This is a genomic window from Thauera chlorobenzoica (assembly GCF_001922305.1).
GTDB classification, from domain to species: Bacteria; Pseudomonadota; Gammaproteobacteria; order Burkholderiales; family Rhodocyclaceae; genus Thauera; species Thauera chlorobenzoica.
In genome coordinates, this window is sequence record NZ_CP018839.1 from 616150 (window position 1) to 671615 (window position 55466).

59 protein-coding genes (2 of these 59 only partly in view) are annotated in these 55466 nt (G+C 69.3%); 42 read left to right on the plus strand and 17 right to left on the minus strand.

Annotated elements, in window-relative coordinates; genetic code table 11:
- The 4 genes from glyQ to Tchl_RS03025 form a co-directional block, all read left to right on the plus strand.
- Positions 1-267 carry the 3' end of a glycine--tRNA ligase subunit alpha gene (glyQ, locus tag Tchl_RS03010; RefSeq protein WP_075149546.1) on the plus strand. It extends 660 nt beyond the left edge of the window, so only the last 267 of its 927 coding nucleotides appear in the window; its start codon lies beyond the left edge, outside the window; its stop codon occupies positions 265-267.
- The gene (gene glyS / locus Tchl_RS03015) at positions 267-2378 is read left to right on the plus strand and encodes a glycine--tRNA ligase subunit beta (RefSeq protein ID WP_075147084.1); all 2112 of its coding nucleotides are present in this window, start codon (positions 267-269) and stop codon (positions 2376-2378) included. The genes glyQ and glyS overlap by 1 nt, the downstream gene beginning before the upstream one ends.
- A gap of 32 nt (positions 2379-2410) precedes the next feature.
- A complete protein-coding gene (gene gmhB, locus Tchl_RS03020) occupies positions 2411-2944 on the plus strand; it encodes a D-glycero-beta-D-manno-heptose 1,7-bisphosphate 7-phosphatase (protein WP_075147085.1) in 534 nt (177 codons plus the stop codon).
- 85 nt (positions 2945-3029) lie between these two features.
- The gene (locus tag Tchl_RS03025; protein WP_075147086.1) at positions 3030-3791 is read left to right on the plus strand and encodes a lysophospholipid acyltransferase family protein; all 762 of its coding nucleotides are present in this window, start codon (positions 3030-3032) and stop codon (positions 3789-3791) included.
- A 64-nt stretch (positions 3792-3855) separates the two neighbouring features.
- On the opposite strand, the gene Tchl_RS03030 is transcribed toward Tchl_RS03025, so the two are convergent.
- From Tchl_RS03030 to Tchl_RS03085, 12 genes are all read right to left on the minus strand, one after another.
- Positions 3856-4422: a phasin family protein gene (locus Tchl_RS03030; protein ID WP_075147087.1), complete on the minus strand. Its 567-nt coding sequence runs from the start codon at positions 4420-4422 to the stop codon at positions 3856-3858.
- A gap of 279 nt (positions 4423-4701) precedes the next feature.
- Positions 4702-5478 (minus strand): enoyl-CoA hydratase, encoded by a 777-nt coding sequence (locus tag Tchl_RS03035; RefSeq protein ID WP_075147088.1) that lies wholly within the window; start codon positions 5476-5478, stop codon positions 4702-4704.
- A gap of 32 nt (positions 5479-5510) precedes the next feature.
- Entirely contained in the window at positions 5511-6056 is a 546-nt protein-coding gene (lptA, locus tag Tchl_RS03040; protein ID WP_075147089.1) for a lipopolysaccharide transport periplasmic protein LptA, read from the minus strand.
- Complete coding sequence (gene lptC / locus Tchl_RS03045) at positions 6053-6628, minus strand: LPS export ABC transporter periplasmic protein LptC (RefSeq protein WP_075147090.1); 576 nt, start codon at positions 6626-6628, stop codon at positions 6053-6055. The genes lptA and lptC overlap by 4 nt, the downstream gene beginning before the upstream one ends.
- On the minus strand, positions 6629-7618 hold the full coding sequence (locus Tchl_RS03050; protein ID WP_075147091.1) for a KpsF/GutQ family sugar-phosphate isomerase: 990 nt from the start codon (positions 7616-7618) through the stop codon (positions 6629-6631).
- A 200-nt stretch (positions 7619-7818) separates the two neighbouring features.
- Complete coding sequence (locus Tchl_RS03055) at positions 7819-8463, minus strand: prepilin-type N-terminal cleavage/methylation domain-containing protein (protein ID WP_075147092.1); 645 nt, start codon at positions 8461-8463, stop codon at positions 7819-7821.
- Between the two features lie 48 nt (positions 8464-8511).
- Positions 8512-9240 carry a type II secretion system protein gene (locus Tchl_RS03060; RefSeq protein ID WP_075147093.1) on the minus strand — a complete coding sequence of 243 codons (729 nt, stop codon included), beginning with the start codon at positions 9238-9240 and terminating at the stop codon, positions 8512-8514.
- Positions 9228-10430, minus strand: a complete 1203-nt coding sequence (locus Tchl_RS03065) for a hypothetical protein (protein WP_232311644.1) — start codon at positions 10428-10430, stop codon at positions 9228-9230. Before Tchl_RS03065 ends, Tchl_RS03060 begins: the two co-directional genes overlap by 13 nt.
- Positions 10431-10543: 113 nt before the next feature.
- Positions 10544-11932, minus strand: coding sequence for a hypothetical protein (locus Tchl_RS03070; RefSeq protein WP_075147094.1), 1389 nt, complete (start codon positions 11930-11932; stop codon positions 10544-10546).
- 3 nt (positions 11933-11935) lie between these two features.
- On the minus strand, positions 11936-13135 hold the full coding sequence (locus Tchl_RS03075) for a type II secretion system F family protein (RefSeq protein ID WP_075147095.1): 1200 nt from the start codon (positions 13133-13135) through the stop codon (positions 11936-11938).
- On the minus strand, positions 13132-14814 hold the full coding sequence (locus Tchl_RS03080) for a GspE/PulE family protein (protein WP_075147096.1): 1683 nt from the start codon (positions 14812-14814) through the stop codon (positions 13132-13134). The genes Tchl_RS03075 and Tchl_RS03080 overlap by 4 nt, the downstream gene beginning before the upstream one ends.
- Complete coding sequence (locus tag Tchl_RS03085; protein WP_083945138.1) at positions 14811-16490, minus strand: type II secretion system protein GspD; 1680 nt, start codon at positions 16488-16490, stop codon at positions 14811-14813. Before Tchl_RS03085 ends, Tchl_RS03080 begins: the two co-directional genes overlap by 4 nt.
- A 221-nt stretch (positions 16491-16711) precedes the next feature.
- Here Tchl_RS03085 and Tchl_RS03090 point away from each other — a divergent pair, with 221 nt between their 5' ends.
- From Tchl_RS03090 to murA, 10 genes are read left to right on the plus strand one after another with little or no spacing between them, the layout of a single operon-like run.
- Entirely contained in the window at positions 16712-17533 is an 822-nt protein-coding gene (locus Tchl_RS03090; RefSeq protein WP_075147097.1) for an ABC transporter ATP-binding protein, read from the plus strand.
- Complete coding sequence (gene mlaE / locus Tchl_RS03095) at positions 17530-18321, plus strand: lipid asymmetry maintenance ABC transporter permease subunit MlaE (protein ID WP_075147098.1); 792 nt, start codon at positions 17530-17532, stop codon at positions 18319-18321. The genes Tchl_RS03090 and mlaE overlap by 4 nt, the downstream gene beginning before the upstream one ends.
- Entirely contained in the window at positions 18321-18791 is a 471-nt protein-coding gene (gene mlaD / locus Tchl_RS03100) for an outer membrane lipid asymmetry maintenance protein MlaD (RefSeq protein ID WP_075149549.1), read from the plus strand. The genes mlaE and mlaD overlap by 1 nt, the downstream gene beginning before the upstream one ends.
- Positions 18792-18822: 31 nt before the next feature.
- On the plus strand, positions 18823-19674 hold the full coding sequence (locus tag Tchl_RS03105) for an MlaA family lipoprotein (RefSeq protein ID WP_075147099.1): 852 nt from the start codon (positions 18823-18825) through the stop codon (positions 19672-19674).
- Between the two features lie 10 nt (positions 19675-19684).
- Positions 19685-20308, plus strand: coding sequence for an MlaC/ttg2D family ABC transporter substrate-binding protein (locus Tchl_RS03110; RefSeq protein WP_075147100.1), 624 nt, complete (start codon positions 19685-19687; stop codon positions 20306-20308).
- Entirely contained in the window at positions 20305-20598 is a 294-nt protein-coding gene (locus Tchl_RS03115; protein ID WP_075147101.1) for an STAS domain-containing protein, read from the plus strand. Before Tchl_RS03110 ends, Tchl_RS03115 begins: the two co-directional genes overlap by 4 nt.
- Positions 20595-21491 (plus strand): ABC transporter ATP-binding protein, encoded by an 897-nt coding sequence (locus Tchl_RS03120; protein WP_075147102.1) that lies wholly within the window; start codon positions 20595-20597, stop codon positions 21489-21491. The genes Tchl_RS03115 and Tchl_RS03120 overlap by 4 nt, the downstream gene beginning before the upstream one ends.
- A gap of 40 nt (positions 21492-21531) precedes the next feature.
- A complete protein-coding gene (locus tag Tchl_RS03125; RefSeq protein WP_198159009.1) occupies positions 21532-22305 on the plus strand; it encodes an ABC transporter permease in 774 nt (257 codons plus the stop codon).
- Between the two features lie 11 nt (positions 22306-22316).
- Positions 22317-22574: a BolA family protein gene (locus Tchl_RS03130; RefSeq protein WP_075147104.1), complete on the plus strand. Its 258-nt coding sequence runs from the start codon at positions 22317-22319 to the stop codon at positions 22572-22574.
- 7 nt (positions 22575-22581) lie between these two features.
- Positions 22582-23832, plus strand: a complete 1251-nt coding sequence (gene murA, locus Tchl_RS03135) for a UDP-N-acetylglucosamine 1-carboxyvinyltransferase (RefSeq protein WP_075147105.1) — start codon at positions 22582-22584, stop codon at positions 23830-23832.
- A 37-nt stretch (positions 23833-23869) separates the two neighbouring features.
- Here the strand turns inward: murA and rnk are convergent, their stop codons facing one another.
- Positions 23870-24277 carry a nucleoside diphosphate kinase regulator gene (rnk, locus tag Tchl_RS03140; RefSeq protein WP_075147106.1) on the minus strand — a complete coding sequence of 136 codons (408 nt, stop codon included), beginning with the start codon at positions 24275-24277 and terminating at the stop codon, positions 23870-23872.
- 150 nt (positions 24278-24427) lie between these two features.
- Here rnk and hisG point away from each other — a divergent pair, with 150 nt between their 5' ends.
- Entirely contained in the window at positions 24428-25072 is a 645-nt protein-coding gene (hisG, locus tag Tchl_RS03145; RefSeq protein WP_075149550.1) for an ATP phosphoribosyltransferase, read from the plus strand.
- Between the two features lie 10 nt (positions 25073-25082).
- On the plus strand, positions 25083-26417 hold the full coding sequence (hisD, locus tag Tchl_RS03150) for a histidinol dehydrogenase (RefSeq protein WP_075147107.1): 1335 nt from the start codon (positions 25083-25085) through the stop codon (positions 26415-26417).
- Between the two features lie 15 nt (positions 26418-26432).
- On the opposite strand, the gene hisC is transcribed toward hisD, so the two are convergent.
- Positions 26433-27506: a histidinol-phosphate transaminase gene (gene hisC / locus Tchl_RS03155; RefSeq protein ID WP_075147108.1), complete on the minus strand. Its 1074-nt coding sequence runs from the start codon at positions 27504-27506 to the stop codon at positions 26433-26435.
- A gap of 148 nt (positions 27507-27654) precedes the next feature.
- On the opposite strand from hisC, the gene hisB reads away from it, so the two are divergent.
- The 10 genes from hisB (at position 27655) to tatC (ending at position 33350) form a co-directional block, all read left to right on the plus strand.
- On the plus strand, positions 27655-28242 hold the full coding sequence (gene hisB / locus Tchl_RS03160; protein WP_075147109.1) for an imidazoleglycerol-phosphate dehydratase HisB: 588 nt from the start codon (positions 27655-27657) through the stop codon (positions 28240-28242).
- A gap of 88 nt (positions 28243-28330) precedes the next feature.
- Positions 28331-28969: an imidazole glycerol phosphate synthase subunit HisH gene (gene hisH / locus Tchl_RS03165; RefSeq protein WP_075147110.1), complete on the plus strand. Its 639-nt coding sequence runs from the start codon at positions 28331-28333 to the stop codon at positions 28967-28969.
- Between the two features lie 47 nt (positions 28970-29016).
- On the plus strand, positions 29017-29766 hold the full coding sequence (hisA, locus tag Tchl_RS03170) for a 1-(5-phosphoribosyl)-5-[(5-phosphoribosylamino)methylideneamino]imidazole-4-carboxamide isomerase (RefSeq protein ID WP_075147111.1): 750 nt from the start codon (positions 29017-29019) through the stop codon (positions 29764-29766).
- Between the two features lie 34 nt (positions 29767-29800).
- A complete protein-coding gene (gene hisF / locus Tchl_RS03175; RefSeq protein ID WP_075147112.1) occupies positions 29801-30559 on the plus strand; it encodes an imidazole glycerol phosphate synthase subunit HisF in 759 nt (252 codons plus the stop codon).
- A complete protein-coding gene (gene hisI / locus Tchl_RS03180) occupies positions 30556-30951 on the plus strand; it encodes a phosphoribosyl-AMP cyclohydrolase (protein ID WP_075147113.1) in 396 nt (131 codons plus the stop codon). Before hisF ends, hisI begins: the two co-directional genes overlap by 4 nt.
- Positions 30948-31289 carry a phosphoribosyl-ATP diphosphatase gene (locus tag Tchl_RS03185; protein ID WP_075147114.1) on the plus strand — a complete coding sequence of 114 codons (342 nt, stop codon included), beginning with the start codon at positions 30948-30950 and terminating at the stop codon, positions 31287-31289. The genes hisI and Tchl_RS03185 overlap by 4 nt, the downstream gene beginning before the upstream one ends.
- A complete protein-coding gene (locus Tchl_RS03190) occupies positions 31286-31633 on the plus strand; it encodes a histidine triad nucleotide-binding protein (RefSeq protein ID WP_075147115.1) in 348 nt (115 codons plus the stop codon). Before Tchl_RS03185 ends, Tchl_RS03190 begins: the two co-directional genes overlap by 4 nt.
- Before the next feature lie 10 nt (positions 31634-31643).
- Complete coding sequence (gene tatA, locus Tchl_RS03195; protein ID WP_075147116.1) at positions 31644-31883, plus strand: Sec-independent protein translocase subunit TatA; 240 nt, start codon at positions 31644-31646, stop codon at positions 31881-31883.
- 97 nt (positions 31884-31980) lie between these two features.
- The gene (gene tatB / locus Tchl_RS03200) at positions 31981-32526 is read left to right on the plus strand and encodes a Sec-independent protein translocase protein TatB (protein WP_075147117.1); all 546 of its coding nucleotides are present in this window, start codon (positions 31981-31983) and stop codon (positions 32524-32526) included.
- The gene (gene tatC, locus Tchl_RS03205) at positions 32526-33350 is read left to right on the plus strand and encodes a twin-arginine translocase subunit TatC (protein WP_075147118.1); all 825 of its coding nucleotides are present in this window, start codon (positions 32526-32528) and stop codon (positions 33348-33350) included. Before tatB ends, tatC begins: the two co-directional genes overlap by 1 nt.
- A 15-nt stretch (positions 33351-33365) precedes the next feature.
- Here the strand turns inward: tatC and Tchl_RS03210 are convergent, their stop codons facing one another.
- Positions 33366-34523 carry a Do family serine endopeptidase gene (locus Tchl_RS03210; RefSeq protein ID WP_075147119.1) on the minus strand — a complete coding sequence of 386 codons (1158 nt, stop codon included), beginning with the start codon at positions 34521-34523 and terminating at the stop codon, positions 33366-33368.
- A gap of 87 nt (positions 34524-34610) precedes the next feature.
- Between Tchl_RS03210 and Tchl_RS03215 the strand changes: the two genes are divergently transcribed.
- On the plus strand, positions 34611-35363 hold the full coding sequence (locus Tchl_RS03215; RefSeq protein WP_075147120.1) for a Nif3-like dinuclear metal center hexameric protein: 753 nt from the start codon (positions 34611-34613) through the stop codon (positions 35361-35363).
- A gap of 69 nt (positions 35364-35432) precedes the next feature.
- Here Tchl_RS03215 and Tchl_RS03220 read toward each other — a convergent pair whose 3' ends face one another.
- Positions 35433-36584 carry a hypothetical protein gene (locus Tchl_RS03220; protein WP_146060758.1) on the minus strand — a complete coding sequence of 384 codons (1152 nt, stop codon included), beginning with the start codon at positions 36582-36584 and terminating at the stop codon, positions 35433-35435.
- A 207-nt stretch (positions 36585-36791) separates the two neighbouring features.
- Here Tchl_RS03220 and Tchl_RS03225 point away from each other — a divergent pair, with 207 nt between their 5' ends.
- From Tchl_RS03225 to Tchl_RS03295, 15 genes are all read left to right on the plus strand, one after another.
- Entirely contained in the window at positions 36792-37346 is a 555-nt protein-coding gene (locus Tchl_RS03225; protein WP_075149551.1) for a DUF2889 domain-containing protein, read from the plus strand.
- A 229-nt stretch (positions 37347-37575) separates the two neighbouring features.
- Positions 37576-38736 (plus strand): ADP-forming succinate--CoA ligase subunit beta, encoded by a 1161-nt coding sequence (gene sucC / locus Tchl_RS03230; RefSeq protein WP_075147122.1) that lies wholly within the window; start codon positions 37576-37578, stop codon positions 38734-38736.
- Positions 38737-38747: 11 nt separating this feature from the next.
- Positions 38748-39641 (plus strand): succinate--CoA ligase subunit alpha, encoded by an 894-nt coding sequence (gene sucD, locus Tchl_RS03235; protein ID WP_075147123.1) that lies wholly within the window; start codon positions 38748-38750, stop codon positions 39639-39641.
- A 125-nt stretch (positions 39642-39766) separates the two neighbouring features.
- Entirely contained in the window at positions 39767-40435 is a 669-nt protein-coding gene (locus Tchl_RS03240; protein WP_075147124.1) for an FHA domain-containing protein, read from the plus strand.
- A gap of 120 nt (positions 40436-40555) precedes the next feature.
- Positions 40556-41323 (plus strand): 3',5'-cyclic-nucleotide phosphodiesterase, encoded by a 768-nt coding sequence (locus tag Tchl_RS03245; protein WP_075147125.1) that lies wholly within the window; start codon positions 40556-40558, stop codon positions 41321-41323.
- 52 nt (positions 41324-41375) lie between these two features.
- Complete coding sequence (locus Tchl_RS03250; protein WP_075147126.1) at positions 41376-43739, plus strand: GspE/PulE family protein; 2364 nt, start codon at positions 41376-41378, stop codon at positions 43737-43739.
- A gap of 62 nt (positions 43740-43801) precedes the next feature.
- The gene (rpe, locus tag Tchl_RS03255; protein WP_075147127.1) at positions 43802-44497 is read left to right on the plus strand and encodes a ribulose-phosphate 3-epimerase; all 696 of its coding nucleotides are present in this window, start codon (positions 43802-43804) and stop codon (positions 44495-44497) included.
- Entirely contained in the window at positions 44494-45177 is a 684-nt protein-coding gene (locus Tchl_RS03260; RefSeq protein ID WP_075147128.1) for a phosphoglycolate phosphatase, read from the plus strand. Before rpe ends, Tchl_RS03260 begins: the two co-directional genes overlap by 4 nt.
- 334 nt (positions 45178-45511) lie before the next feature.
- On the plus strand, positions 45512-46984 hold the full coding sequence (gene trpE, locus Tchl_RS03265) for an anthranilate synthase component I (RefSeq protein WP_075147129.1): 1473 nt from the start codon (positions 45512-45514) through the stop codon (positions 46982-46984).
- 89 nt (positions 46985-47073) lie between these two features.
- Positions 47074-47661, plus strand: coding sequence for an aminodeoxychorismate/anthranilate synthase component II (locus tag Tchl_RS03270; protein ID WP_075149552.1), 588 nt, complete (start codon positions 47074-47076; stop codon positions 47659-47661).
- A gap of 18 nt (positions 47662-47679) precedes the next feature.
- A complete protein-coding gene (gene trpD, locus Tchl_RS03275) occupies positions 47680-48720 on the plus strand; it encodes an anthranilate phosphoribosyltransferase (protein WP_075147130.1) in 1041 nt (346 codons plus the stop codon).
- Positions 48717-49517, plus strand: a complete 801-nt coding sequence (gene trpC, locus Tchl_RS03280) for an indole-3-glycerol phosphate synthase TrpC (RefSeq protein ID WP_075147131.1) — start codon at positions 48717-48719, stop codon at positions 49515-49517. The genes trpD and trpC overlap by 4 nt, the downstream gene beginning before the upstream one ends.
- 9 nt (positions 49518-49526) lie before the next feature.
- Positions 49527-53531 (plus strand): translocation/assembly module TamB domain-containing protein, encoded by a 4005-nt coding sequence (locus tag Tchl_RS03285; RefSeq protein WP_075147132.1) that lies wholly within the window; start codon positions 49527-49529, stop codon positions 53529-53531.
- Between the two features lie 23 nt (positions 53532-53554).
- Entirely contained in the window at positions 53555-54124 is a 570-nt protein-coding gene (gene msrA, locus Tchl_RS03290; RefSeq protein WP_075147133.1) for a peptide-methionine (S)-S-oxide reductase MsrA, read from the plus strand.
- Between the two features lie 35 nt (positions 54125-54159).
- Positions 54160-54510 carry an FKBP-type peptidyl-prolyl cis-trans isomerase gene (locus Tchl_RS03295; RefSeq protein ID WP_075147134.1) on the plus strand — a complete coding sequence of 117 codons (351 nt, stop codon included), beginning with the start codon at positions 54160-54162 and terminating at the stop codon, positions 54508-54510.
- A 61-nt stretch (positions 54511-54571) separates the two neighbouring features.
- On the opposite strand, the gene recQ is transcribed toward Tchl_RS03295, so the two are convergent.
- Positions 54572-55466 carry the 3' portion of a DNA helicase RecQ gene (gene recQ / locus Tchl_RS03300; RefSeq protein WP_232311645.1) on the minus strand. 953 nt of this gene lie beyond the right edge of the window, so 895 of the gene's 1848 nt are visible here — the last part of the coding sequence; its start codon lies off the right edge, out of view; its stop codon occupies positions 54572-54574.

Sequence of the window (55466 nt, forward strand, 5' to 3'; positions counted from 1 at the left end):
GACTTCCTGTTCTCGCTGTTTACCAGTTATGAATCCGAGGCGAAGCGCATCATGGAGCTCGGCCTCGCCCTGCCGGCCTACGAAATGGTGCTCAAGGCAGCCCATACCTTCAACATGCTCGATGCCCGCGGCGCCATCTCGGTGACCGAGCGTGCCGCCTACATCGGCCGCATCCGCAACCTGTCGCGTGCCGTCGCCCAGGCTTACTTCGAATCCCGTGAAGCCCTCGGCTTCCCGATGCTGAATGCCACCAAGGAGGCCGCGTGATGACGAACGCGACCCATGTTGCGACCCTGCTCGTCGAGCTGCTCACCGAAGAACTGCCGCCCAAGGCCTTGCCGCGCCTGGGCGAGACCTTTGCCGCGAAGATCGCCGACGGCCTGAAGGCAAAAGGCCTCGCCGCCGCCGACACGGTGTTCCGCGCCTACGCGAGCCCGCGCCGGCTGGCGGTGACGGTGACCGGCGTCGCCGCCCAAGGCACGGCGAAGGAAGTCACCGAGAAGCTGATGCCGGTGTCGGTGGCGCTCGATGCCGAGGGCCGGCCGACGCCGGCGCTGCTGAAGAAAATGGAGGCGAAGGGGCTCTCTGCGGGCGCCGTGGCCGGCTTCGCGCGCCGCATCGATGGCAAGGCCGAGGCCTTGTTCCACACCGCCGTCGTCCCCGGGGCGAAACTCGCCGACGTGCTCTCGGCGATCGTCCACGATGCGGTGAAGGCGCTGCCGATTCCGAAGGTCATGCGCTGGGGCGACGGCGACGCCACCTTCGTGCGCCCGGTGCACAAGCTCACCTTCCTGCACGGCGCCGACGTCGTGCCCGGCCGCGTGCTCGACCTCGATTCGGGGCGCACGACGCGCGGCCACCGCTTCATGAGCCGCGGCGACATCGAGCTCGCCACCGCCGACGCCTACGAGCCGACCCTGCTCGCCGAAGGCAAGGTCATCCCCTGCTTCGCCGAGCGTCGCGCCGACATCGAGCGCCAGCTGCTGGCCGAGGCGGCGAAGCAGGGCGCGCGGCTCGGTGCGAGCAAGGAGGATTACGCCGACCTGCTCGACGAGGTCGCCGCGCTGGTCGAGCACCCGACGGTGTACGTCGGCGAGTTCGATGCCGAATTCCTCGCCGTGCCGCAGGAGTGCCTGATCCTGACGATGCGCGCCAACCAGAAGTACTTCCCCCTGTTCGATGAGGCCGGGACCCTGCTCAACCGCTTCCTGATCGTCTCCAACATGCGCGTGGCCGATCCCTCGAACATCGTCTCCGGTAACGCGCGCGTGGTGCGCCCGCGCCTGTCGGACGCGCGCTTCTTCTTCGAGCAGGACAAGAAGCACAGGCTCGAGGCCCGTCTGCCGCGCCTGGCGCCGGTGGTCTATCACAACAAGCTCGGCAGCCAGCTCGAGCGCGTCGAGCGCCTGGAGGCGCTGGCCGGCGCGATCGCCGCGCAACTGCACGGCGACGTTGCCGCGGCGAAGCGCGCCGCGCGTCTGGCGAAGGCCGACCTCGTCACCGACATGGTCGGCGAGTTCCCCGAGCTGCAGGGCATCATGGGGCGCTACTACGCCCTCGCCGACGGCGAAGGGCAGGTGGTGGCGGACGCCATCCAGGCCCACTATCAGCCGCGTTTCGCCGGCGACGCGCTGCCCGCGGGCAACGTCGCCGCCGCGGTGGCGCTGGCCGACAAGCTCGATTCCCTGGTCGGCTTCTTCGGCATCGGCCTGCTGCCGACCGGTGACAAGGACCCGTTCGCGCTGCGCCGCGCCGCCCTCGGCGTGCTGCGCATCCTGATCGAGACGCCGCTGCCGCTGGAGCTGCCGAAGCTGATCGAAGCCGCCGCCGCCGGCTTCAAGCCCGGCCTGCTCGGTGCCGAAGGCTTCGCTGCCCAGTTACAGGACTTCATCCTCGAGCGCCTGAAGAACCTGCTGCGGGAGTCGGGCCGCGACGGTGCGGTGATCGACGCCGTGCTCGCCTTGAAGCCTGCGCGCATCGACCTGGTGCCGGCCAAGCTCGCCGCGGTGGAGGCCTTCCGCGCGCTGCCCGAAGCCGAGGCCCTGGCCGCGGCCAACAAGCGCATCGTCAATATCCTGAAAAAGGCCGCGGCCACCCCGGGCGAACCGGACCTCGCGCTGCTCCAGGAAGAGGCCGAGAAGGCGCTGTTCCACCAGCTGATCGAGGTCGCGCCGCTGGTCGACTCCCACGTCGCCAACGAGGACTACACCGATGCCCTGTGCGCGCTCGCCGGGCTGCGCGCGGCGGTGGACCGCTTCTTCGAGGACGTCATGGTGATGGCCGAGGAGCCGCTGACGCGGCACAACCGGCTTGCCTTGCTGGCGCGGCTGGCCGGGCTGATGAACCAGGTGGCGGACATCTCGCGCCTGTCGGCCTGACCGCAGCGCGCTCCGCATCACGGAGGTTGCCGATGAAGCTCATCATTCTCGACCGCGACGGGGTCATCAACTTCGATTCCGAGCAGTTCATCAAGTCGCCCGAAGAGTGGAAGCCGATTCCCGGCTCGCTCGAGGCGATCGCGCGCCTGAACCAGTGGGGCTGGCGCGTGGTCGTGGCGTCGAACCAGTCCGGCGTCGGCCGCGGCCTGTTCGGCATGGACACGCTGAACGCGATCAACGACAAGATGGTGAAGAGCCTCGCCCAGGTCGGCGGCCGCCTCGATGCGATCTTCTTCTGTCCGCATCCGGCGGATTCGACCTGCGATTGCCGCAAACCCAGGTCGGGCATGTTCCTGCAGATCGCCGAGCGCTTCAACGTCGACCTGCACAGGGTGCCCTGCGTCGGCGACAGCCTGCGCGACCTCCAGGCCGGCGCCGCGGTCGGCTGCACGCCCTACCTGGTGCTCACCGGCAAGGGGCAGCTGACCCGCGAAAGTCCTGAGCTGCCGGCCGGCACCCTGATCTATCCCGATCTCGACGCCATCGCCACCGAGCTCACCACCTGAGCCGCGCGGGCATCCCCGCCCGCCGGCGCTGCCCGCCCCGTGGTGCGGGCGCCGCGTCCTGCCCATCCACCTACGGAGTGCTCCCGTGCATCTGCTTCGCTCCTTCCTGTTCGCGCTCCTGCTCGCCGTCATCACCGTGCCTTACGCAGTGCTTGCGATCCTGATCTTCTGGCTGCCGCCGATGACCCGTCACCGCCTGATCACGTCCTGGGTGCCATTGATGATGTGGGTGATCCGTCACGTGCTGGGGATCCGCTACCGGGTGATCGGCGCCGACAACATTCCCGCCGGCCCGGCGGTGATCCTGTCCAAGCACCAGTCGGCGTGGGAGACGATCGCGCTGCAGCAGATCTTTCCGCCGCTGTGCTACGTGCTCAAGCGCGAACTGCTGCGCGTGCCCTTCTTCGGCTGGGCGCTGGGGCAGATTCCGGGGATCGCGATCGACCGTGCGGCGGGCAAGGATGCCTTGTCGCAGGTCGTCGAGCAGGGCCGGAAGCGCCTCCACGAAGGCTTGTGGGTGGCGGTCTTCCCCGAAGGCACGCGGGTCGCACCCGGCGTGGTGCGGCGTTACAAGCCGGGAGGCGCGATCCTCGCCAAGCGTGCCGGAGTGCCGGTGGTGCCGGTGGCCCACAATGCCGGCGAGTTCTGGCGGCGCAACGCCTTCATCAAGCGCCCGGGAGAGATCACCGTCAGCATCGGTCCGCTGATCGAGGTCAAGGGCGTGAAGGCGGAGGAGATCAACCGCCGCGCCGAAGAATGGATCGAAGGCGAGATGCGGCGCCTGTTCGGCCATCACTATGCCGGGGCGGAGACTCAGCCGGAGACGGCGGCTCGGGTGCCGGATTAGGTGCCGGGTGAACGCAAGAAGGCCCCGCGATGCGGGGCCTTCTTCGGTCCGGCCGCTGAAGCGATCAGGCGGCTTTCTTGGCCGCAGCCTTGGCGCCGGAGCTGACCGCCTTGACGGTGGCGTTGGTCGCGGCGGCCACGTTGGCTTCGGCGATCTCGGCGACCTGCTTGGCGGCCTTGCTCATGTTGTCGTAGGCGCTGTTGGCGGCGGCGATCGCCGACTTCACCGCGGCGACGGCAACGTCGGAGCCGGCGGGCGCGGACTTGGCGGCGTTGTCCAGCGCGCTGGCGACACCCTTGTTCAGCTCGGCGACCTGGCTCTCCATCACCTTCGAGACTTCTTCCTGGCTCTGCGAGGTGATCTCATAGACGCTGCGCGCGTAGGCGACGGCTTTCTCGACGATCGGCTGGGCCAGCGCAGCCTGCAGGCTCACCAGTTCCTGCACGTCCTTGGCGCCGAGCAGGGCCTTGGTGTTGGCCACGCCGTCTTCCAGGATCGCACGGGCGGTGTTCAGGTTCAGGGCGGCCAGGCGCTCGGCGCTGGCGAAGGCGGCGTTGGCCAGGGTCAGCAGGGTTTCCACGCTGGCCTTGTTGGTGCTGGCGAACTGCTCGGGGGTAATGAAAGTGCTCATGGGGCTCTCCTTGGTCAAAGTCGGCTGCAGCTGGGGGACTGATTTGCTGCGATGCAACATGGTGCGGATTATACGGTGCCGCAACGTACTGTCAAGGGAAGTTTGTGCATCGCACAATCAAAACCGATTGGTTGCGTCAATCGGCTGTCCGTCTGCAGCCAGGCTCCGGGACGGGAGCACCGGGAGGCTGCAGGCGAGACCGACGGCCCAGTGTGCGCCGCCAGGATGACAGCCATGTGACGCGGTGGTGGGGCGCGGCAGCCAGGCCCAGGGCTCCGCTCAATCGTGGCGGAAGTCGGGCTTGCGTTTCTCGACGAAGGCGGCCATCCCTTCTTTCTGGTCGTTGAGCGCAAAGGCGGCGTGGAATACCCGGCGCTCGAACAGCAGGCCTTCGTTGAGGCCGCTTTCGAACGCCCGCCCGATCGACTCCTTGATCATCATCACCACCGGCAGGGAGAAGCCGGCGATGGTGGCGGCGGCGGCGAGCGCCTCGTCGAGCAGCTTGTCGGCAGGGACCACCCGCGACACCAGGCCGGCGCGCTCGGCCTCGGCGGCGTCCATCAGGCGCGCAGTCAGGCACAGGTCCATCGCCTTGGCCTTGCTCACCGCGCGCGGCAGGCGCTGGGTGCCGCCGGCGCCGGGCAGGATGCCGAGCTTGACTTCGGGCTGGCCGAACTTCGCGCTGTCGGCGGCGATGATGATGTCGCACATCATCGCCAGTTCGCAGCCGCCGCCCAGGGCGAAGCCGGCGACCGCGGCGATCACCGGCTTGCGGCAGGTCTTGACCCGCTCCCAGTTGCGCGTGATGTACTCGCTCTTGTAGGCGTCCATGTAGGAGAACTGGGCCATCGCGCCGATGTCGGCGCCCGCGGCGAAGGCCTTGTCCGAGCCGGTGATGACGATCGCGCCGATGTTGTCGTCGGCCTCGAAGCCGTCGAGCGCGGCGGTGATTTCGTTCACCACCTGGTCGTTGAGTGCGTTCATCGCCTGGGGGCGATTCAAGGTGATGAGGCCGACCCGGCCCCGCTGCTCGGCGATGATGAGTTCGAACGTCATGCTTCCTCCTGGCTGATGTGGGTCGCGGCCGGTCACTGCGGGCTTGCAGGCTGGCCGTCGCTCTTGGGTTGGATCACGGCGCGCACGCGCCCGCCCGGCGCAGTGCCCGGGCTTCCCGCCTGCGGCGCGTTGGTGGCGAGATAGTTCTCGGTGATCGCGTCGTACTCGATGTAGTGGCCGCTGACCTGGTCGCCGCCGCTGCGGACCTCGGCGCGATTGAATAGGCGGGCTTTTTCCGTGCGGCTGTCGTATTCGATGCGCTCGGCCTTGCCCTCGACGTATTCGGTGCTGCCTTCGCGGCGCTGGCGGAAACTGGCGAGGCGCTCTCCGGCAGCGGTGGCGACGCCGTTCTGGAAGCCGGCGGCGTCCTGGGTGACGACCAGCTTGTCGCCGCGGATGATGAGGGTGCCCTGGGTGAGGACGACATTGCCTTCGAAGACATGCACCTTGTTGCGGTCGTCGACGGTGAGGCGGTCGGCTTCGATGTTGACCGGCTGCTCGCGGTCGCTCCGCTCCGCAAAGGCGGGGGCGGCGCAGACGGCGAAGGTAGCGAGGGCGGCGGCGAGCAGGCGTTTCATGTGGGGGGTCCTTGGCGGCGCGGCAGCGTCGAGCGCACTTCGCCGATCAGTTCGAGGGTGCCGAACAGGTTGTCGGCGCGCAGGCCGAGCGCGGTGGCGCGGACGTTGCCGCGGGTCAGCGATACCGGAGAGTCGGTGTGCGCGCGATGCGCGTCGGGCCATACCGTGAGGGCCTCGGAATCGAGGCCGAGCGGTGCCTCTGATGCGGTGCCGGGACGGCGGACGCGGACCTCGCCCGCCAGGTCCACCTGCTCGCCGCCGGGCGAGACATCGGCACGCCCGGCGCTGATCAGCGTCTCGCGTCCTGCGCTGTGCAGGCGCAGGCGGGGCTGGTGGAGGCGGGTGGCGCCGTCCTGGGGGTAGTGTTCGAGGCGTTCGGCGAGCAGCTCGTAGCGCTGGCCGCCGTCTTCGCCGAAGCCGACGACGCGGGTTTGCGTGGCGATGAAGTCTGGCCCGCTGCGCTCGCGCGCGATCGCCGCTTCCTCGGAGCGGGTGACCCGCTCGAGCCACACCGAGGCCCCGGCAAGCAGGGTCAGGGCGATGACCGGGTAGAGGCGCCAGGTGTCGATCAATCAGATCACCTTGGCGAGCATCAGGTCGTGCGTGGTCAGGGCGCCGGCCAGGCGGCCGTCGGCATCGACCACCAGCAGCTGGCTGATGCGCTGGCGCTCCATGATTTCGGCCGCTTCGGCAGCGAGTGCGGCTGGGCCGATGGTGCGCGGGTTGCGGCTCATCACTGTGCCGACCCGGGCGCTGCGCACGTCGCAGCCTCTTTCGAGGGCGCGGCGCAGGTCGCCGTCGGTGAAGATGCCCTGCGGCCGTCCGTCGCTGGCGGTGACCGCAGTCATGCCCATGCCGCCGGCGGTCATCGCCAGCAGCGCCGCGGTGAGTGGGGCTTCGGCTGCGACCATCGGCACCGCCGCCGCCGGGCGCATGACGTCGCCGACATGGGTGAGCAGGCGGCGCCCGAGTGTGCCGCCCGGGTGCGAGCGGGCGAAGTCCTCGGCGGCGAAACCGCGCGCGTCGAGCAGCGCCACCGCGAGCGCGTCGCCCAGCGCGAGGGCGGCGGTGGTGCTGGCGGTGGGGGCGAGGTTGAGCGGACAGGCCTCCTCGGCGACGGCGGCCTCGAGGTGGACGTCGGCCTGGCGCGCCAGCGGGGAGTCGGCCTTGCCGGTCATTGCGATCAGGCGTGCGCCCTGGCGTTTGACCAGGGGCACGATGGTGAGTACTTCCTCGCTGCTGCCCGAGTTCGACAGGGCGATGACCACGTCTTCGGGGGTGATCATGCCGAGGTCGCCGTGGGCGGCTTCGGCCGCGTGCACGAAATATGCCGGGGTGCCGGTGCTCGCCAGCGTGGCGGCGAGCTTGCGCGCGATGTGGCCGGACTTGCCGATGCCGGTGACGATGACCCTGCCGTTGCGCTTCAGGATGATGTCGACCGCGCGTTCGAACTCGGCACCGATGCGCCCGGCCAGCGCCGACACGGCATCCGCCTCGATGCGCAGCACGCGGCGGGCGAGTGCGACTGCACGGCTGTCGGCGGGAGCAGGAATGGGGTCCATGGAGTCGATGCTTCAGACGGGCAGAAAGGGGTGGCGGCAGGATGCGGCGTGAGCGGCGCAGGCTTTGATCACGGGCCCGTGATTGTATAACAGTCGGGATGCCGCCCGGCGCACCGGGAATTGTCCGTCCCCCCTTCCTTCATGCGCGAGCCTGATGTGCCGGGGGTTTCCCCCGGCGGCGCGGCTGCAGCCGGGCAGGTTCACAGGCGGGCGCAGACGGTGTAGCTGCCGGCTTCGTCGAGCGGGTTCGTCGCCGATACGATGCTCGGCGCGCTGATTTCGCCGCTGGCGGCGCGCATCGCGCCGGTTGCGGGGTCGCCGTCGTCGACGCTGATATCGAGCTGGTGCACGAGCTTGCCGGGGATTCCCGTCGAGCACACCACCAGGCTGCCGGAGATGCCGAGCACCGCGGGCTCTCCGCCGCGCTGCACGCCGATCCGGCCGCCGAAGGCATTGCGTGGCAGGTAGCCGGGCTCGGCCGGGTTGGTGCTGCCGCCGACGAGTTCGGCCAGGCGCAGGTGCTGCCACAGGCGGAAGCTTTCGGTTTCGCCCTCGGCATGCCAGCTGCCGTCGATGACCCCGTTGCCGTTGCCCGGTGTCGCGCATGCGCTGCCGTCGAGGCACAGGTGACGCTGCGCGGCGCCATCGTCGCCGGGCAGCGCGCGGTACTTGTCCTGGTAGGCGTGGATCAGCGCGGGAATGCTGGCGAAGTCCTGCGCGAGATTTTTCACCCGGGCGCTGTCGAGCAGGGCCTGGCCTTTCAGGACGCCGCTCAGCAGCAGGCCGATGATCAGCAGCACGACGGCGATTTCGACGAGGGTGAAGCCTGCCTGGCGATGTTGCATGGTCGTTCTCCTTCGGTGCGGGATGGGCGGGTAAAACCGGAGCCGGTGCTACAGGCGTCCGGCCTGGGCAAGGCGGGCGACGAGCAGGGGGCGGCCGATCCAGACCAGCAGGTCATCGAACCCGGCGCCCGCCTCTCCGGCCTGGTACACCGGGGATGCGGCCGAGTAGGCAGCGTTGTAGCCGTCGGCGCTGCGGTTGGGACCGGTCGAATAGACGATCGCCACCGCCTGCGAGGTGCTGGTGGTGATGCGGGTGTCGTCGAGCGCGCGGATCTGCAGGTTGGCCGTCGGCAGGGTGGCGGCATCGATCGGGCCGGTGGCGAATTCCGGGTCGACCCGGTAGCGCCAGTGCCCGGCCCAGTCGTCCTGCGGCTGGCGGCGCGGACTGCCCCAGGCGTCGTGGGCGGGCATCCCCAGGGTGCGCCAGGGCAGGCGGCCTTCGCTGGCGAAGCTGCAGGGAGCGGCGTCCTCGAGGCCGTAGTGCGGGCTGAGTGGGTCGGCTTCGGTGCTGGCGCAGGGCAGGCGGCCGTGAATGATGGCGAAGCCGCTCAGGGCGTGCTGGATGTCGCGCAGGCGCTCGAGGGTGAGCTGGCGGTCGCGGGCTTCGACGCGGCTGCCCAGCGGCACGAGCAGGCTGCCGCCGAGCAGGGCGATGATGAACAGCACGAGGGCGAGTTCGGCGAGGGTGAAACCGCGCTCGGATCGCCGCCCACGGCGGGTCTGGAAGGGCTTCGCGGGGACGGGACGGAGATGGGCGGCGGGCGTCAGGGCAGGCATCGGATCACGTCCCGGGTGGCCGGCTGCAGGGGGTCGTTCACTTCGAAGCGGCGGGCGCCGCTGAAGGACGGGGTGCCCTGGCTGAAGTTGGCCGCGTTGCCGGCCTCGAGGTACTGGGCGGGGTCGGCCCGTCGTTCCGGCGTGTCGCGCTGCTGGAGCCCGGGGCCGCTACGGATGCGTTCCCCGCCGAACAACAGTACGCCGCGGCAGCCCGCAGCGGCGGGCGGGGTATCGTCGGCGAGGGCGATGCAGGGCGCCCCCGTCCGGCACACGGCGAAGCGGAACTGGTCGCGCCAGCGATCGAGCCGGGGGCGTTCCTCGGCCGGCAGGCCGAGTGCGGCAGCGCTCGGGAGTGGGCCGACGTCCAAAACGCCGGGCGTGGCGGACGTATGGGCAGCGAGGAAATCGGGCTCGTCGAGCCGGGCGGCGAGGGCGTCGGCGGCGGTGTCGATGAGGGCATCGATATGTGCGCCATGATCGGCACGGCGGCGCAGGGCGTCGAAGATGTCGTCGATGCCGACCCAGACCACCAGGTCGGTCGTGAGCCCGGCGTCCTCGCCGACCGGTGCGCCCTGCGTGACCGGCATCGTGGCGCTGAAGCGGGCGGTGTAGCCGTGGTCGAGATAATGGGCGAGGTCGGCCTCTGCCGAGTCGCTGCCGCTGCAGCCGCTCCTCGCGCTGGGCGGGCGGTTCTGGCCGGGGAGCACGGGGCCGGGCGCGAAGATCGCAGCGACGGCGCGGCCGTCGGGCCCGGCCGCGCGCAGCGCATGCCCGTCCGGTGCGCGGGGCGCGAGCTGGCCGGGGCTGTCCCAGTTCAGGGTGAGCGGCTTGGGGTTGTTTTTCACGCTGCCCCCGACCGCGTACCACAGGCATTGTCCCCAGCCGTCGCGCAGGTCGGGGAGGCCGAGTGTGCGCCAGGGCAGGCGCCCGAGCGCACCCACGTCGCGGGCTCCGCAGGCGCCGGGCGGGGTGGAGCCGCTGTTACCGCTGTCCGGGCAGGGCAGGAAACCATAGCCTTCGCCGGCGTGGTGTTCGCCATAGCTGATCGCGTAGCCGAGCAGGGCCTCGCGTCCGAGGGCGAGTGCGTCCATGCTGTGCAGGTGGGCGCGGGCGACGGCGTGGGTGCGTAGCTGCCCGCCGGCGAGCAGCCCGCCGGCGCCAAACAGCGCCACCAGCAATAGCGCGCTCACCAGGGCGTAACCACGCCGGCACCGGGTGCCGGGACGCGGGCAGGTTCCGCTGCCGGCCGGGGCGCGAGGAGTGCCTGCCCGTCGGTGAAGGGGAGTCGGCGGGGCTGGCGGGCTCATCGCGGTTCTCCGTGCCGTGCGTGGATGCGGATCGGGCCTGGGCCTGGCGCCTCTGCCGGGGACGCCGGGCCTGGGCCGGCCGGCGGCCAGTAGTCGCCCGGATGCAGGCGGAGGTGGGGGGCCGCCTGGGGGGCCAGGCTCAGGACAGGGGTCGGCACCAGCGTCAGTGAGGTTCGCTCCAGTTCGACGAGACTGCCGTCGAGCCAGATGAAATCGCGTCCGTCCGGGCGGCGCAGAATGCCGTCGATGCGGCGGGGCATTGCGGCGGCGGCTTCGGGGCGCGGTGCGGCGGGTGATGCGACATCCTTGTCGGCAAGAAGAGGAGGCGAAGTGCCCTGCGGCAGGTCGGGGGGTGGGGGAGTGGCCGCTGCGTCGCGCGGGCGCTGTCCGGGGGGCCACCAGGGGCGCGCGCCCAGCGCCAGTCCGGTGAGCACGAGCGCGCTCGCAAGCAGCGCCGCGCGGTGCCGGGCGAGGCGAGGCAGCCCGGTGCCGGTGACACTTTCGAGCGTCCACCCGAGCGCCGCGGGGGCGCGCGACAAGCCGTGGAGGAGGGCGGCACCGAACTCGCCGTCGGCGAGCGGCGCGCCGTTCTCGTCGCTTGCGCGCAGCGTCGTGATCCGTGCCGGGGAGATGAAGTGGATCGGAGGCGGTGCGGGATCGGGTGGGGCCGGGGCTGCGGGCGGAGGGGCGAGGGCGTCGGCTGGCGCGACCACGGTCACCGCCAGCGGGGTGTCGGCGCTGATCCGTCCGCGGGCGAGGATGTAGCTGCGGGTGAGGGCGATTTCGTCCGTCCACTGCGTGCTGCGGCGCGCGTTCGCGAGCGTGCACTGGCCGACGAGGCGGGAGAAGTGCAGGGTCTTGCCGTGGACTTCGCAGATCCGCATCCCGGCGCGGGTAAAGACGACGAGCAGCTGGTGCCCGGGGGGGCTGGCGAGCGGGGGGATCAGTCCGGCGATCAGCTGGGCGGCGGGGACGATGCGCTCGAGGCGCAGGCCGGCGGCGAGCACGGCTTCCCGCCAGGGTTCGAGCTGTTCGGGGCGGTTCAGGCCGGAAAACAGCACGCGTTCGAGGCCGGCGCCGGCCGCGCCGATGAGGTGCGCGTGGGCGAAGGCGGGGCGCGGAAACCAGGCACCGAGCCGGCGGGCATGCAGTGCCCGCCGGTCGGCGCCGCGCACCCGCGGCAGGTCTTCGACCTCGAAGCTCTCGTCGGCTAGATTCACCACCATGCGGCAGGCTTCGCCGCGCCGTCGTCCGGCCAGCCAGGTGGCAAACGCTGCGTCCTCGCCGGGGGCGAAGGCGGCGACCCGGACAATGCCGTTTTTATCCATATGCCATGATTCGAGGCCGAGCGCGTCGACGCTGAAAAGCAGGAGGCGGCGTCGCATCGGCTACCCCGGCAGGTGGCTGGTGAGAGCGTAGATCGGGCCGAGCACGGCGCTGGCGATCCACAGCAGCAGGCCGCCCATGAGCAGGGTCAGGGCGGGTTCGGCTGCGGCCTGCAGGCGCGCGATGCTCTCGGTGGCTTCGCGCTGGTAGAGGGTGGCGACGTTGCCCAGGGCGCGCTCGAGCGCGCCGGTGTGCTCGCCGAGCTTGAGCATCCGCGTCACCAGGGGAGGAAACACCCCGGCGGCGGCGAAGGCGTCGGAGATCGTCTGCCCCTGCTCGATGCTGCGCCCGGCGGCGCGCAGCCCGGCGCGCAGCACGCGGTTGCCGACCGCTTCTTCGGTGGCGCGCAGGGCGTCGAGGATGTTGATCCCGGCACCGTACAGGGTGGCGAAGAGGGCCGCGAAGCGGGCGAGGGCGAGCTTGTGGAGGATGTCACCGACCAGCGGCAGGGCGAGCCGGAGGGCATCCGCGCGCAGGCGCAGTGCGGCCGAGCGCGCCAGCGCCCAGGTGCCGGCGGTGATGCCGCTGGCGAGCACGAGCAACAGCGCCCCGCCCCAGTCGCGCACGCCGTGCGACAGGCCGACCAGGATCCGGGTCTGCAGCGGCAGGGCCTGGCCGGTGCTGCGCGCCAGCTGCTCGAGTTCGGGCACGAGCTGGGTGAGGGCGACGATGACCGCGAGCAGCAGGATGCTGCCGACGATGGCCGGATAGATCGCGATCCGCCGGGCGTGGGCGGCGAGCTCGTCGTCGCGTGTGAGGGCGCTGCCGATGTCGCGGATCGCCTGCGGCAGGGTGCCGGCGGCTTCGCCGGCGCGCAGCAGGCTGACCGCCACCGCGGAAAAGGCGCCGGGCAGCGCGGCGGCAGCCTCGGACAGGGGTTTGCCGCGCTCGACCGCGGCGAGCAGTGCACACGCCATGGCGTGGGTGCGGGGGTGGGTGCTGGCGTCGCGCAACGCGGCCAGGCTGTCGAAGGGGGGCACGCCGGCGCTCAGCAGCTGTTCGAGGTGGAAGCAGAAATGGATCAGCTCGCGGCGTGGTACGCGCCTGCCGAACCACCCGGGGCGGCGGCAGGGTTCTCCGTTGATCAGCATCAGCCCGAGGGCACGGAGGCGGTGTTCGAGTTCGGCGAGGTCGCCGGCTTCAAGCTCACCGCGCACGCGGCGGCCGTCGGCGGCGAGCGCACGGTAGCGGTAGCGGCTCATCGCTGCGCTCCGGGCAGATCGACGACGCGTGCGAGTTCGGGCACCGAGGTGCTGCCATCGAGCACGCGGCGCACGCCGTCCTCGGCCAGCGTCCGCCAGCCGCGCTCGCGGACGGCAGCGTACAGCGTGTCGGCGCCGGCGCCGGCGGCAAGCAGGGCATCGAGGTGGCGGTCGAAAGGGAGCACTTCCATGATCGCGAAGCGCCCGCGGTAGCCGCGGAAGTCGCACTCCGGGCAGCCGTGGGCCCGGTACAGCCGCGGTGGCGGGGCGGTGGCGGGAAGGCCGAGGCGGGTGCAGTCCTGGGGGGTGGCGGTGAGCGCTTCGCGGCAGGCCGGACAGAGCCGGCGCAGCAGGCGCTGGGAGATGATGCCGGCCAGGTTGCCGGCAAGCAGTGCGGCGCGCAGGCCGATGTCGAACAGGCGCGGCAGCGCGCCGAGTGCGGAGTTGGCATGGAGGGTGGCGAATACCCGGTGGCCGGTGAGTGCGGCGCGCAGGGCCATCGTCGCGGTATCGGCGTCGCGGATTTCGCCGACCAGCAGGATGTCCGGGTCCTGGCGCAGCAGGGCGCGCACGCCGTCGGCAAAGCCGAGCCGGGACGCCTCGCCGACCTGGGTCTGGCGGATCAGCGCCAGCGGATATTCGACCGGGTCCTCCAGGGTCATGATGTTGACCGCCTCGCTGTTGAGGTGGCTGAGGATCGAGTACAGCGTCGTCGTCTTGCCGCTGCCGGTGGGACCGACGACCAGCACCAGGCCTTCGGGGCGATCGAGGATGCGATCGAGGGCCGTGCGTCCGGGGGCATCGAGGCCGAGGGCGTCGAGCGCGACGATGCCTTTGTCGCGGTCAAGGATGCGCAGCACGATGTTTTCGCCGTGCAGCGTGGGCTGGGTGGCGACGCGGAAATCGATCGGGCGCCCGCCGATTGCGAGGCTGATGCGTCCGTCCTGGGGGCTGCGCGATTCGGCGATGTCGAGCCCGGCCATCACCTTGATCCGCACCGCCAGCTCCGGCCAGTACGACTTGTGGAGGGCGCGCACCTGGTGCAGGGTGCCGTCGATCCGGTGGCGGATGCGCAGGAAGCCGGCTTCGGGCTCGAAGTGCAGGTCGGAAGCGGCGCGGGCGGCAGCGTCGGCGAGGAGGGCGTCGACGAGGCGGACGACGAGTTCGGGGTCGCGCGGCGCGACGTGGTCGCCATCGCGCAGTTCGAGGGCGCGCACGAGCTCGTCAATCGAGCCCGCCTGGCCGTAGTGCTGCTCGATCGCACGGCCGATCTCGCCTTCGCCGGCGAGGCGGAGTTCGATCCGGGTTCCGGGGTCGAGCGCGCTGCGCAGGCGGTCGATGGCGACGATGTCGTGGGCGTCGGCGGTGGCGACGACCAGGTGGCGGCGGGTGCTGTCGTAGTGCAGGGGCAGCAGGCGGTGGCGGCGGGCGAGCGCCTGCGGCACGCGGGCGAGCGCATCGGGCGCGGGAAGCGCGTGGCTCAGGTCGACCGGGGGAAGCCCGCTGCCGGCGGCGAGGGTGGTGCGCAGCGCGGCCTCGCTGACAAAGCCCAGTTCCACCAGCACCCGCCCCAGGGGCAGTCCGCGCTGCAGTCGCTCGTGTTCGGCGATGCGCAGCTGGTCCTCGCCGATCAGGCGGGCGGCGAGCAGGGTCTGGCCGAGCGAGGTCGATGCGCTCATGGCCGGCTCCGGGATGCGGGGAAGGCGGGGCGGGGGACGGGAGTCGATCCGCCATTGAGGAAGGCGGCGGTCGGCAGGTGTGCCGCATAGGGGGTGAAATCGCCCGCCGTGCTCGGGTCGTCGATCAGCACCGGGCGCAGGAAGATCAGCAGTTCGGTCCGCCGCACCGTGCTGTCGCGGCGGGTGAACAGCTCGCCGAGCAGGGGGAGGTGGCCGAATATGGGGATGCGCCCGGTGTCGTGATCGATGCGGTCTTCCATCAGCCCGCCGAGCACTGCGATTTCGCCGCTGCGCAGGCGCAGCATGGATTCGATCTCGCGGGTGCGGATCTGCGGCACCCGGTTGGGGATGTCGCGCAGCGTCGGGTTCGGGTCGTCCTTGAAGCCGGAAATGCCGGCGATGGTCGGGCGCACGTTGAGGGTGATGTCGCCGCTGGCACCGATCTGCGGCGTCACCGCCATGACCATCCCGACCGATACCGACTGTGGCGTGGTGGTGGCGGTGATGCGGGCCTGCTTGCGGTCGTCGTATTCGGTGGTGGTGCTGTCGACGATGAAATAGACCACTTCCTCGACCACCTTGAGCATCGCGGTCTGGTTGTTGAGCACCGACAGGCGGGGACTGGACAACACTTTGACGGTGCCGAATGTTTCCAGCAGCTCGATCCGGACGTCGTGGCGCGCCGACAGGTAGCCGATCGTCGGCTGGGTGGTGGCGCCGTCGTTGCTGCCGCGCGGGCGAACGGTCCACCCCGGAAGGTCGAGACGGCTCCAGTCGATGCCCTGGCGGTAGCCGTCGGAGAGGGTGATTTCGACGACCGTGGCTTCGATCATGACCTGGCGGCGTGCAGCCTGCTGCACCCGGCCGAGGAATTCGGCCAGCTGCTCGTGCTGGCGGGCGGTGGCGCGCACCATCAGCACTCCGCTCTCGCGGTTGATCATGACGCTGCCGCTGCCGCTGCCGCTGCCGCTGCCGCTGCCGCACCCGGTCGCACGGGGGCACTGGAGCGCAGCGGCGCCGTCGAGAAAGCTGCTCAGATTTGCTTCCAGCGCCGCCCAGAAGTTGTTGCTGGCACGGGTTTCGATCTGGGTGATGGAAGCGTTGCCGGTCGCTTCGGCGCGTGCGCCCGCGGATGAGGTGGCGATCTGGGTGCTGGTGGCGACGGTGCCGCGCATGTCGCGATCGAGGTTGACGTAGTCGAGGGTGTAGCTGCGGACGAAAGGGGTGTCGGGGCGGACGACCAGATGGCGGCCTTCGAGGCGGTAGCGGATTTCGGCCTGCTCGGCGATGCGTTCGAGCAGGCGGGCGAGAGGCTGGTCGATGGCGTTGAGGGTGATGCGGCCTTCAAGGCCGGGATGCAGGTCGAGCTCGAGCCCGGTGTCGCGGCCGATGGCGAGGAGCAGCTGTTCGACGGGGAGGTCGTGGACGGCGACGGAGTAAGTGGCCGCCGCCGGTTCCGGTGGGAGGGGCGCAGAGGCGGCCGCCCGGGCGGGCGGCGGGGCTGCCGTGCCGGGCGGCTGGGAGGGGCGAGGCGCAGGCGCCGAGGGGGGCGGAGCCGCCGCCTGCTCCAGGTGGCCGGCCGGCGGGTGGCGCGGCTGAAGTGGGGCGCATGCCACGGCAAGAGCGAGCGCGGCGCTGGCGGTTGCATGTCTGATGGATGAGCGTGGCAGTCCCATGGCTTGATGCTATATGGATCAATAAATAAATGGAATATTTATTTGAAATAAAATGACCTGTGCGTGCGGTGGTCGGCTGGCGACCGCGGCGGTCGGGTGCATGCCGCCGCTGGCAGGGAAAACCATGCATCGGAGAGGGTTGTTGCAATGCAGCAACGAGACTCGGGGGAGATGTCCTTCTCTGATATAATTTTTCGTTCACGAATTTTCCTTCTTCCGACGTGCCCTCTTCTTCCGTCCCGGCTTCCCCGCTGGTTTCCCTGCGTGACGTGCGCTTTGCGTATGGCGAGCGCGAAGTGCTGCGCGGCATCGACCTGCGCGTGCATCGCGGGCAGGTGGTGGCCATCATGGGCGGGAGCGGGTGCGGCAAGACCACCTTGCTGCGCCTGATCGGCGGACAGTTGCGGGCTTCGGCCGGCACCGTCGAAGTGGACGGGCGCGATGTCGCCAAGCTGTCGTCGGCCGAGCTGTACGCGCTGCGCCGGCAGATGGGGATGCTGTTCCAGTTCGGCGCGCTATTCACCGACATGAGCGTGTTCGACAACGTCGCCTTCCCGTTGCGCGAGCACACCGGGCTGCCTTCCAGCATGGTGCGCGATCTGGTGCTGATGAAGCTGCAGGCGGTCGGCCTGCGCGGCGCGGCGCGCCTCCGCCCGGGCGAACTGTCGGGGGGCATGGCGCGCCGGGTGGCGCTGGCGCGCGCGGTGGCGCTCGACCCGATGCTGATCCTGTACGACGAACCGTTCGCCGGGCTCGATCCGATTTCGCTCGGCATCATCGGCCAACTCATCCGCCGCCTCAACGACGCGCTCGGCGCGGCCACGGTGATGGTGACTCACGATGTGCACGAATCGCTGGCGATCGTCGACTACATCTATTTCGTCTCCGGCGGGGGGATCGTCGCCCAGGGCACGCCGGACGAGATCCGGGCTTCGTCCGATCCTTTCGTGCACCAGTTCGTCCATGCCGAGGCCGACGGCCCCGTGCCCTTCCACTATCCGGCGCCGCCGATCGAGAGCCTGTTCGGCGAGGCGGCGGCATGAACGGCGTGCTCGCCGCGCTGCGCCATGTCGGCGCGCTCACCATCGACGGCATCTGGCGGCTGGGCTTTGCCACCCGCTTCCTGGTCGCGGTGCTGCTCGCTTCCGGCCAGTCGCTGCGGCGCATCCACCTGACCGTCCGCGAGCTGTACTTCAGCGGCGTGCTGTCGCTGCTGATCATCTGTGTGTCCGGCCTGTTCGTCGGCCTCGTGCTCGGTCTGCAGGGCTACGACATCCTCCAGCGCTACGGTTCGGCCGATGCGGTCGGGGTGATGGTGGCGCTTTCCCTGCTGCGCGAACTCGGCCCGGTGATCGCCGCGCTGCTGTTCGCCAGCCGCGCCGGTTCGGCGATCACCGCCGAGATCGGCCTGATGAAGGCCACCGAGCAGTTGAAGGCGATGGACATGATGGCGGTCGATCCGGTCGCGCGCGTGGTGGCGCCGCGCTTCTGGGGCGGCGTGCTGTCGATGCCGCTGCTGGCGGCGCTGTTTTCGGCGATGGGGGTGTTCGGCGGCTGGCTGATCACCGTCGTCGTCATTGGCGTCGATGACGGCGCCTTCTGGTCGCAGATGCAGGCCGCGGTGGAGATCCGCTACGACATCGTGAACGGGGTGATCAAATCCTTCGTCTTCGGTTTCGTGGTGTCCCTGATCGCGGTGTTCGAGGGCTACGACTGCCATCCGACCGCGGAAGGTGTGTCGCGCGCCATTACCCGCACGGTCGTCACTTCGGCGCTGGTCATCCTGGCGCTCGATTTCGTGCTCACCTCCTTCATGTTCCGGGGGCTATGATGAGTCGTACCGCGCTCGACCTGTGGGTCGGCATTTTCGTCGCGCTGGGGTTCGCGGCGCTGGTTTTCCTGGCGCTGCGGGTGGGCAATTCCTCTGGCTTCAACGCGGGCGACGCGTACCGGGTGGTGGCGCCGTTCGACAATATCGGCGGCTTGAAAGTGCGCGCCCCGGTCAAGAGCGCGGGCGTACTCGTCGGCCGTGTTTCCGGCATCCGCTTCGACCCCGAAATCTACCGCGCGGTGGTCGATCTCGAGATCGACCGCCGCTACGCTTTCCCGGCGGACTCCACGGCCTCCATCCTCACCTCCGGCCTGCTTGGCGAGCAGTATGTCGGCCTCGAGGCGGGGGGCGATGTCGAGGTGCTGAAGGACGGCGACCGCGTGCTGATCACCCAGTCGGCGATGGTGCTGGAAAAGCTGATCGGCCAGTTCATGTTCGATCGCGCGGCGGACGCGCCGGCGGCGCAGTAAGCCCGTAGCGGCCCTTCTGGAGATGACAACAATGCAGGCGCAATTGCGTATTCTTCGCCGCCGGGGCCTGGGCGCGATCGTGTTGGCGACGGCGATGCTCGCCGGCTGTGCCACCACGGCGACGCCCGGCGATCCGCTCGAAGGCTATAACCGGGCGATGTTCGCGTTCAACGAGCAGGTCGACAAGGTCGCCCTCGAACCCGCGGCCCGGGCGTACGAGTCCGTCGTGCCGGTGCCGCTGCGGACCGGTGTCGGCAATTTCTTCGGCAACCTGGCCGATCCCTGGATCGGTCTCAACAACCTGCTGCAAGGCAAGGTGGCCGAGTCGCTGGGCGATTTCATGCGGTTCGCGTTCAATTCCACCTGGGGGCTGCTCGGCGTGCTCGACATCGCCAGCGAGGCGGGCCTGGCCAAACACGACGAAGACCTCGGCCAGACCCTCGGACACTGGGGAGTAGGCGAGGGCGCCTATATCGTGCTGCCGTTCTTCGGCCCGCGCACGGTGCGCGATGCCCTGGCATTGCCGGCCGACCTCGAGGGCGACAGCCCGCTTCGGATCGGTCACGTGCCGACGCGCAATACCCTGACCGGCGTGCGCATCATCCACACCCGTCACACCCTGCTCGGTGCCGAGCGCACGCTCGAGGAGGCGACGCTGGACAAATACGCCTATGTCCGCGACTTCTACCTCGAACAACGCCGTTACAAGGTCAGTGATGGCAAGCGGGAGCGGGTGTACGAAGATTTCGACGACCTGTCGGCGTCTCCGCTCGGCGATGGAATCGATGTGGCCGCCGTCACCGCGGTGACGCGCCTGGAGCTGGCCCGGTTCGGGGCCTCCGCGGTCGAGGCCGGCGGCGCTTCCGTACAATCGATGAAGTAGGCAAAAGACCATGAAAAAACTGCTTGCCCTGTGCTGTTTCCTGTTTGCCGGCTTGTTGCCGGCGGCGATCGCCGATGTCACGGCACCCGATGTCCTCGTGCGCGATGTCACCAACGAAGTGCTGGAGATCGTGCGTCGCGACAAGGCGATCCAGTCCGGCGACACCCAGCGCGTCATCGAGCTGGTCGATGCGCGGGTGCTGCCGCATTTCGACTTCCGCCGCATGACCATGCTCGCCGTCGGGCGCGACTGGCGCGAGGCCAGCCCCGAGCAGCAGGGGCGCCTGACCGAAGCCTTCCGCACCTTGCTGGTGCGTACCTACTCGAACGCGCTGACCCAGTACCGCGACCAGGTCATCGCCTTCCTGCCTTCGCGCTTCACCCCGGCCGATACCCGGGTGCAGATCCGCACCGAAGTGCGCCAATCCGGCGCCCAGCCGATCGGCATCGACTACATGCTGGAAAAGGGCGCGCAGGGCTGGAAAGTGTTCGACGTCGTCGTCGCCGGCGTGAGCCTGGTCACCAACTACCGCAGCAGCTTCACCCAGGAAATCCGCAGCGGCGGCATCGACGGCCTGATTGCCTCGCTCGAAGCCCGTAATCGCGCGCTCACCGACGAGCAGAAGCGTTCATGAGCGGAGCCGGTGCTGCCGCGCGGTTCGCCCTGCAGGGGGCGTTGACGATGCGCACCGCCCCCGCGCTGCTCGACGAGGGGCGGCGGCGGGCGGGCGAGGGCGACCTCGTCGTCGACCTCGCCGCCGTCACCGACGCCGATTCGGCGGCGCTCGCGCTGCTGCTCGACTGGCTGCGCGCCGCCCGTGCGGCAGGGCACAGCCTGAAGCTGTGCAACCTGCCGCAGGGGCTGGTGAGCCTGGCGGCGCTGTACGATCTCGATGCGGTGCTGCCGCGCGAAGGTGAGGCATGACCCTGCCCGCGATCCGCATTCGCGGCGTCACCAAGCACTACGGTGCGCTGCAGGCGCTCGGCGGGGTGGATCTGGAGATCGCCCAGGGCGAATTCTTCGGCCTGCTCGGGCCCAACGGCGCGGGCAAGACCACGCTGATCTCGGCCCTGTCCGGCCTGGTGCGCGCCGACCGCGGCAGCCTCGAGATCATGGGCTGCGATGTCGTCGCCGACTACCGCGATGCGCGGCGCAACCTCGGCGTGGTGCCGCAGGAACTGGTGTTCGACCCCTTCTTCTCGGTGCGCGAGCTGCTGCGTATCCAGTCGGGGTATTTCGGCATCCGCCACAACGACGACTGGATCGACGAGATCCTCGCCAGCCTCGACCTGAGCCACAAGGCCGGGGCCAACATGCGGATGCTGTCGGGCGGCATGAAGCGGCGCGTGCTGGTGGCCCAGGCCCTGGTGCACCGGCCGCCGGTGATCGTCCTCGACGAGCCCACCGCCGGCGTGGACGTGGAACTGCGCCAGGGGCTGTGGCAGTTCATCCGCAAGCTCAACCGCGACGGCCACACCATCGTCCTCACCACCCATTACCTGGAAGAGGCCGAAGCCCTGTGTGGGCGCATCGCGATGCTCAAGGCCGGCAAGGTGGTGGCGCTCGATACCACCGAAAATCTGTTACGGCGTTTTGCCACCCACACCCTGCGCGTGCGCGCCGAGGCACCGCAGGCCGCGCTCGCCCTTGGTGGGGTGGAAGGGGCGGAAGGCTGGGTCGAGTTCGCCTTCGACAATTATGCCGAAGTCGAGCCGCTGCTCGCCCGCCTGCGCGAAGCCGGTGCCGGCGTGGGCGAACTGCAGCTCGGCGAACCCGATCTCGAGCGTGTCTTCGTCGAGGTGATGAATCGTGCCTGAACCGTCTTCCCGTCCGCTCGCGCCGCCGCGCATCGAGCCGTTGGTGGCCGAGTCGCCGCTGGCCGGCTTCCGTACCCTGCTGTACAAGGAAACGCTGCGCTTCTGGAAGGTCGGCTTCCAGACCGTGGCCGCGCCGGTGCTCAACGCCTTGTTGTTCCTGCTGATCTTCTCCCACGTGCTCGAGCGCCACGTCACCGTCTATGGCGACGTCGCCTACACCAGCTTCCTGGTGCCGGGTCTGGTGATGATGGCGGTGCTGCAGAACGCCTTCGCCAACAGCTCGTCGTCGCTGATCCAGAGCAAGATCACCGGCAACATCATCTTCGTGCTGCTGCCGCCGCTGTCCTACCGTGAGTTCTACGCCGCCTACGTCATCGCCTCGACCCTGCGCGGGCTGATGGTGGGCGCCGGCGTGCTGGCGGTCGCTTCGCCGTTCGTCGAGCTGCCGCTCGCCCATCCGTTGTGGGTGCTGGCCTTTGCCGTGATGGGCGGGGTGATCCTCGGCTCCTTCGGCGTCATCGCCGGCATCTGGGCGGACAAGTTCGACCAGCTCGCCGCCTTCCAGAACTTCCTGATCCTGCCGCTGACGATGCTCTCGGGGGTGTTCTACTCGATCCACTCGCTGCCGCCGTTCTGGCAGGACGTGTCGCATTTCAATCCGTTCTTCTTCATGATCGACGGCTTCCGTTACGGTTTCTTCGGTCAATCGGACACTTCGCCCTGGCTGTCGCTGGGGGTGGTGTGCCTGTGTTTCGTCTCCCTCGCGGCCCTCACCCTGGCGATGCTCGCCCGGGGCTACAAGCTGCGCTCCTGAAAGGATTCATCATGTTCGAAGCAAGCGAGATCAAGCGCCTGATCGAGCAGGGCCTGCCCTGCGAGTTCGTCTTCATCGAGGGCGACGACGGCGTCCATTTCCGCGGCATCGTCGCCAGCGCCGCGTTCGAGGGCAAGACCAAGGTGCGCCAGCACCAGGCGGTGTATGCCACCCTCGGGCCCCTGATGGGCAACGAGATCCACGCCCTGCAGCTGCAGACCTTCACTCCCGCGCAGTGGGAGGAAGGTCGCGGCGAGCTGGGGATGTGACATTCGCATGGACAAGCTGCTGATCGAAGGCGGGGCCCGCCTGCACGGTGAGATTGCCATTTCCGGCGCCAAGAACGCGGCGCTGCCGATCCTGTGTGCGGCGCTGCTGAGCGCCGAGCCGGTGACTTTCACCAACGTGCCGCGCCTCAACGACATCGACACCCTGCTGGCGCTGCTCGGGCAGATGGGAGTGAAGGTCGCGCGCGAGGGGCACACCGTGACCCTCGACGCCGGCGGCCTCGACAATCCGGTCGCGCCCTACGAGATGGTCAAGACCATGCGCGCCTCGATCCTCGTGCTCGGTCCGTTGGTGGCGCGCTGCGGCGAGGCCCGGGTGTCGCTGCCCGGTGGCTGCGCGATCGGTGCCCGCCCGGTGGATCAGCACATCAAGGGCCTGCAGGCGATGGGGGCCGAGGTCCGCGTCGAGCACGGCTATGTGCACGCCACCGTGCCGCGGCTGAAGGGCGCGCGCCTGTTCACCGACATGGTCACCGTCACCGGTACCGAGAACCTGATGATGGCGGCGACGCTCGCCGCCGGCGAAACGGTGATCGAGAACGCCGCGCGCGAGCCCGAGGTCGTCGACCTGGCCAACTGCCTGGTGGCGATGGGAGCGCAGATTTCCGGCGCCGGTTCCGACGTGATCCGCATCCGCGGCGTCGATCGCCTGCACGGTGCGACCCACCGCATCATGCCCGACCGCATCGAGACCGGCACCTACCTGTGCGCGGCCGCGGTCACCGGCGGCGAAGTCCGGCTCACCGGCACGTCGTCGTGCTATCTCGATGCGGTGATCGACAAGCTGATGGACGCCGGCTGCGAGATCGTCTCCGAACGCGACGCGATCCGCCTCAAGGCGCCGGCGCGGCTCGGCGCGGTGAGCTTGCGCACCGCACCCTATCCGGCCTTCCCCACCGACATGCAGGCCCAGTTCATGGCGATCAACTGCGTCGCCAGCGGGGTGGCGATGATCCGCGAAACGATCTTCGAGAACCGCTTCATGCATGCGGTCGAGCTCCAGCGCCTGGGGGCCGACATCCGCATCGACGGCAATACCGCGGTGGTGCAGGGGGTGGCGAAGCTCGAAGGGGCGACGGTGATGGCCACCGACCTGCGCGCCTCGGCCAGCCTGGTGGTGGCGGGGCTGGTCGCCGAGGGCGAGACTACGATCGAGCGCATCTACCATCTCGACCGCGGCTACGAGCGGCTGGAAGCCAAGCTGGCGGCGCTGGGGGCGAGGGTCCGGCGTCTGGCCTGAAAATCCCGGGGCCGGCGGCCCCGGTCGCGGCCTGCACTCAGAGGTCGAACTGGCCGTTGGCTTCGGGCTGCCAGGTGACTTCGAGCACTTTCAGGCGGATCGTCTTGCCGTCGACCGTCTTCCAGTCGATCGTCTGGCCGCTGGACAGGCCGAGCAGGGCGCTGCCGGCGGGTGAGAAAATCGACACCCGGTGCGCTTCGGCGTCGGCGTCCTTGGGGTAGGCCAGGGTCAGCTCGTATTCGCGCCCGGTGTTTTCCTCCAGGAAGCGGGCGCGGCTGTTCATCGTGATGACGTCGGCCGGCATTTCTTCCGGTTCGCGCACGTCGGCGCGCTCGAGTTCCGCGCGCAGGCCGTCGAGGTCGCTGCGGCTGCGGAAGGCGGGAAGGGTGAGCAGGCCTTCGAGGCGCTCGAGGTCGCTGCTGGAGACGATGATCGACGGTTTCATGCTACGGGTTTCCTGCTCGAAATGCGCGCCGGGGCGGCCGCGGAACAAAACAAAAGGCCGAACCGCCTCTTGCGGTTCAGCCCGTCGCCGAAAGGCTAACAGAAGCGGCGCCGGGTTACAATGACGGCCCGATCGATCAAGGCTTTCCCCGTGTCCAGCATCACGCTCGCCCTGTCCAAGGGGCGCATCTTCGAAGAAACCCTGCCGCTGCTGGCCGCCGCCGGCATCGTGCCGACCGACAACCCCGAGTCCTCGCGCAAGCTCATCATCGGCACCAACCGCCCCGATGTGCGCCTGGTCATCGTGCGCGCAACCGACACCCCGACCTACGTCCAGTACGGTGCCGCCGACCTCGGCATCGCCGGCAAGGACGTGCTGGTCGAACACGGCGGCGCGGGGCTGTACCAGCCGCTCGATCTGAACATCGCGAAGTGCCGCTTGTGCGTTGCGGTGCAGAAAGGCTTCGATTACGTCGCCGCCACCCGGCCGGGCGGGCGCATCCGCGTCGCCACCAAGTACATGAATGCCGCCAAGGCCCATTTCGCCGGCAAGGGCATGCACGTGGACCTGATCAAGCTCTACGGCTCGATGGAGCTGGCACCGCTGGTCGGGCTGGCCGACGCGATCGTCGATCTGGTGTCGACCGGCGGCACGCTGCGCGCGAACAATCTCGAAGAGGTCGAGGACATCATGCCGATCAGCTCGCGCCTGATCGTCAACCAGGCCTCGCTCAAGCTCAAGCGCGAACTGCTGCAGCCGGTGCTCGACGCCTTTGCCGGCGCGATCCGGCCCTGAGGAGGCTCCGATGAGTCCGATTTCCGCCACGACCGCGTCCGCGCGCACCGCGATCCGCCGCCTCGATGTGCGCGAACCCGAATTCCTGCCCACCCTCGACGCGCTGCTTGCCTTCGAAGCCGAAGCCGATGAACGCATCGATGCCGCGGTCACCGAGATCCTGCGCGCGGTGCGCACCACCGGGGACACTGCGGTGGTCGAATTCACCCGCCGCTTCGACGGCCTCGACGTGCATTCGATGGCGGCGCTGGAGCTGCCGAAGTCCGAACTCCACGCCGCGCTCGAGCGCCTGCCGTCCGCGCAGCGCGAGGCGCTCACCGTCGCTGCGGAGCGCGTGCGCGCGTATCACGAGCGCCAGAAGGGCGAGTCCTGGACCTTCACCGAGGCCGATGGCACCCGGCTGGGGCAGAAAGTCACGCCGCTCGACCGCGTCGGTCTCTATGTTCCGGGCGGGCGGGCGTCCTACCCCAGCTCGGTGCTGATGAACGCGATCCCGGCCAAGGTCGCCGGCGTCGGCGAGCTGATCATGGTCGTGCCCACGCCGCGCGGCGAGAAGAATCCGCTGGTGCTGGCCGCCGCCGCGATCACCGGTGTCGATCGCGTATTCACCATCGGCGGTGCGCAGGCGGTGGCGGCGCTCGCCTACGGCACGCAGACCATCCCGCAGGTGGACAAGATCGTCGGCCCGGGCAACGCCTATGTCGCCGAGGCCAAGCGCCGGGTGTTCGGCACCGTCGGCATCGACATGGTCGCCGGCCCCTCCGAGGTGCTGATCCTGTCAGATGGTTCCGGCCACGCCGACTGGGTGGCGATGGATCTGTTCGCCCAGGCCGAGCACGACGAACTGGCGCAGTCGATCCTGCTGTGTACCGACGCCGCCTTCATCGACGCGGTGCATGAGGCGATCGACCGCCTGCTGCCGACGATGCCGCGCCGCGACACGATCGCGAAGTCGCTCGCCAAGCGCGGCGCGCTGATCCGCGTCGACAGCCTGGAGCAGGCCTGCGCGCTCGCCAATCGCATCGCCCCCGAGCACCTCGAGCTGGCGCTGGATGACGCCGAAGCCTGGATCGACCGCATCCGCCACGCCGGCGCGATCTTCGTCGGCCACTGGGCGGTGGAGGCGCTCGGCGACTACTGCGCCGGCCCCAACCACGTGCTGCCGACGATGCGCAGCGCGCGCTTCTCGTCGCCGCTGGGGACCTACGACTTCCAGAAGCGCACCAGCATCGTGAACATCTCGCAGGCCGGTGCCCAGCACCTGGGCCGGGTGGCCTCCATCCTCGCCCACGGCGAAGGCCTGCAGGCGCACGCGCGCTCGGCGGAGATGCGGCTGAAGGCCTGACCGGGCTGGAGGCGTTCAGTCGCGGAGAATTTCCTCTAGCGCATCGACGAGGATGGCGCACTGCGCGTCCGTCCCCACCGTGATGCGCAGGAACTGGTCGATGCGCGGCGCCTTGAAGTGGCGCACGATGATCGCGCGTTTTCTCAGTTCCGCCGCGAGTTCGGCCCCGTCCCGCGCCGGATGGCGGGCGAAGATGAAGTTGGCCGCCGAAGGCAGCACCTCGAAGCCGAGCCCGCCGAGCTGCGCCACCAGGGTTTCTCGCGCGCTGACGACCTTGCGGCAGCTCTCGCGGAAGTGCTCTTCGTCCTCGACCGAGGCCACCGCGCCGGCGATCGCGAGGCGGTCGAGCGGATAGGAGTTGAAGCTGTTCTTGACCCGTTCCAGGGCCTCGATCAGCCCGGTGTGGCCGGCAGCGAAGCCAACGCGCAGGCCGGCGAGCGAGCGGCTCTTGGAGAAGGTGTGTACCACGAGCAGATTCGGGTACTTGTCCACCAGCGCGATCGCGCTCTCGCCGCCAAAATCGACGTAGGCCTCATCGACCAGCACCACCGCCTCCGGGTTGGCGGCGATGATGCGCTCGACTTCGGCCAGCGCCAGGGCGCGGCCGGTGGGGGCGTTGGGGTTGGGGAAGATGATCGCTCCGGCGCGCGTATCGCCCTGCGGCAGGTAGTCTCCGGTACGGATCGAGAAGTCTTCGGCGAGCGGCACGGCGCGGTGGGCGACACCGTACAGACCGCAATACACCGGGTAGAAGCTGTAGGTGATGTCGGGGAACCACAGCGGGCGTTCGTGCTTGAGCAGGGCCATGAAAGCGTGGGCGAGAACCTCGTCCGAGCCGTTGCCAACGAAGATCTGCTGTGGCTGGAGGCCGTGGCGCCTGGCGAGCGCCGCCTTCAGGGCTTCGGCGTTGGGGTCGGGGTACAGGCGCAGCGCCTCGCCGGTGGCGGCGCGGATCGCCTCGAGTGCGCGCGGCGACGGGCCGTAGGGGTGTTCGTTGGTGTTGAGCTTGACCAGGTTGTCGAGCTTGGGCTGTTCGCCCGGAACATAGGGGGTCAGGCCGTGGACGACGGCGCTCCAGTAGCGGCTCATGGGTGTGTCTGCGGTCAGGGGGTTCGAGTGGCGAATCGGCAACGCCGAAGCGCTGCCGTTGTCCACCGCACAGGCCGCGTTTTGCAGCCATGTTGCCGGGCGATGGTATCATGGCCCGAAGCCCTCAATTTGAAGTCAATCCCCAGCCATGCGGCAAGCCGAAGTCACCCGCAACACCCTCGAAACCCGGATCACCGTGCGCATCGATCTCGACGGCACGGGCAAAGGCAGGCTCGACACCGGCGTGCCTTTCCTCGATCACATGCTCGACCAGATCGTGCGCCACGGCCTGATCGATCTCGACATCCAGTGCGAGGGCGACACCCACATCGACGACCACCACACCGTCGAGGACGTCGGCATCACGCTCGGGCAGGCCTTCGCGCAGGCGCTCGGCAACAAGAAGGGCGTACGCCGCTACGGCCATGCCTACGTGCCGCTGGACGAGGCGCTGTCGCGGGTGGTGGTGGATTTCTCCGGCCGCCCCGGGCTGCATTACTTCGTCGATTACACCCGGGCCCGCATCGGCAATTTCGACGTGGATCTGGTGCGCGAATTTTTCCAGGGCTTCGTTAACCACGCCGGGGTGTCGCTGCACGTCGACAACCTGCGCGGCGACAATGCCCACCACCAGTGCGAGACCGTGTTCAAGGCCTTCGCCCGCGCCCTGCGCATGGCCGCCGAGCACGACGAGCGCGCCGCCGGCACCATTCCTTCGACCAAGGGTGCGCTCTGAGCGCCAGGGCCCCGGGCAGCCTTTCCGTGACCATGAACCGGCCGCCGCGCACTGCGGCCGCCCATTTTTCCGATAGCGAGTCCGCACGATGACCACTGTGGCCATCATCGATTACGGCATGGGCAACCTGCGCTCGGTCGCAAAGGCGATCGAGCACGTCGCCCCCGGCCATGAAGTTTTCGTCACCTCCGACCCGGCCCGGGTCGCCGCCGCCGAGCGGGTCGTGTTCCCGGGGCAGGGGGCGATGCCCGACTGCATGCGTGAGCTCGATGCCCGCGGCCTGCGTCCGGCGGTGCTCCAGGCCGCGGCGGAAAAACCCTTCCTCGGGATCTGCATCGGCCAGCAGATGCTGTTCGAACACAGCGCCGAAGGCGACGTGCCCGGGCTCGGCATCCTCCCCGGTGAGGTCGTCCGTTTCCCGGATGCGCGCATGCTCGCCGCCGACGGCAGCCGGCTGAAGGTGCCGCACATGGGCTGGAACGAAGTCTGGCAGCGCGTCCCCCATCCGCTGTGGGAGGGCATTGCCGACGGCGAGCGCTTCTATTTCGTGCACAGCTATTTCGTCGCCCCGGCCGAGGCTGCGCTGACCGCGGCCGAGACCGACTACGGGCTGCGGTTTACCAGTGCGGTAGCGCGGGCTAATATCTTCGCCGCCCAGTTCCACCCGGAAAAGAGCGCCGCAGCCGGTCTCCGGCTGCTTGCAAACTTCATCCGCTGGCAGCCCTGAGCGCCTGCGGCCCATTCTCACCCCGCTTCACTTCAACTGATCCCGGTATGCTGCTCATTCCCGCCATCGACCTCAAGGACGGTCACTGTGTACGCCTGAAACAGGGCGAAATGGACGACGCCACGGTGTTTTCCGAAGACCCGGGCGCGATGGCGCGCCACTGGCTCGAGCGTGGCGCCCGCCGCCTGCACCTGGTGGACCTGAACGGCGCTTTCGCCGGCAAGCCCAAGAACGGCGCCGCGATCCGTGCCATCACCGACGAAGTCGGCGACGACATTCCGGTCCAGCTCGGCGGCGGCATCCGCGACCTCGATACCATCGAGCACTACCTCGACAACGGCATCAGTTACGTCATCATCGGTACCGCCGCGGTGAAGAACCCCGGCTTCCTGCACGACGCCTGCAGCGCCTTCCCCGGCCACATCATCGTCGGCCTCGATGCCAAGGACGGCAAAGTGGCGGTCGACGGCTGGTCCAAGCTCACCGGCCACGATGTCGTCGATCTGGCGAAGAAGTTCGAGGACTACGGCGTCGAGGCGGTGATCTACACCGACATCGGTCGCGACGGCATGCTCTCCGGCGTCAACGTCGACGCCACCGTGCGCCTGGCGCGCGCGCTGCGCATCCCGGTCATCGCCAGCGGTGGCATCACCGACCTCGCCGACATCGACGCGCTGTGCGCGGTCGAGGACGAAGGCATCATGGGCGCGATCACCGGGCGCGCGATCTACGAAGGCACGCTCGATTTCGCTGCGGCCCAGGCGCGCGCCGACGAACTGAACGGTGTGACCGAATGAGCTTTTCCATGCCCCTTTCCGCCGAGCGCCGCTGATGCTGGCCAAACGCATCATTCCCTGCCTGGACGTGAAGGCCGGCCGCGTCGTCAAGGGGGTCAACTTCGTCGAGCTGCGCGATGCCGGCGACCCGGTGGAGATCGCCCGCCGCTACGACGAGCAGGGCGCCGACGAACTCACCTTTCTCGACATCACCGCCAGCTCCGACGAGCGCGACATCATCCTCCACGTCGTCGAGCAAGTCGCCGAGCAGGTCTTCATTCCGCTCACCGTCGGCGGCGGGGTGCGCGTCGTCGAGGATGTGCGCCGCCTGCTCAACGCCGGGGCGGACAAGGTCAGCATGAACACCGCGGCGGTGAACAACCCGCAGCTGGTCCATGACGCCGCCAGCCGCGTCGGCAGCCAGTGCATCGTCGTCGCCATCGACGCCAAGCAGACCGCGCCGGGCAAGTGGGACGTGTTCACCCACGGCGGACGCAACAACACCGGCCTCGATGCGATCGAATGGGCGCGCCGGGTCGAGGCCCTGGGCGCGGGCGAGATCCTGCTCACGAGCATGGACCGCGACGGCACCAAGAGCGGCTTCGACCTCGCCCTGACGCGCGCGGTGTCCGACGCGGTGCGCATCCCGGTGATCGCCAGCGGCGGGGTCGGCACCCTCGAACATCTCGCCGAAGGCGTTTCCGCAGGGCGCGCCGACGCGGTGCTGGCGGCGAGCATCTTCCATTTCGGCCAGCATACGGTGCGCGAGGCGAAAGAGCTGATGCGCGCGCGTGGCATCGAGGTGCGCCTGTGAGCGAGAACACGCGCTGGCTCAACGAGGTCAAGTGGGACGAGCACGGCCTGGTGCCGGTGATCGCGCAGGAGGCGTCCTCGGGCGACGTGCTGATGTTCGCCTGGATGAACCGCGACGCCTTGCAGCGCACCGCCGAGAGCGGCGAGGCCGTCTACTGGTCACGCTCGCGGCGCAAGCTGTGGCACAAGGGCGAGGAGTCCGGTCACGTGCAGAAGGTGGTCGACATCCGCATCGACTGCGACAACGACGTCGTGCTGCTGAAAATCGAGCAGGTCGGCGGCATCGCCTGCCATACCGGGCGGCACAGCTGCTTTTTCCAGAAGTATTTCGCCGATGGCCACTGGCAGGCCATCGAACCGGTTTTGAAAGACCCGCAGGAGATCTACAAGTGATCGATATCGAAGTGCTGCGCCGCGTCTCTGACACCCTGGTCGCGCGCAAGCAGGCAGACCCCGACGCCTCCTACGTGTCCAGCCTCTACGCCAAGGGGACCGACGCGATCTGCAAGAAGGTCGCCGAAGAGGCTGCCGAAACGATCATGGCGGCCAAGGACAAGGACCGGCTGCATCTGGTGTGGGAAGTCACCGACCTGTGGTTCCATTCGCTGGTGCTGCTGGCGCACCACGGCCTGTCGGTCGAGGACGTGATCGCCGAGTTCCGCCGCCGCGAAGGCGTGTCCGGCATCGACGAGAAGAAATCGCGCACCGCGCAGGTGGAGGTCCGGGGATGAGCGACTGCATTTTCTGCCGCATCGTGCGCGGCGAGATCCCTTCGAAGAAAGTGTACGAGGACGAGCACATCCTCGCCTTTCACGACATCAATCCGCTCGCTCCGGTGCACATCCTGGTGATTCCGAAGGCGCACGTGGCCTCGATGGCCCAGCTCGAGCCGGAACACGAGGTGGCAATGGGGCGTCTGATGGTTGCAGCGGGCCGGATTGCCCGCGAGCACGGCTGTGCCGACGGCTTCCGCACCATCGTCAACACCGGAAGGGTCGGCCTGCAGGAGGTGTATCATCTGCACCTCCATATTCTGGGCGGGCCCGATCCCCTGCCGCCCATGTTGAAGCGTTAAGGAGAGCGGTATGGGTTCTTTCAGCATCTGGCACTGGCTGATCGTGCTGGTCATCGTCCTGCTGGTGTTCGGGACCAAGAAGCTGCGCAACATCGGCTCCGATCTCGGCGGCGCGGTGAAGGGCTTCAAGGATGGCATGAAGGAAGGCGACAGCAGCGCCTCCTCCGCCGACGCCCCCCAGCAGAAGATCGTCAACGGCCAGACCATCGACGGCGAAGCACGGGAAAAGGTCGACAACGGTCGTTCCTGAGCTTCGCGTTTCGAGTGCAGGAGGGGCGCCCTGACGGGAGCGCCCCTTCGTTTTCCTGCGGGTCGCTGCCGGCAATCCGCGTCTGGGGCGAGCAGCCATGTTCGATTTCGGTTTTTCTGAACTCATTGTGATCGGTGTCGTGCTGCTGGTCGTGGTCGGGCCCGAACGCCTGCCCAGGGTCGCGCGCACCGCCGGCCACCTGCTCGGGAGGGTGCAGCGCTACGTGTCGGACGTGAAGTCGGACATCCAGCGCGAGATGCAGCTCGATGAGCTCAAGAAGCTGCAGGAACAGGTCCGCCAGCAGGCACAGGAGCTCGAGTCCTCGGTGCGCTCCGGGGCGGCGGGCGCCGAAGCGGAGGCCGAGCGCACCGTTGGCGAGCTGCGTTCGATGCTGCCCGCCCCGGACTCTGGGCAGCCGGCGGCGGGGCCACAACCGGATCCCTCGGCGGCGGGGCCACAACCGGATCCCTCGGCGGCGGGCGCATCCCCCCCTGTCGCAGCCTCTGCCGCCACCGTTTCCGCCTCCACCAACCCCCTTCCCCAGGATCCCCCGCCGCAGGCCGCCGGCGAGTCCCAGCTCGAACTCGGGCTCGGCGCGGCGGCGCGGCCACCGGCGCCCTTGGGCGACAAGACGAAGGCATGATGAGCGCACAACAGGAAACCTTCATCGCCCATCTGATCGAGTTGCGCGACCGGCTGATCCGTGCGCTGATCGCGGTGGCCGTCGTCTTCGTCTGCCTGATGCCATGGGCGGGTGACATCTACGACATCCTCGCCCGGCCGATGATGGACACCCTCCCCGCAGGCACGAACATGATCGCCACCGGTGTGGTCACGCCCTTCTTCGTCCCGGTGAAGGTGACGATGATGGTCTCCTTCGTGCTGGCGCTGCCCTGGGTGCTGTACCAGGCCTGGGCCTTCATCGCCCCCGGGCTCTACGCCCATGAGAAGCGCATGGCCCTGCCGCTGGTGCTGGGCAGCACGCTGCTGTTCCTGATCGGGATGGCGTTCTGCTACTTCTTCGTGTTCGGCATGGTGTTCAAGTTCATCGCCGAATTCGCGCCGAAGAGCATCGTGCCGGCACCGGACATCGAGCAGTACCTGTCCTTCGTGATGTCGATGTTCCTCGCCTTCGGCGTCACGTTCGAAGTTCCGGTGGCGGTGATCCTGCTGGTGAAGGCCGGCGTCGTCGATGTCGCCAAGCTGCGCGAGATGCGGCCCTACGTGATCGTCGCCGCGTTCGTGATCGCGGCCATCGTCACTCCGCCGGACGTGATCTCGCAGTTCATGCTGGCGGTGCCGATGTGCCTGCTCTACGAGCTTGGGATCGTGCTGGCGAACATGATCACCCGCCCCGTGCCGCATGCCGAGGCCGCAGGCGGGCAGGCCGCGCCTGCGCTGCAGAACCTGGACGAGGCGGCGGAGCGCCGCCTCGAAGCGGACGACCGTCCGGGCGGGAAGGGCTGAGAGGCCGCGGCGGGCTCAGCGGCTCGCCGGCGGTGTCGGCCGCCGCCCCACCTCGACTGCGAGCTCGAGCTTCTGGGTGCCGCGGCGGATGTGGAAGACGGCCCGCTGCCCTGGCGGCAGGGCGGCCACCATGTCGAGCATCGACTTCGGATCGCGCACCGCCTTGTCGTCGAGGCCGACCAGCACGTCGCCGGGACGGATGCCGGCGCGGTCCGCCGGGCTGCCGCGCAGCACGCCGGCGATCAACGCGCCCTCGACATCCCGGTAACCGAACGATTCGGCCAGTTCCGGCGTCAGGTCCTGGATTTCCACCCCGACCCAGCCGCGGGTGACTTCACCGGTGGCGACGATCTGTTCGAGGACGTTGCGCGCGATCGACACCGGAATGGCGAAGCCGATGCCGAGTGAGCCGCCCGAGCGTGAATAGATCGCGGTGTTGATGCCGACCAGGTGTCCGGTGCTGTCGACCAGCGCGCCGCCCGAGTTGCCCGGGTTGATTGCGGCATCGGTCTGGATGTAGTTCTCGAACGTGTTGATGCCGAGCTGCTTGCGCCCGAGCGCGGAGACGATGCCCATCGTCACCGTCTGGCCGACGCCGAACGGATTGCCGATGGCGAGCACGACGTCGCCGACGGTGAGGCTGTCACCCGCCGAGAAGGTGATCGCCGGCAGGCCGGCATCGGCCTCGATGTGCAGCACCGCGAGATCGGTTTCCGGGTCGCGGCCGACCAGGCGGGCGGGAAACTGGCGGCCGTCGTTGAGCGCGATCTCGATCGCATCGGCAGTCTCGATGACGTGGTTGTTGGTCAGGACGTAGCCTTCCGGGCTGACGATGACGCCGGAGCCGAGGCCGGATTCACGCTGCTCCGGGGCGTTCGGCAGGCGTTCGCCGAAAAAGTGGCGGAACAGCGGGTCGTCGAGCAGGGGGTGGCGCTGGCTGCGGCCTTTCTTGCTGGTGAAGACATGGACCACCGCGGGCATCGAGCGCTGCGCCGCCGCGGCATAGGAGCCGGCCGCGGGCGTGCGCTCGGCGCCGGCCGGCGCTTCCAGGATCGCGACCACCGAGGCCGGCGCTGTATCGCGCAGCCACTCGGGCCTGAGCGTATTGACGACGAACAGCACGGCGACGCTGACGGTCACGGCTTGCGCGAAGATGAGCCATAGACGGCGCATAATGACTCGCTTGAGGGACGGGGATCGAAAACCGGCCGGCATCAGGCGAAACGGATGGGGCCGGCCACATCGGGGAGCGGAACACGAATGCGACTCATCGAACTGGACCGGCGTCTGGAAGCCTTGTTCGACGCTGCTGGATTGAAGGATTATTGCCCAAACGGCCTGCAAGTGGAAGGACGCGCCGAGGTCGCGCGCGTGCTGTGCGGGGTCACCGCAAGCCAGGCCCTGCTCGATCTCGCCCGCGACGGCGGCTATGACGCGGTGTTCGTCCATCACGGCTATTTCTGGAAGGGCGAGGATGGCCGCATCACCGGCATCCGCCGCCAGCGCCTGCGCACCCTGCTGGCCAACGACATCAGCCTGTTCGCCTACCATCTGCCGCTCGACGCCCATCCCGAACTGGGCAACAACGCCCAGCTGGGACGCCTGATGGGGTGGCGCGGAGAGGGGCGCTTCGCCGACCAGGAGCTGGGCTGGATCGGCCGTCCCGGAGCCCCGGAAGGCGAAAGCGCCGCCCAGCTCGCGCGCTCGATCGCGGCCCGTCTGGGACGGGACCCCTTGCTGGTAGGGGACGGCGCGCGCGTGGTGAAGCGGGTGGCGTGGTGCACCGGCGGCGCGCAGGGGTTTTTCGAGCAGGCGATTGCCGCCGGAGCGGACCTGTACGTATCGGGCGAGGCGTCCGAGCAGACCGTGCATCTGGCGCGCGAATCCGGGGTGCCTTACATCGCCGCCGGCCACCATGCCACCGAGCGCTATGGTGTCCGCGCGGTGGCCCGCCACCTGGTCGAACAGTTCGGCCTGCAGGCCGATTTCGTCGATCTGGCCAATCCGGTCTGAGTCTGCCGCCCCGGCTTCGCGCCGTCGTGCAGCCGCTTTCGCCGGCTTTCGTGCCCGGGCGCGCCGGGCTCAGGCCGGTGGCAGGGGGGCGGCGTCTGGCACAGCCTGGCAGGGGCCGAGTTCGTCGTCGAGGATTGCCGACAGCAGCAGGATTTCGTCGATCACCGTAAACGGGAAGCCGGCCCGCGTGCCCTCGCGGTTGTCGCGCAGCAACTGCTGCAGGTAGAGCTGGCAGGCGGGGGTGCGCCAGCTGCGCTGGAGGTTCCTGACGATGTGCGGCATGGCCTCGATGCTGGTGGTGGAGGCGCGCAGCTCGTCATAGTTCTGCCAGGTGACGACATTGACGTTGAAGGTCTTGTTGAGCTCCTTGGCGATGGTGTCGAACTCGATGCGCAGGCCGGCGGCCCGATACACTTCGAGCAGCTTCAGCCAGGGGGTCACGGCCTGCCTGGGGTTGCCGCGGATGAATTCGGCGAGGGTTTCGGCGGCGCCGTGCATGCGGCCGAAGCTCATCATGATGTCCGCCAGCTCCACCGCCGACTTGTGCTCTTCGCTATTGGGCTCCGCGCTCGGCGTCGCCGGCTGGTGCGTTTCGCCGTGGGCGCTCCAGTCGAGGGCGGACGGGGCGGCGCCGGGCTCGGGCGCCGGGCTCGTCACGCTGCCGGCGTCGGGCGTCCACGTCGCGCTGGCGGCAGGTGCCGGGGCGAAGGCCGCATCGCGCCGACGCCGCATCCACACCCATCCGGCCAGCAGCAGGGCGACTGCCGCCAGCGCGCCAGGGAGGTAGGCGTCGCCGCTTCCCGGACTCGCCGTCGGGGTGGAGGCGGGTATCGGCGAGGGCGGGGCGGGGCGGGGCGGGGCGGTGGCCGGCGCCGCAGCGAGCGCTGCGTCGGAAGGAGTCGGGGCGGCGGCCGGCGCCGCAGCGAGCGCTGCGTCGGAAGGAGTCGGGGCGGCGGCGGTGGCGGGGGACGCGTGGATGGCGGCGGCGATGCGGCGCTCGAGTTCGCTCCGGGCTTCCTCGAGATTGCGGATGCGGGCGAGGAGCTCGTTTTCGGCGGCGAGGCTGCGCTCGATTGCCGCAGTGAGTTCGCGTGCACGCGCATCGGCATCGGTGGCCGCCGTGCCGCTCACTTCTCCGGGCGTCGCGGACGCTACCGGGCCGGCCGGCAGGGACAGGGCCGCGACGAGGGCAAGGGCGGGCGTGATCCGTCTGTTATTCATGTTCCGCGCGTCCGGCGGCAGGTTGGTCGATGCAAGGCTTTTATCAGACTCTCATGCGCTGTTCCAGCCACTATGTCGCAATTTCGCCGCCGATTCCGCCGTGGCGCGAATTTTTTCCGCCGCGCGGCGCTGCGGGTGCCGGGTCGGCGCTCCGGGGGAAATCGGTTAAGATCCGGTTTCAATACGCAGCCGTACGTTTTGCTGACCATGCCGCTCCCTGTCCCCGCTCTGCCCCGGCGCCCGATCCATCGCCGGCACATCGAAATCGAAGGCTTTCAGCGCGATGACGGCCTGCTCGAACTCGATGCCTCGATCACCGACGTCAAGGGCATCGACTACCACCTCGGCTCCGGGCTGCGGGCGGCGGGAGAGCCTGTTCACCTGATGCGGGTCAGGGTCACGCTCGACGAGGACTTCAACATCATCGACGCCGCCGCCTGTTCGGATGGCGTGCCCTATCCGGGGCAGTGCGACACCATCGGGCCGGTGTACCGCAAGCTCGTCGGCCTCAACCTGGTGCGTGGCTTCCGCCGTACCGTGGGGGAAATGTTCGCCGACGTGCGCGGCTGCACCCATCTCACCGAGATGCTGCTCTCCCTGCCCACGGCGGCGATCCAGACTGCCGCCTCGTTCCGCCGCGACAGCGAGGACACCGCCGGCCGGCCCTTCCAGATCGACCGCTGCCATGCGCTCGAGAGCTCGGCCGAGGCCGTGCGGCTGTACTACCCGAAGTGGTACCGGGGAGCGCGGAGCGAAGCCTGACGCTCCCCATCTGTTGCGCGGTGCACTGCGCAAAACCGGTTATAATTATGGAGTCTTGCGGTCGACGCGCAGCTTTGCGTGCGCCGGGGATCGGGTCCGTCTACCTGGGCCTGGCGCGGAGGGCGGTGCTCGAGGGAGACTGCGCCCGACGTGGAGCACAAGCTCCGAAGCATGCCATCAACCTGTTCGCGACGGGCTGCCTCGTCGTGACTTCGATCGAAGGGCAACCATGAAGATTCATGAGTATCAGGCAAAAGAACTACTGAGGAAGTACGGTGTCGTGACGCCGCGCGGTTTCCACTGCGTGTCGGTGGATGGCGCGGTGAAGGCCGCCGAAGAACTGGGCGGCAAGATCTGGGTGGTGAAGGCGCAGATCCACGCCGGCGGTCGCGGCAAGGGCGGCGGCGTCAAGCTCGCGCGCTCGCTCGACGAAGTCCGCCAGCACGCCAGTGACATCCTCGGCATGCAACTGGTCACCCACCAGACCGGGCCCGAAGGCCAGAAGGTGCGCAACCTGCTGATCGAAGAAGGCGCCGACATCCAGAAGGAATACTACGTCGCCGCGCTGACCGACCGCGCCACGCAGAAGGTCGCGATCATGGCCTCCTCCGAAGGCGGCATGGACATCGAGGAAGTCGCGCACAGCACGCCTGAGAAGATCCTCAAGGAATTCGTGGATCCGCTGGTCGGCCTGACCAACGGGCAAGCCGAGAACCTGGCGCGCGGTATCGGCGTGCCGGAAGCTTCGGTCGCGAAGGCGGTGGATGCGCTGAAGCGCCTGTACACCTGCTACATGGAAACCGATGCCTCGCTGGCGGAAATCAACCCGCTGATCCTCGAAGGCAACGGCAACATCAAGGCGCTCGACGCCAAGTTCAACTTCGACTCGAACGCCCTTTACCGTCACCCGGAAATCGTCGATTTCCGTGACTTCGACGAAGAAGACGCGGACGAGATCGAAGCCTCGAAGTTCGACCTCGCCTACATCTCGCTCGACGGCAACATCGGCTGCCTGGTGAACGGTGCCGGCCTGGCGATGGCCACGATGGACACGATCAAGCTGTTCGGCGCCGAGCCGGCCAACTTCCTCGACGTCGGTGGCGGCGCGACGACCGAGAAGGTCACCGAAGCGTTCAAGATCATGCTCAAGAACCCCAAGGTCAAGGGCATCCTGGTCAACATCTTCGGCGGCATCATGCGCTGCGACACCATTGCCGCGGGCGTCGTCGCCGCAGCCAAGGAAGTGAACCTCTCCGTCCCGCTCGTGGTGCGCATGAAGGGCACCAACGAAGACCTCGGCAAGAAGATCCTCGCCGACTCGGGCCTGCCGATCATCGCTGCCGACACCATGGCGGAAGCTGCGACCAAGATCGTCGCGGCGGTCAAGTAAGGAGAGTTTGAATGTCCATCCTGATCAACAAAGACACCAAGGTCATCACCCAGGGCATCACCGGCAAGACCGGCCAGTTCCACACCGAAAAGTGCCAGGAATACGCCAACGGCAAGAACTGCTTCGTCGCCGGGGTGAATCCGAAAAAGGCCGGCGAGAAGATCTTCGACATCCCCATCTACGCCTCGGTGAAGGAAGCCGCCGCCGAGACCGGCGCCACCGTGTCGGTGATCTACGTGCCGCCGGCCGGTGCCGCCGACGCGATCTGGGAAGCCTGCGAGGCCGACCTCGACCTGGCGATCTGCATCACCGAGGGCATCCCGGTGCGCGACATGCTGATGGTGCGCAACAAGATGAAGCAGAAGGTCGCCAAGGGCGGCAAGGAAACCCTGCTGCTGGGCCCCAACTGCCCGGGCCTGATCACGCCCGACGAGATCAAGATCGGCATCATGCCCGGCCACATCCACCGCAAGGGCCGCATCGGCGTGGTTTCTCGCTCCGGCACGCTGACCTATGAAGCCGTGGCGCAGCTGACCGAAATCGGTCTGGGCCAGTCGTCGGCGGTCGGCATCGGCGGCGACCCGATCAACGGCCTCAAGCACATCGACGTGATGCGCATGTTCAACGACGATCCGGACACCGACGCGGTGATCATGATCGGCGAGATCGGCGGTCCGGACGAAGCCGAAGCCGCGCAGTGGTGCAAGGCCAACATGAAGAAGCCGATCGTCGGCTTCATCGCCGGCGTCACTGCGCCCGCGGGCAAGCGCATGGGCCACGCCGGGGCGCTGATCTCCGGCGGCGCCGACACCGCTGACGCCAAGCTCGCGATCATGGAAGAGTGCGGCTTCACCGTCACGCGCAACCCGTCCGAGATGGCCAAGCTGCTCAAGGCAATGCTCTAAGCATCGCTTTTGGCGGTACCGGGAAAGCGCCGGCGGGTCCGGCGCTTTTTCGTCCACGGGGCGCCGGCGGGCGCGTAGAATCGGCGCTTCAGCCTGCTGTGCAGACATCCCCCGGGTAACGCACTATGCCGAAGTTGATCCTCAGCATGGACGGCCTCGTCCTCAAGGAGCTCGTGCTCTCGAAGGAGCGGACGACGATCGGACGCAAGCCGGACAACGACATCCAGATCGACAGCCTGGCCATCAGCGGTCATCACGCCGTCATTACCTGCATCCTCGACGACGCCTTTCTCGAGGACCAGAACAGCACCAACGGCACCTATCTGAACGGTCAGCTGGTCAAGAAACAGGTACTCAAGAACAGCGACGTGATCGAGCTGGGCAAGTACCGGCTGAAATTCATCGCCGACGGTGGCGGCTTCGCCGCGGCTGTCGACGTCGTCGATGCCGCCGCGCTCAAGCCCTTCGACATCCCCGCCGCGATCACCGATCCCGGCCCGGCGCCGGCGGCCGCCGGTTCCGATCGTGAACGCATCGGCGTGATCCAGATCCTGAGCGGCGCCAGCGCCGGCCGTGAGCTGGCGCTGACCAAGCCGCTCACCACCCTCGGCAAGCCCGGCCGGCAGGTGGCGGTGATCACGCGCCGGCCGCGCGGTTACTTCATCACCCATGTCGAAGGGGCCTCCTTCCCGCTCGTCAATGGCCGGGCGCTCGATGCCCGGCCCCATCCGCTCGGCGAGCACGACATCGTCGAACTCGCGGGGGTGAAGATGGAATTCTTTTTCCGCTCCTGAGGGGCCTTCCCGCGTGATTTTTTGCCTACCCCGGCACGCTTGCGCAGTGGCACCATGCGAGCGTGCGCGCCGGACATTCCCGCGGCACCGTCGCAGGCGGGCCTGCGGCCAGGAAAGGTGATGAAGCTTACGGTACTCGGCTGCAGCGGTGGCATCGGCGCGCCCCATTCGCGGACCACGTCCTTTCTCGTGGATGATGACATAGTCATAGACTGTGGCACCGGCGTGGGCGATCTCCCGCTCGCCGCCCTGTTGCGCATCGATCATGTATTCGTCACCCACGCCCATCTCGACCACATCGCCGCCCTGCCTCTGCTGATCGAGGCGGTGGGCGAGCTGCGCGAACGGCCGCTGACCGTGCATGCGACCCCGGAGACGATCACCATTCTCCGCTCGCACATCTTCAACTGGCTCATCTGGCCCGATTTTTCGGCAATTCCCGATCGCACCGCGCCTTACCTGCGCTTCGCCCCGATCGCCGAAGGGGAAAGCCGTTGCCTGGGCGGGCGGACGATCACCGCGCTGCCCGTCTGCCATACCGTGCCGGCGGTCGGCTATTGCCTCGACAGCGGCGCCGGGCAGCTGGTGTTTTCCGGTGACACCACCTACTGTGCGGAGCTGATCACGGCGATCAACGCCTGCCCGGCCCTGCGCCACCTGATCATCGAGGCGGCCTTTCCCGACGAACAGCGGGACCTCGCGGCGACGTCCCGCCACCTCTGCCCGAGCCTGCTGCAGGCGGTGCTGGCCGAACTCACCGGCAGTCCGGAAATCCACGTCAGCCACCTCAAGCCCGGCGGCGCCGCGCGCACCATGGCGCAGATCGATGCCGGAGGAGGGCGGCTGCGGCCGCGCCAGCTGCGCCAGGGCCAGGTGCTTGAATTCTGATCTCCGCCGCGCCCTGCGCCGTCCCGCCACCTTGCAAGCGAAACAATCCACGATGAGCAATGCCTCCACCCCAGAGCAGTCCGTTTCCAGCGCCGTCGGGAGCCGGTTGGCCTTCTTCAAGGGGCTCCAGGCCCTGACCCAGCGCATCCAGGCGAGCCGCGATGTCGATGCGCTCATGCTCGAGCTGGCGCCGCGGCTGTGCGAGCTGTTCGGCGCCGAACGGCTCAGCATCTACACCGTGGAAGACGGCGGTGGCTCGATCGTGACCCTGGTGAAGACCGGGCTGCAGGGGGAGCAGAGCATCCGCCTGCCGCTGGCCGAAAGCAGCATCGCCGGCTACGTCGCCCTGCACGGCGAGCTGCTCAACATCGGCGACGTCCATGACGAGGCCGAGCTGCGCAGAATCTCGCCGAAGCTGCAGTTGCGCAGCGAAGTCGATGCCCGCAGCGGCTTCCGTTCGCGTCAGATGCTCGTGGCCCCGCTCCGCGACCCCGGCACCGGCCGCATCCTGGGCGTGATCCAGCTCATCAACACGCACAGCGGCCAGCCCTTCCCGAAAGTCGCGGAAGAGGGCGTGCTCGTCCTCGCGCAGACGCTCGGGAGCGCCTTCTGCAGCGACCACCAGCGGGCGGTGCGGCTGCGCTCGCGCTTCGATGCGCTGGTCGCGGACGGCCGCATCAGCGCGGCCGAGTTCGCCCAGGCGACACGTCAGGCGCGTGACAGCGGGCGCTCGCCGGAAGCCGTGCTGATCGACGCCCTCGGCCTGTCGGCGGCCGAGCTCGGCGAGGCGGCGGCGCGCTTTTTCGGCGTGCCCTACCAGCCTTACCGCGACAACCATGTCAAGCCGATGGACCTGCTGCGCAACATCCGGCGCGAATACGTCGAGCAGAGCCTGTGGCTGCCCTACGAGGAAACCGGCGAAGGGGTGGTGATCCTGTGCGTCGATCCGGAGCAGATCCGCAACTCGGGCATCGCCCAGAATGTGTTCGTGAACAAGCGCCTGGCTTTTCGCGTCACCACCGTGCGCGAGTTCGAGCAGACCGTGGCCCAGTATTTCGGCGAACTGCTCGACGATGCCTCGGTGTCCGAATTGCTCTCCGACCTCGACGAAGGCGAGGACGAAGGCGGCTCGCTGCGTGACGACGTCACCGCCGCGGCCGACAACGAACTGGTCAAGCTGGTCAACAAGATCGTTATCGAAGCCTACCGGCAAGGCGCCTCCGACATCCACATCGAGCCGCGCCCGGGACGCGAGAAGACCCTGGTCCGCTTCCGCAAGGACGGCTCGCTGGTGCCCTACATCGAAGTGCCGGCGAGCTATCGCAGCGCGCTCGTCACCCGGATCAAGATCATGTGCGATCTCGACATCTCCGAGCGCCGCCGGCCGCAGGACGGCAAGATCCGCTTCCGCAAGTTTGCCCCTCTCGACATCGAGCTGCGGGTGGCGACCCTGCCCACCCAGGGCGGCATGGAAGACGTGGTGATGCGCCTGCTCGCCGGCAGCGAGCCGCTCCCGCTCGACCGCCTCGGCCTGCTGCCGTTCAACCTCGAGCGCCTGCAGGCCTTGATCGCCCGCCCCTACGGCATCTTCTTCGTGTGCGGCCCCACCGGCTCGGGCAAGACCACCACGCTGCATTCGGTCCTGCGCCACATCAACACCCCCGACACCAAGATCTGGACCGTCGAGGACCCGGTCGAGATCACCCAGAAGGGCCTGCGCCAGGTGCAGGTCAACCGCAAGGTCGGGATCGACTTTGCCACCATGATGCGCGCCTTCCTCCGCGCCGACCCGGACGTCATCATGGTCGGCGAGATGCGCGACCGCGAAACCGTGGCGGTCGGCATCGAAGCTTCGCTGACCGGTCACCTCGTGCTGTCCACGCTGCACACCAACAGTGCGCCCGAGTCGGTTGTGCGTCTGCTCGACATGGGGATGGACCCGTTCAACTTCGCCGACGCCCTGATCGGCGTGCTCGCCCAGCGCCTGGCCAAGCGCCTGTGCCCGAAGTGCCGCGAGGCTTACCACCCCGGCGAGGACGAGCTCCAGCGCCTGCTCGAGGAGTATTGCGAGGACATGCACCGCACGCCGGATTTCTGCGCCGACGCCGACGCCGCGCGCGCCCGCATCGTCGCCCGCTGGCGCGCCGAAGCCGCCGACCGGGACGGGCGCTTCACGCTCTACCGTGCGGTCGGCTGCGCGCACTGCACCCAGGGCTACAAGGGCCGCGTCGGCCTGCACGAGCTGATGCCCGGTTCGGACGCGATCAAGCGCCTGATCCAGGAGCGCGGCCGGGTCGAGCAGGTTCTCGGCCAGGCGCTCGCCGAAGGCATGCGCACGCTGCGCCAGGACGGCATCGAAAAAGTGCTCGCCGGCATCACCGACATGCACCAGGTGCGCAAGGTCTGCGTGCGCTGAAGCGGGCGCAGGCGGGGGCGGGCGGTTAGAATCCGGGCCTGCCCCTTCCTCGGAGACCGTCCATGTTCCGCATCGCTCCCAGTCTGCTGTCCGCCGATTTCGCCCGCCTCGGTGACGAGGTCGCGCGCGTGATCGCCTCCGGCGCCGACTGGATCCACTTCGACGTGATGGACAACCACTACGTGCCCAACCTCACCATCGGCCCGCTGGTGTGCGAGGCGATCCGCCCCCACACCACGGCGCCGATCGACGTGCACCTGATGGTGAAGCCGGTCGATCGCATCATCCCCGACTTTGCCAAGGCCGGTGCCAACATCATCACCTTCCACCCCGAGGCCTCGGAGCACATCGACCGCAGCCTCGGGCTGATCCGCGACGCCGGTTGCCAGGCCGGGCTGGTGTTCAACCCCGCCACGCCGCTGCACCATATGGACCACGTCATGGACCGGCTCGACGTGGTGTTGCTGATGAGCGTCAATCCCGGCTTCGGCGGCCAGGCCTTCATTCCCGAGACGCTCGACAAGCTGCGCGCGGTGCGCGCCCGGCTCGACGCCTACGAGGCCCGGAGCGGGCGCCGCATCCTGCTCGAGATCGACGGCGGGGTGAAGATCGACAACATCGCCGACATCGCCCGCGCCGGCGCCGACACCTTCGTTGCCGGCTCGGCGGTGTTCGGCGCCGGTCGCGACAGCGACCCCAACCGCTACGATTCGGTGATCGCCGCGCTGCGCGCCGAGCTGGCGAAGGTGGCGCGATGAGCGTGGCAAGGCCCCGCTTCGCGCCGCGCGCGGTGCTGTTCGACCTCGACGGCACCCTGCTCGACACCATCGCCGATCTTGCCGAGGCGGCCAACCGCATGCTCGCCGAGCTGGGGCGACCGCTGCGCCCGCAGGACGAGATCCACCGCTTCGTCGGCAAGGGCATTCCCAACCTCGTGCGCCGCTGCCTGACCGAAGGCCGCGCCGCGAGCGCGGCCGAGATCGAAGCCGCGGTGGCGGTGTTCCGCCGCCATTACACCGTGGTCAATGGCATCCACGCCCGCCTCTACCCGGGCGTGATCGACACCCTGCAGGCGATGCGCGGGCGCGGCCTGCGCCTGGCGGTGGTGACCAACAAGGCCGAAGCCTTCACCTTGCCGCTGCTCGCGCGCACCGGCATCGCCGGCTACTTCGACACCGTGGTCAGCGGCGACACCCTGGCGGTGAAAAAGCCCGATCCGGCCGTGCTCCACCTCGCCTGCGCTCGGATCGGGGTGAGCGCCGGGCAGGCGCTGATGATCGGCGACTCGGCCAACGACGCGCTCGCCGCGCAGGGCGCGGGGATGCCGGTGCTGCTCGTCACCTACGGCTACAGCGAAGGCATGCCGGTGGACACCATCGAATGCGATGGGCTACTATCGAACGCGCTGCAGGCCCTCGATTACATCGATCAGGCATGATCGCCGTATCCGCCCGGCACCGCTCGGGAACCCGTGCCGGCGGCGTCGATGGCCGGCTGCAGCCGTGCCCGCGTTCCTTCGAACACTCCTCCACCTCCACGACTCGACGACATCGTGACGCTCGCATCCAGGCTTAGGCCCGCATCCGCCACTCCGCTCCCCGCCCAGCCCCGCTGGCGCGGCGGCTGGCGTTGGCCTTTGGGCCACTGAACGCGAAACCTTCTCGCGGGGCCGACAGCGCGCCTCATGGACTCGATCCGCTGAGGCCGGCTTTCCGGCACATCCCCGCACCCGCCGCACCGTCCGACGTCCATCCTGTTGAAGTGGAGCATCCATGCTCGAACACGAATTCAACGCCCTCGCCGCCGAGGGCTACAACCGCATTCCGGTCACGCTCGAGACCTTCGCCGACCTCGACACCCCGCTGTCGATCTACCTGAAGCTCGCCAACGAGCCCTACACCTACCTGCTCGAGTCGGTGCAGGGCGGCGAGCGCTTCGGGCGCTATTCCTTCATCGGCCTGTCCTCGCCGACCCGGATCGAAGTCTACGGCCGCTCGGCGCTGCTGCTCACCGGCAACCGCCTGGTCGAGCGCCGCGACTACGGCGATCCGCTCAACTTCGTCGCCGAGTTCATGAACCGCATCAAGGTGCCGCCGCGCGATCACCTGCCGCGCTTCGCCGGCGGTCTGGTGGGCTGCTTCGGCTACGACACCGTGCGCTACATCGAGCCCCGCCTGGCGAAGACCGACAAGCCCGATCCCCTCGGCACGCCCGACATCCTGCTGCTGCTGTCCGAGGAAGTGGCGATCGTCGACAACCTCAGCGGCAAGCTCACCCTCGTCGTCTATGCCGAGCCCGAAGTGCCCGGTGCCTGGAAGCGCGCCCACAAGCGCCTGCGCGAACTCCTCGCCCGCCTGCGCGCGCCGGTGCAGGTTCCCGAAGATGCGTGCGCGCCGTCGGCGCCCGCCGAGTCCAGCTTCGGCGAGGACGCCTTCAAGGACGCGGTGCGCCGCGCCAAGCAGTACATCGTCGACGGCGACGTCATGCAGGTCGTGCTCTCGCAGCGCATGAGCAAGCCCTTCGCCGCCAGCCCGATGGCGCTCTACCGCGCGATCCGCTCGCTCAATCCGTCGCCCTACATGTTCTATTTCAACTTCGAGGACTTCCACGTCGTCGGTGCTTCGCCCGAAATCCTCACCCGCCTCGAGGACGAGGTCGTCACCGTGCGTCCGATCGCCGGCACGCGCACGCGCGGTGCCACCGTGGCCGAAGACCTCGCCCTCGAAGCCGACCTGCTCGCCGACGAGAAGGAGCGCGCCGAGCACCTGCAGCTGCTCGACCTCGGCCGCAACGACGCCGGGCGGGTGTCCGAGACCGGCACGGTCAAGGTCACCGAGCAGTTCTCCATCGAGCGCTACTCGCACGTCATGCACATCGTCTCCAACGTCGAAGGGCGCCTGAAGGAAGGCCTCAACGCCCTCGCCGTGCTGCGCGCCACCTTCCCCGCGGGCACGGTGTCGGGGGCGCCCAAGGTGCGGGCGATGGAGATCATCGACGAGCTCGAACCGGTCAAGCGCGGCATCTACGCCGGTGCGGTCGGCTACCTCGGCTTTCACGGCGACATGGACCTGGCGATCGCGATCCGCACCGCGCTCATCAAGGACGGCCACATCCACGTCCAGGCCGGCGCCGGCATCGTCGCCGATTCCGACCCCGAGTCGGAATGGCAGGAAACCCGCAACAAGGCGCGCGCCATGCTGCGCGCCGCCGAGATGGCCGAAGGCGGGCTCGACACCCGCGCCTGAGGCCGGGGCCGCGCCCTGCCGCGGTGCGCCTCCATCGACTCCATACTGACGGCATCGGCTTGGGGCCGGTGCGCGCGAAGGGAATCAACATGCTGCTGATGATCGACAATTACGACAGCTTCACCTACAACCTCGTGCAGTACTTCGGCGAACTCGGCGCCCGGGTCAAGGTGTTCCGCAACGACGAAATCACCCTCGAGCAGATCGAGGCGATGAAGCCCGACCACCTCGTGATCTCGCCCGGCCCGTGCACCCCGGCCGAAGCCGGCGTTTCGGTGGCGGCGATCCAGGCCTTCGCCGGGCGCCTGCCGATCCTCGGCGTCTGCCTCGGCCACCAGAGCATCGGCGCTGCCTTCGGCGGGCGCATCGTCCATGCCAAAAAGCTCATGCACGGCAAGACCTCGGCGGTGCACCACCTCGACGCCGGGGTGTTCCGCGGCCTGCCCGAGCCGCTCACCTGCACCCGCTACCACTCGCTCGCCATTGAACGCTCCACCCTGCCCGACTGTCTGGAAGTCACCGCGTGGACCGACGACGGCGAGATCATGGGGGTGCGCCACAAGACGCTCGACGTCGAAGGGGTGCAGTTCCACCCCGAGTCGATCCTCACCGAATGCGGCCATGCGCTGCTGCAGAATTTCCTCGACCGCAGCGCGCGCCTGCCTGCCGCCGCCTGACCCCCGGGAGCCCCCACGATGACGATGACCGCCCAGCAAGCCCTGCAACGCACGATCGAGCACCGCGAGATATTCTTCGACGAGATGCTGTCGCTGATGCGCCAGATCATGGCCGGCGACATCTCGCCGGTGATGACCGCCGCCATCCTCACCGGCCTGCGCGTCAAGAAGGAAACCATCGGCGAGATCACCGCCGCCGCCACGGTGATGCGCGAGATGGCGACCAAGGTCCATGTCGCGCCGCCGCACGAGCACTTCCTCGACGTCGTCGGCACCGGCGGCGACGGCTCGCACACCTTCAACATCTCCACCGCCACCATCTTCGTCGCCGCCGCCGCCGGCGCGCGCGTGGCCAAGCACGGCGGGCGCAGCGTGTCGTCCAAGTCCGGCGCCGCCGACGTCCTCGAAGCGCTCGGCGTCAACCTGAACCTGTCGCCGGAGCAGGTCGCCGCCTGCGTCGAGGCCACCGGCATCGGCTTCATGTTCGCCCCCAACTACCACAGCGCGATGAAGAACGTCGCCCCGGTGCGGCGCGAGATGGGCGTGCGCACGATCTTCAACATCCTTGGCCCGCTGACCAACCCGGCCGGTGCGCCAAACACCCTGATGGGGGTGTTCCACCCCGACCTCGTCGGCATCCAGGCGCGCGTCATGGAGCGCCTGGGCGCCAACCACGTGCTGGTCGTGCATGGCCTGGACGGCATGGACGAGCTCAGCCTCGGCGCCGCCACCCTGGTCGGCGAGCTCAAGGACGGCGAGGTGCGCGAGTACGAGATCCACCCCGAGGACTTCGGCCTGCAGATGGCCGGCACCCGCAACCTGCGCGTGGCCGACGCCGAGGCGTCGCGTGCGGTGTTGCTCGGCGCGCTGGAAAACCGCGATGGCCCGGCGCGCGACATCGTCGCCCTCAACGCCGGCGCGGCGCTGTACACCGCCAACCTGGTCGACTCCATCGGCGCCGGCATCGAGCGCGCACGCGAAACCCTCGCCAGCGGCGCGGCGCGCCACAAGCTCGACGAGTTCGTGCGCTTCACCCGCCGCTTCGGAGCTGCGGCATGAGCGACATCCTGGACAAGATCTGCGCGGTCAAGGCCACCGAAGTCGCCACCGCCACCGCGCACACGCCGCTCTCCGCGATGCGCGCCCTCGCCGAGGCCCAGCCGGCGGCGCGCGACTTCGTCGCCGCGATCCGCACCCGCCACGCTGCCGGCCGCCCCGCGGTGATCGCCGAAATCAAGAAGGCGAGCCCGTCGAAGGGCGTGATCCGGGCCGATTTCCGCCCCGCCGAGATCGCCGCCGCCTACGAGGCCGCCGGCGCCGCCTGCCTGTCGGTGCTCACCGACCGCTCCTTCTTCCAGGGCGCGCCCGAATACCTGCAGGCGGCGCGCGCCGCCTGTGCGCTGCCGGTGCTGCGCAAGGACTTCATCGTCGATCCCTACCAGGTGTTCGAGGCCCGCGCGATGGGGGCGGACGCGATCCTGCTGATCGCCGCCTGCCTCGACGGCGCGCGCATGCGCGACCTCGAGCAGCTCGCCATCGCCCTCGGCCTGGCGGTGCTGGTCGAAGTCCATGACGGCTCCGAGCTGGAGCGCGCGCTGCAGCTGCAGACCCCGCTGATCGGCATCAACAACCGCAACCTGCGCACCTTCGACGTTTCACTGCAGACCACCCTCGAGCTGTCGCCGCGCATCGCCACCGGCGCCACCGGGCGCATCGTCGTCACCGAGTCCGGCATCCTGACGCCGGAGGACGTCGCCCTGATGCGCGCGCACGCGGTGCAGACCTTCCTCGTCGGCGAAGCCTTCATGCGTGCCGACGACCCCGGCGCGGCGCTGCGGGCGCTGTTCGGGAGCTGAGCCGCGGCCATGGACGCGCGCACGCCGGCCGCAGCGCGGGCAAGCCCGCCGCCGTCCCGCTGGCGGCGGGGGCTGAAGTGGCTGGGCGGGGGCGTGGCGCTGGCGCTCGCCGCTGCGCTCGGGGCCGGCGCGTGGCTGCTCGGCACCCCGTCCGGGCTCGAGGCTGGCCTCGCCCTCGCCCGCCATGCCAGCGGTGGGGCGCTGCAGGTCGAGGGCGTGCGCGGGCGCGTGCTCGGGCGCCTCGACCTCGATGCGCTCGCCTACCGCAGTCCCGCACTGGAACTCGAGCTGAAGGACGTCTCGCTCGCCTGGTCGCCGGCGGCGCTGCTCGATCGCCGGCTCGAAATCGCCCACCTGACGGTCGGACGGATGGATCTGGCCCGGGCTGCGGCTGCGGACGAGGCGGCAGCCGGACCTCTGCCGGCCCCGGCGTCGCTCGCGCTGCCGTTCGCGATCGAGTTGCGCCGGCTCGCCGTCGGCGCTTTTGCGCTGCGCGCGCTGCGCGCGCTCGAACCGGCCGCCGGAGCGCGGGAAGAAGCGCCGCGCCCGCCCGCCGGGGCGGTCGCCGGCGACCCGGCGCCCGCCGCCGAAGCCGGCGCTGAAGCCCCCGCCACCGAGGATGCCGCCCCGGGCCTGCACTTCACCGCGCTCGAAGCCGCGCTCGACAGCGACGGCCGCCATCACCGCCTGCGCGAACTGTCGCTGGTCTTGCCGCAAGGCGCAGTCCGTCTCGCCCTCGCCGTCGATGGCGAGGCGCCGTTCGCGCTCGAAGGCGCGGGGCAGTTCGACGGCGTCATCGAGGGGCGCGCGCTCGCTGTGCAGCTCGGCCTCGCCGACACCTTGCTCGAACCGCGGATCGAGGTCGAGGCCCGCGGCGAAGGCCTCCATGCCCGGATCGAGCTCGAGGCCGCGAGCTTCGAACCGGTTCCGCTGCGCCGGCTCTCGCTCCGGGTCGACGGACTCGACCCCGCCGCTTTCGTCGACGGCGCGCCGCGTGCGGCGCTCGATCTGGAGGCCGAGCTTGCGCCGTCCGCGGCCGGGGACGGGACGATCTCGGGGCCGGTTGCGGAGGGGATCGCGGGGCTGCCCGTGGGGCGGCTCACGGGGCCGCTCCGCGTGCATAACCGCCGGCCCGCTGCGGCCGATGCCGGAGGCATTCCACTGGAAAGCCTTTCCGCGGTGCTCGACTGGCGCCGCGAGGAGATCGCCCTCGATGCCCTCGACCTCCGCCTGGCGGGCGCGGGGCGGATCACCGGGCGGGTGGCCTGGCAACCGCCCGCGGCGGCTGGGGCGGTCGAGGGCGCAGGCGAGGGCGAGGGCGAGGGCGAGGGCGCGGCGTCGCCTGCGGCTTCCGGCACCCGCTCCGGCTCCGGCCGGATCGTGGCCGCACTCGCGCTCGCCGCCATCGACCCGCGCGCGCTGTCGAGCGCGGCGCCGTCCGCGCGCCTGAACCTCGACCTGGAGGCTGCCGCCGACCTGCCGGCGGCCGGTCTGCCGCAGGCGGCGGAGCTGCAGTTCCGCATCCACGACAGCACGCTCGACGGCCGCCCGCTCAGCGGTGACGGCCGCCTGCGCCTCGCCGGCGGACGCCTGCCGGAAGTGCGCCTCGCCGCCCGGCTGGCCGGCAACACCGTCGAAGCCGACGGTGCGCTCGGCGCCGCGGACGACCGCCTCGCGCTGCGCCTCGATGCGCCGGCGCTGGGCGCGCTCGGTTTCGGCCTCGCCGGGCGCGCCGGGGCCGAGGGGCGGGTGGGCGGCACGCTGGATGCGCCCAGTGGCGAGTTGCAGTTCTTCGGCGAAGCCCTCGTCCTGCCGGGCGTGCTGCGCCTGGCAGGGATCAACGGCAGCGTGCGCCTCGATGCCGGCGTCGACGGCCCCTTCGCCCTCGCCCTCGGCCTGTCCGCCCTCGGCCCCGCCGGCGCGGGGGAGGGTGGCCAGCCCCGGCCCGACTGGGTGGAGCATGCCCGCCTTGCCGTCGAAGGCACGCGCGCGCGCCACCGGCTCGAACTCGACGCCGCCGGCCCCGTCATGCCCAGCGCGGGTGGGGCCGGCGACACTGCCGACACCGTGCGTCTGGTGCTGGAGGGCGGCAGCGGCGATGGCGAGCGCCTGCGCTGGGCCGGCGAGCTTGCCGCGCTCGAACTGGCCGGGCGCTTCGCTGCCCGCCTCGCGGCTCCGGCCGCGCTCGAACTGGCCGCCGACCGCGTGGCGCTGGGCGCGGCCCGGATCGATGCCGGCGGCCGCGGCCGCATCCACCTGCTCGAGACGGCGTGGTCGCCGGCCGCAAGCGTGCTGCGCGGCGAGCTCAGCGGCCTGGTGCTGGCGCCGGAATCGAAACGTGCCGATGGCCGCCCGCGGCGCAATGCCGAGCCGCTGACCCTGGGCGCACGCTGGGACCTGAAAATGGGGCGCACGCTCGAGGGCGAGGCGCGCCTGTTTCGCGAATCGGGCGACCTCAGCGTCGAAGGCGAGATCCGCACCCGGCTCGGCCTGGAGCGGCTTGACGCCGTGCTCGCGGCGCGCGGTGAGCGCCTCGAGCTGGCGCTGGATGTGCGCGGCAGCGAACTCGGCCGCATCCACGGCGAAGCCGGGCTCAACGCCCGCCGCAGTGCCGACGGGGTGTGGAGCGTGCCGCCCGAGACCCCGGTCCGCGCTGCGGTCCGTCTCGACATGCCGTCGATCGCCTGGCTCGGCCGGCTCGCGCGTGAGAACGTCGACACCGCCGGCCGTATCGACGGCCGCTTCGACGTCGCCGGCACGCTCGCCGCGCCGCGCGCCAGCGGCACCCTCCAGGGCCGCGAGCTTGGCTTCACCCTGATCGACCAGGGCCTGATCCTGTCTGGCGGCGAGCTCGACCTCGACTTCGACGACGACCGCCTGCGCCTGACCCGGCTCGAATTCATCTCGCCCAACCGGGTGCGTCCGCGCGAGCGCCGCATCCCCTTCGAGCGCCTCACCGCCACCCCCGGCCGCTTCACCGCCCGCGGCGAGATCGCGCTCGACAGCGGTGCGGGCGACTTCCACTTCGAGGCCGAGCGCCTGCCCCTGCTGCAGCGCGACGACCGCTGGATGCTGCTGTCGGGCCGTGGCAGCGCGCGCAGCAGCTGGAGCTCGCTGGCGCTGGAGGCTGGCTTCGAGGCCGACGCCGGCTATCTCGAATTCGCCGAGTCGCCGCCGCCCAGCCTGTCCGACGACGTCGTCGTCCTCGGCCGCGAGCGGCCTGCCGAAGGCGGTGCCTTTGCCGTCACCGCCGATGTCCGCGTCGGCCTGGGTGATGCGCTCTACCTGTCGGCGCTGGGGCTGGAAACCCGGCTCGCCGGCGGGTTGCGCATCCGTCTGCAGCCCGAGCGCCCGCTGTCGGCGGTGGGGACGATCTCCACCGTCGGCGGCAGCTACCGCGGCTACGGCCAGCGCCTCGCGATCGAGCGCGGCACGGTCAACTTCCAGGGGCCGCTCGATGCCCCCGGGCTCGACATCGTCGCCCTGCGCAAGGGGCTGGCGGTGGAGGCCGGGCTCGCGGTCACCGGCAGCGCCCGGCGGCCGCAGGTGCGGCTGGTGTCCGAGCCCAATGTCCCCGACCCCGAAAAGCTGTCCTGGATCGTGCTCGGGCGCGCGCCCGATGCCGCTTCGGGCGCCGACCTCGGACTGCTGCTGCCGGCGGCCTCGGCCCTGCTCGGCGGCCCCGGCGGCGGCATGACCGAAGAACTGTCGCGCAGCCTGGGCTTCGATTCGTTCTCGATCGGCCAGGGCGAACTCACCAGCACCGCGCGCGCCGCGAGCAGCCGGGTCGTCGGCAGCGGCTCGACGATCGCCGCCGGCCCTTCGGTGAGCGGCCAGGTATTGAGCCTGGGCAAGCGTCTCGGGCCGGACCTGTTCCTGTCTTTCGAGCAGAGCCTGGGCGGGGCGGCGACCCTGGTTAAACTGAGCTACCAGCTGTCGCGCCGGGTGTCGGTGATCGCGCGCGGCGGCACCGACACCGCGCTCGATTTGAGCTACGGTTTTTCTTTCCGCTGAACCCACGCATGGAGTCCATCCCGATGAGCGAAACCCGGCAAGACCCCGTACTCGAAACCGCGATCCTCGGCGGTGGCTGCTTCTGGTGCCTGGAGGCGGTGTTCAAGGACGTCGAAGGCGTCGTCACCGTGGTCCCCGGTTACTGCGGCGGCCACCTCGAGCTACCCGACTACCGCCAGGTCTGCGCCGGCGGCACCGGTCACGCCGAAGTCGTGCGCATCGAGTTCGATCCGGCGCGGCGCAGCTACCGCGAGCTGCTCGAGATCTTCTTCGCGATCCACGATCCGACCAGCGTCGACCGCCAGGGCAACGACATCGGCCCGCAGTACCGCTCGGTGATTTTCGTCACCCGCGAGGAGCAGCTCCACACCGCGCTCGCGCTGATCGAGGAGATGGGCGAGCAGCGCCTGTTCCCGAAGGCGATCGCGACCCGGGTCGAGCCTGCGCCGAAGTTCTGGATGGCCGAGCCCGAGCACCACGACTACTATGCCGGCAACAGCGACCAGCCCTACTGCCAGTACGTGGTCGCGCCCAAGATCGCGAAGTTCCGCGAGCACTTTGCCGCCCGCCGCCGCGGCGAGCACAACAGGTAGAATCCTCCCCCTCGACCACCCCCAGGAGAACAGGCATGACCCAGACCACCACCACCACCGCCAGCGGCCTCGTCATCGAAGAGCTCGAGCTCGGCAGCGGCGACACCGCGGAAAAAGGCAAGATGGTCGCGGTGCATTACACCGGCTGGCTCACCGACGGGCGCAAGTTCGACTCCAGCAAGGACCGTAACGACCCCTTCCACTTCCCGCTCGGCGCCGGCCACGTCATCCGCGGCTGGGACGAAGGCGTGCAGGGCATGCAGGTCGGCGGCCGGCGCAAGCTGACCATTCCGCCCGAGCTGGGCTACGGCACCCGCGGCGCCGGCGGCGTGATTCCGCCCAACGCCACTCTGGTGTTCGAAGTCGAGCTGCTGAAGGTGCTGTAAGCCCCGCCGCCCGTCCGGCCCTGCCCGGCGGGCGTTCAGCGGGCGTCTTCAGTGGGCGTCTTCAGCCGGTTGTGGCGACGATCTCCAGGATCGCGTCGCCGTAGGCTTCGCGCTTGCGGTCGCCGATGCCGCTGATCCCGGCCAGTTCGCCCTGCGAGCGTGGCCGGGCGATCGCGATCTCGCGCAAGGTGGCGTCCTGGAACACCACGTAGGCGGGCACGTTGCGCTCTTTCGCAGTGGCCGCACGCCACGCCCGCAGGCGGTCGAAGAGCGTGGTCGGAATGCCGCCCGGGATGTCCATCGGGGTAGCGGCGCGCCGCCGGCTGCGCGAACGGCTGCGCTCGCGCTCCAGGCGCAGATGGAACCCGGTCTCGCCGCGCAGCAGCGGACGGGCGGCGTCGGTCAGGCGCAGCGCGTTGTAGCGCTCGTGGTCGACGGCGACCAGCTCGCGCGCCACCAGCTGGCGGAACACCGTGCGCCAGCGCTTCTCGTCGAGTTCGCTGCCGATGCCGAAGGTGGTGATGTCCTGGTGGCCGCGCTCGACCACCTTGTCGGTCAGTTCGCCGCGCAGCACGTCGATCAGGTGGCCGGCGCCGTAGCGCTGGCCGGTGCGATAGACGCAGCTCAAGGCCTTACGTGCGGCTTCGGTGGCGTCCCAGGTCTGCGGCGGGGAGAGGCAGTTGTCGCAGTTGCCGCAGGGGGCGGAGTCCTCGCCGAAGTAGGCGAGCAGGTGCTGGCGGCGGCAGGTCGTGGCCTCGACCAGGCCGACCAGCACCTCGAGGCGGTTGCGCGCCAGGCGCTTGAATTCCTCGCTCGCCTCCGATTCGTCGATCATCCGCCGCTGCTGGACCACGTCCTGCGCGCCCCACGCCATCCACGCCTGCGCCGCCAGGCCGTCGCGCCCGGCGCGGCCGGTTTCCTGGTAGTAGCCTTCGATCGAGCGCGGCAGGTCGAGA

Coding starts and splice junctions, on each gene's coding strand:
- glyS (WP_075147084.1), top strand. CDS start 267: ATGACGAACGCGACCCATGTTGCGACCCTGCTCGTCGAGCTGCTCACC.
- gmhB (WP_075147085.1), top strand. CDS start 2,411: ATGAAGCTCATCATTCTCGACCGCGACGGGGTCATCAACTTCGATTCC.
- Tchl_RS03030 (WP_075147087.1), bottom strand. CDS start 4,422: ATGAGCACTTTCATTACCCCCGAGCAGTTCGCCAGCACCAACAAGGCC.
- Tchl_RS03035 (WP_075147088.1), bottom strand. CDS start 5,478: ATGACGTTCGAACTCATCATCGCCGAGCAGCGGGGCCGGGTCGGCCTC.
- lptA (WP_075147089.1), bottom strand. CDS start 6,056: ATGAAACGCCTGCTCGCCGCCGCCCTCGCTACCTTCGCCGTCTGCGCC.
- Tchl_RS03050 (WP_075147091.1), bottom strand. CDS start 7,618: ATGGACCCCATTCCTGCTCCCGCCGACAGCCGTGCAGTCGCACTCGCC.
- Tchl_RS03055 (WP_075147092.1), bottom strand. CDS start 8,463: ATGCAACATCGCCAGGCAGGCTTCACCCTCGTCGAAATCGCCGTCGTG.
- Tchl_RS03060 (WP_075147093.1), bottom strand. CDS start 9,240: ATGCCTGCCCTGACGCCCGCCGCCCATCTCCGTCCCGTCCCCGCGAAG.
- Tchl_RS03070 (WP_075147094.1), bottom strand. CDS start 11,932: ATGCGACGCCGCCTCCTGCTTTTCAGCGTCGACGCGCTCGGCCTCGAA.
- Tchl_RS03075 (WP_075147095.1), bottom strand. CDS start 13,135: ATGAGCCGCTACCGCTACCGTGCGCTCGCCGCCGACGGCCGCCGCGTG.
- Tchl_RS03080 (WP_075147096.1), bottom strand. CDS start 14,814: ATGAGCGCATCGACCTCGCTCGGCCAGACCCTGCTCGCCGCCCGCCTG.
- Tchl_RS03085 (WP_083945138.1), bottom strand. CDS start 16,490: ATGGGACTGCCACGCTCATCCATCAGACATGCAACCGCCAGCGCCGCG.
- mlaE (WP_075147098.1), top strand. CDS start 17,530: ATGAACGGCGTGCTCGCCGCGCTGCGCCATGTCGGCGCGCTCACCATC.
- mlaD (WP_075149549.1), top strand. CDS start 18,321: ATGAGTCGTACCGCGCTCGACCTGTGGGTCGGCATTTTCGTCGCGCTG.
- Tchl_RS03105 (WP_075147099.1), top strand. CDS start 18,823: ATGCAGGCGCAATTGCGTATTCTTCGCCGCCGGGGCCTGGGCGCGATC.
- Tchl_RS03110 (WP_075147100.1), top strand. CDS start 19,685: ATGAAAAAACTGCTTGCCCTGTGCTGTTTCCTGTTTGCCGGCTTGTTG.
- Tchl_RS03115 (WP_075147101.1), top strand. CDS start 20,305: ATGAGCGGAGCCGGTGCTGCCGCGCGGTTCGCCCTGCAGGGGGCGTTG.
- Tchl_RS03120 (WP_075147102.1), top strand. CDS start 20,595: ATGACCCTGCCCGCGATCCGCATTCGCGGCGTCACCAAGCACTACGGT.
- Tchl_RS03130 (WP_075147104.1), top strand. CDS start 22,317: ATGTTCGAAGCAAGCGAGATCAAGCGCCTGATCGAGCAGGGCCTGCCC.
- murA (WP_075147105.1), top strand. CDS start 22,582: ATGGACAAGCTGCTGATCGAAGGCGGGGCCCGCCTGCACGGTGAGATT.
- rnk (WP_075147106.1), bottom strand. CDS start 24,277: ATGAAACCGTCGATCATCGTCTCCAGCAGCGACCTCGAGCGCCTCGAA.
- hisD (WP_075147107.1), top strand. CDS start 25,083: ATGAGTCCGATTTCCGCCACGACCGCGTCCGCGCGCACCGCGATCCGC.
- hisC (WP_075147108.1), bottom strand. CDS start 27,506: ATGAGCCGCTACTGGAGCGCCGTCGTCCACGGCCTGACCCCCTATGTT.
- hisB (WP_075147109.1), top strand. CDS start 27,655: ATGCGGCAAGCCGAAGTCACCCGCAACACCCTCGAAACCCGGATCACC.
- hisH (WP_075147110.1), top strand. CDS start 28,331: ATGACCACTGTGGCCATCATCGATTACGGCATGGGCAACCTGCGCTCG.
- hisA (WP_075147111.1), top strand. CDS start 29,017: ATGCTGCTCATTCCCGCCATCGACCTCAAGGACGGTCACTGTGTACGC.
- hisF (WP_075147112.1), top strand. CDS start 29,801: ATGCTGGCCAAACGCATCATTCCCTGCCTGGACGTGAAGGCCGGCCGC.
- Tchl_RS03190 (WP_075147115.1), top strand. CDS start 31,286: ATGAGCGACTGCATTTTCTGCCGCATCGTGCGCGGCGAGATCCCTTCG.
- tatA (WP_075147116.1), top strand. CDS start 31,644: ATGGGTTCTTTCAGCATCTGGCACTGGCTGATCGTGCTGGTCATCGTC.
- tatB (WP_075147117.1), top strand. CDS start 31,981: ATGTTCGATTTCGGTTTTTCTGAACTCATTGTGATCGGTGTCGTGCTG.
- tatC (WP_075147118.1), top strand. CDS start 32,526: ATGAGCGCACAACAGGAAACCTTCATCGCCCATCTGATCGAGTTGCGC.
- Tchl_RS03210 (WP_075147119.1), bottom strand. CDS start 34,523: ATGCGCCGTCTATGGCTCATCTTCGCGCAAGCCGTGACCGTCAGCGTC.
- Tchl_RS03215 (WP_075147120.1), top strand. CDS start 34,611: ATGCGACTCATCGAACTGGACCGGCGTCTGGAAGCCTTGTTCGACGCT.
- Tchl_RS03220 (WP_146060758.1), bottom strand. CDS start 36,584: ATGAATAACAGACGGATCACGCCCGCCCTTGCCCTCGTCGCGGCCCTG.
- Tchl_RS03225 (WP_075149551.1), top strand. CDS start 36,792: ATGCCGCTCCCTGTCCCCGCTCTGCCCCGGCGCCCGATCCATCGCCGG.
- sucC (WP_075147122.1), top strand. CDS start 37,576: ATGAAGATTCATGAGTATCAGGCAAAAGAACTACTGAGGAAGTACGGT.
- sucD (WP_075147123.1), top strand. CDS start 38,748: ATGTCCATCCTGATCAACAAAGACACCAAGGTCATCACCCAGGGCATC.
- Tchl_RS03240 (WP_075147124.1), top strand. CDS start 39,767: ATGCCGAAGTTGATCCTCAGCATGGACGGCCTCGTCCTCAAGGAGCTC.
- Tchl_RS03245 (WP_075147125.1), top strand. CDS start 40,556: ATGAAGCTTACGGTACTCGGCTGCAGCGGTGGCATCGGCGCGCCCCAT.
- Tchl_RS03250 (WP_075147126.1), top strand. CDS start 41,376: ATGAGCAATGCCTCCACCCCAGAGCAGTCCGTTTCCAGCGCCGTCGGG.
- rpe (WP_075147127.1), top strand. CDS start 43,802: ATGTTCCGCATCGCTCCCAGTCTGCTGTCCGCCGATTTCGCCCGCCTC.
- Tchl_RS03260 (WP_075147128.1), top strand. CDS start 44,494: ATGAGCGTGGCAAGGCCCCGCTTCGCGCCGCGCGCGGTGCTGTTCGAC.
- trpE (WP_075147129.1), top strand. CDS start 45,512: ATGCTCGAACACGAATTCAACGCCCTCGCCGCCGAGGGCTACAACCGC.
- Tchl_RS03270 (WP_075149552.1), top strand. CDS start 47,074: ATGCTGCTGATGATCGACAATTACGACAGCTTCACCTACAACCTCGTG.
- trpD (WP_075147130.1), top strand. CDS start 47,680: ATGACGATGACCGCCCAGCAAGCCCTGCAACGCACGATCGAGCACCGC.
- trpC (WP_075147131.1), top strand. CDS start 48,717: ATGAGCGACATCCTGGACAAGATCTGCGCGGTCAAGGCCACCGAAGTC.
- Tchl_RS03285 (WP_075147132.1), top strand. CDS start 49,527: ATGGACGCGCGCACGCCGGCCGCAGCGCGGGCAAGCCCGCCGCCGTCC.
- msrA (WP_075147133.1), top strand. CDS start 53,555: ATGAGCGAAACCCGGCAAGACCCCGTACTCGAAACCGCGATCCTCGGC.
- Tchl_RS03295 (WP_075147134.1), top strand. CDS start 54,160: ATGACCCAGACCACCACCACCACCGCCAGCGGCCTCGTCATCGAAGAG.